Below are 57,671 nucleotides of genomic sequence, written 5' to 3' on the forward strand. Positions count from 1 at the left end.
TGTCATGCCTTGGACGCTAAACATTGACGTAACGGCAAGGTCAACCCTGTAGGTTGATCAACGTGTCCGGTCAGTGCACCTAGGGCAGGACAACTGCACCGGCCCCTCCCGCAAGCGCAGCCGCAAGGTGATGCAGCGCCGAGTGGTCTTCTGACTGGTCTTGTTCGGCGAAGAGTGCGGGCGTGAGCTGCAGTCTTGCATCGGCTCGCCGGCTAGGTAGCGGTCTATCCACCGCTTCACAGTCGGTCAGGACACCTGGAATCGGGCAGCGACCTCACTAATCTGCCAGCCCTGGTCAACGACCAGACGGGCGTCGATGAGCCGGTGGCGGGGCGTGAGAGCTGCGTTGGCATGGGGCACTGGTTCTCCTCATGGGGGCGGGCGGCCTCCTCGAGGAAGCCGCCCGCCGGGGGTTGGTCACTGGTCTGGTCGGTCAGAGCGCAGGGAGGAGCTCGTCGTGGATCCAGCTGGTCAGGGTTGTGGGTGTCGTCGTGGTGAGGTTTCGCGGCTGCTCGAGGTGGAAGTCGTCGCGTAGTCCGGTGCTCATGCCGAGGACGGCGTCGGCCATCATGGGCGGCATCCCGGCGGCGAGGTAGTTCTGGCGCATTGCGGTATCGCTGATCTGCTCCACGTGCACGGTGTGGCCGACCTGCTCTGTGAGGGTCTGGGCCACCTGTCGCCAGGACAGGTCTTGTGGTCCGTGGACGGCTTGCACTCGGTGGCCGTGCCACTGGGTGTTGAGCAGGGTGAGGCTGGCGACCTCGGCGATGTCGCGCGGGGCCGCCCAGGCCATGGGCTTGTCCGGCGGCAGGACTGTCGTCAGGCGCCCCTGCCGGACGGCGTTGACGTCGAGGAGCAGGTTGGTGAAGAAGTAGCCGCAGCGCAGGTGGGTGACATCCCCGTCGAGTGCATCCAGTGCGACCTCGGTGCCCGCGAGACCGTCGATCTCGCCGGCGCCGTGACGCTTCTCGGCGCCGACGCTGCTTTGGAATACGACGCGGCCGATTGCGTTGGCAGTGGCCGCCTCCACCAGTGCCTGTGTGGCCAGGGCATAGTTCGCGAGGGGGTCGGGTGACATCACGCTGGGATCCACCCAATAGATCGCGTCCACGCCCCGCGTCGCCGCCCTGACCTGATCGGGGTCGGTGGAGTCGGCTTCGACGACATCGGCGTGGTCCCGTACCGCCCGGGGACGTTCTTGGGGCTCCGGGCCAAGAGCAGCGGGCGCACTCCGACTCGGATCAGCATGGTGGTGACGTGGCGCCCGACGTGGCCCGTCGGGGTCGTGACCGCGATTCGCACGTGAGTCTCCTTTCAAAGGGTCTCGTTCAGCGACGCTAGCCACAGATCCGGCCTGTTCTTGTCCTCGTTTCGGGCGACAATGGCCGCATGGAGACCCCTTCATCGCGCGCTGCTCCTGCTGTCCCTCTTGCAGACCGGGCGTGACTGGACCGCATCGGAGCTCGCGCAGCACCTCGACATCGCTGACCGGACCGTCCGCCGTGACATCGCCCGGTTGCGCTCCCTTGGGTACGACATCCGCTCCGCGCCCCGGGCCCGGTGGCACCTATCGGCTCGTGACGGGCGTCAAGATCCCGCCGCTCCTGCTGGACGCCGACGAGGTCTGTACCCTCGCCACGGGCCTACTCGTCCTGGAAGCGGGTGGAGCAGACGCGTCAGCGGCGGTCGTGCGCGAGGGAATCTGGTACCTCATTGCCTACGACACTCAGCGGGCAGACTGGCGGCTGTTCCGCCTCGACCGCGTCCAGGATGCCGCTTCTCAGGCCGCGCCTCTCGATGCCACCATGCCCGACTTTCCCGCCGCCTCCATTCAGGAGTGGCTTACCACTGACTTCAGACGATCGCGGACTCACGACAACTAACGTGTCCGGTCAATACACCTTGGAGACTTGGAACCGGGCGGCGACCTTGCTGATTGGCCACCCGTCCTCGACGACGAGCTGGGCGACTTTGAGACGATGGCGTGGAGTCAACGCAGCGTTGGCGTGTGACACAGACCCCTCTACTGGAAGTGGGAGCAGGCGATGGAAGACGTTCTCGGGGGCGTGGGACGACGCCTGCGCAGTGTCCGGACCGCTCGCCGCATGACTCTGGATGACCTGTCACGAATGACGGGAATCTCCGTCTCGACCCTCTCGCGACTGGAATCTGGCGGTCGCAAACCACCCCTGGAACTGCTGCTGCCGCTGGCTCAGACTTTCGGGCTGCCGCTCGATGACCTTGTCGGAGCGCCCCCGATAGGAGACCCGCGGGTCCACCCCCGGCCAGTCCGCCGCAACGGGATGACGGTTATCCCGTTGTCACACATCCCGGGCCCCCAACAGGCACTCAAAATGGTCATCCCCGCCACGAAGGACGCTCCAAGGCTGACGCGGCACGAGGGGCACGAATGGATGTACATCTTGTCTGGCGAGCTGCGGCTGATCGTGGGTGACCACGACTCGGTCCTGCTGCCCGGCCAGGCGGCAGAGTTCGACACGCGCACCGCTCACTGGTTTGGCAGCACCGGGCGTGGACCAGTCGAGATCCTCAGCTTGCTGGGCCTTCAGGGGCAGCGCGTCCACGTCGCTGACCCCGCATCTGGCAATGTCACGCCGTCATGCGCTGCCGGATCTGCTTGAGTGCCACGCCGGAGAGCCACAGGCCGATCCCGTAGGCGCTGTGAGCCCGCAGACTGCCGAGCCGCGCCTGCGACGGGCTGGGAGTCTTCGATGCCGCCACGCCGAAACCGAACGCCGGCTGTATCACGAACCATGGGGCGCCCACTGTTGCCAGTCCCATCGAGACAGCCGGCACGAACCGCGGATCATCCAGCCATTTTGAGTCGGCAAACGCCAAGGCCACCGCGAAGCCAGAACCAATCGTGTAGTGAGCACCCCAACCCAAGGCCCTCTCACTTGGAACAGGTTCGGCCGTCATGATCGACTCATGTCGAAATCGGCCAGCGGGCATGTGCCCGAGCCAGCGCCCGACCAAGGCGTAATCCAGCGAGCCAGTACCACGAGTACGCCGCAACACCTCCGCCGTCAGGTCCATCACTGCCGTCGCGCCGACCCCCACGACAACGCCCTGAACGACCCGACTCGCTGAAAGTCTCATGTTGCACCTCTCCCGACCGACGATGAGCTTCTATGAGACCAGTACGCGTGTCGACCCAGCAAGAGAATTTGCCACATCAGCAAATCAATCAACTTCTCCGGTCAGTACAGGTAGGTCGCCACGTGGGACTGGCCATCTCGCCCCAACCGTCGCCATCAGCTTCGCCAGCGACTTCGAGGCCGTGACGACCACCCCCACGATCCACCTCGTCACCTCCTTGGAGGCTGAGTTAGACGCCGTTATCGCCTGGACGAACGCGCTGGCTCCGCTGCGCGCCAAGGGCTGGTCGTCGCCAGGGGGTTTCCGGAGCAGCGTCCGATGGTCGTGGGCCCCGGCCCCTCACACGTCGGCCGGTGCCGCCCCGTCGGCGTCCGCCGCGTTGAACTGCGACTGGTAGAGGTCGTGGTAGTGGCTGCGCCGCTCGAGGAGCTCGGCGTGCGACCCCTGCTCGACGATGTCGCCGTGTTCCATGACGAGGATGAGATCCGCGTCACGGATGGTCGAGAGCCGGTGGGCGATGACGAAGCTGGTACGTCCCTTGCGCAGGTTGGCCATGGCTTCCTGGACGAGCATCTCGGTTCGAGTGTCCACCGAGCTGGTGGCCTCGTCGAGGATGAGCAGGTCCGGGGCGGATAGGAAAGCCCGAGCGATGGTGATGAGCTGCTTCTGACCGACGGAGACGTTGGATCCGTCCTCGTCGATGACGGTCTGGTAACCGTCAGGCAGGGTGTTGACGAAGTGGTCGACGTGAGCGGCCCGGGCAGCGTCGAGGATCTCCTCCTCGGACGCCTCCGGGCGGCCGTAAGCAATGTTGTCGTGGATCGTCCCGCTGAACAGCCAGGTGTCCTGCAACACCATTCCCAGTCGAGAGCGCAGTTCGGTGCGGGGGACCGTGGAGATGTCGAAGCCGTCGAGGGTGATGGCCCCGCCGTCGACCTCGTAGAACCGCATGAGCAGGTTGACCAGCGTCGTCTTGCCAGCACCGGTGGGTCCGACTATCGCCACCGTCTGGCCCGGCTCGGCGACCAACGAGAGGTCGGCGATGAGAGGTTTGTCGGGGCTGTAGGAGAAGCTCACGTGGTCGAAGACGACACGTCCCTTGGTGGCAGGGAGACTGCTGTCGGCGTCTGTGGACATTTCGTCGGCATCGAGGACCTGGAAGACGCGCTCTGCCGAGGCCACTCCTGACTGCAACAGATTCGCCATGGAGGCGATCTGGGTGATCGGCTGGGTGAACATTCGGGAGTACTGAATGAAGGCCTGGACATTGCCCAGAGGAATCTGGCCCTTGGCCACCCGCAGACAGCCGATGAGCACGATGACGGCGTAGTTGGCGTTGCCGAGCAGGAACATCACCGGCTGGATGAGTCCGGAGATGAATTGGGCCTTGGCGGTGGCTCGACGAAGCTCCTCGTTGCGTTCGTGGAATTCCTGGGCAACGGCCTGGGTGCGGCCTAAGGTCTTGACCAGAGCGTGGCCCGAATACGCCTCTTCCACGTGGGAGTTGAGTTCTCCGGTGGCCTTCCACATCTGGGCGAACTGCCCCTGCGCCTTCTTGCCGATGGCTCCCGCGATGACTCCGGCAACCGGGATGATGACCAGGGAGATCACCGCCAGCAACGGGGAGATCCAGAACATCATGATCAACACGCCGATGACGGTCAGCAAGGCGTTGAGGAGCTGTTGGAGGGTCTGCAGCAAGGTCTGCGAGACGTTGTCGATGTCGTTGGTCATCCGGCTCATGAGCTCGCCGTGGGGCTGACCGTCGAAGTAGGACAGCGGCAGTCTCTCCAGCTTGGCACCGACCTGACGACGCAGGTCGTACATGGATCGTTGGATCGCGGTGTTGAGCAGGAATCCCTGCAGGAACATCAGCAGGGCGGCGCAGGCATACAGGCCCAGGGCCCAGGCCATGATGACGCCGAGTCGGTGGAAATCGATGCCGGAACCGATGATGACATCGGGGTACTGCTGCAGCAGGGTGATGATCTTCCCGCGATCGCCACTCTGACCGGCCTGGCCGAGCTTGTCGATGAATTCGCCGGCTGTCATGCCACGCGCTTGCGGGACGTGTCTGCCCAGCTGTTTTCCGACAATGCCGCCGAAGATGACGTCGGTGGCCCGGCCCAGGATCTTGGGGCCAATGACATTGAAGCTCACCGAGATCACAGCCATGATGACGACAATGGTCAGGACGAGGCGATGAGGCTTGAGCTGGCCGAGCAGCCGCCTGAGGGACGGGCCGAAGGAGATGGGCTTCTCAGCGACCCGGCCGCCGCCTCGCCGCGACGAGGCTCGGGCGAGCTCGGCATGCTCGTTGCGGGCGGGAGCTTTCTCGACCTTGCCTCTCATGCCGCCTCCTCGGTGGAGAGCTGGGAGTCGACGATCTCGATGTATGTCGGGCAGGACTCGATGAGCTCGTCATGGGTTCCCTTGCCGACGATGCGTCCGGCATCCAGGACGAGGATCTGGTCGGCATTGCGGATCGTCGAAACTCGCTGGGCGATGATGAGCATCGCGGCACTGCCTTGGTGGGCCTCCAGCGCGGCCCGGAGCCGGGCATCAGTGGCGACGTCGAGGGCGCTGAAGGAATCGTCGAAGACGTAGATTTCGGGGGCCTTGACCAAGGCTCGAGCGATGGACAGTCGCTGTCGCTGGCCGCCGGAGACATTGGTGCCGCCCTGGGAGATGGTGGCGTCCAACTCCCCGTCCATTCGGGAGACGAAGTCGTCGGACTGAGCGATGCGCAAGGCGTCCCAGAGCTCATCGTCGGTGGCGTCGGAGCGGCCGTCGCGCAGGTTGGAGGCCACCGTGCCGCCGAAGAGGTAGGGCCGCTGAGGCACCAGACCGATGCAGCTCCACAGGACCTCGGAGCCGTAACGGCGGACGTCGACACCCTTGACGAGGACCTGCCCGTCGGTGACGTCGACGAGGCGCGGGATGAGGTTGACCAAGGTTGATTTGCCCGAGCCCGTCGAGCCGATGATGGCCGTCGTCGTTCCGCGCTCCAGCTCGAAGGAGATCTTGTGGAGCACCGGTGCGGAGGCTCCGGGGTAGCTGAAGGTGACGTCGCGGAACTCCAGCAGGGTGGGGTTGTCGGGCAAGGTCGTCACCGGTTCGGGGTCAATGTGGAGGGACGACGAGGTCTGCAGCACTTCTGCGATGCGGTTGGCGCAGACCGAGGCTCGCGGCCACATGACGACGAGGAGTACGGCCATCATGACGCTGATGAGGATCTGCATGAGGTAGGTGGTGAAGGAGGCGAGGACGCCGACCTCGGTCTTGCCGCTGTCGATCTGGTGGGCCGCGAACCAGAACACTGCGACCTGGGACAGGTTCATGATGAGCATGACGAGCGGGAACATCGCGGCCATGGTTCGTCCGACACTGACCTGGATGTCGCGCAGGGAGGAGTTGGTGGCGTCGAAGCGGGCCGCCTCATGGCGTTCCCGGGCGAAGGCTCGCACTACGCGGATGCCGGTGATCTGCTCGCGAACGACGCGGTTGAGGTCGTCGATACGTTTCTGCTGGCGTTTGAACAGCGGACCCATCCGGGAGACGATGAGCCCCGCTCCAATGCCCAGCAGCACGACGGCGACGGCGATGATCCACGACAGGGAGACCTCGGCTCGGATCGCCATGACGACGCCGACGACCATCATGATCGGTGCTCCGATGAGGACGGCCAAGGTCATGAAGACCAGCATTTGCACCTGCTGGACGTCGTTCGTGGTGCGGGTGATGAGGGACGGAGCTCCGAACTGGTTGACCTCACGGGCCGAGAAGTCGAGGGTGCGGGTGAAGACGGCGTCGCGGATGTCGCGTCCCATTCCCATGGCGACCTGGGCGGCCAGGAACACTGCGATGACCTGGCAGATCGTCTGTCCCAGGGCGACGGCCAGCATGAGGAGGGAGTGTGAGGTGACGTAGCCGGTGTCGACGCGGACGACTCCCTGGTTGATGATGTCAGCGTTGATCGTCGGGAGGGTCAGCGCGGCGATCTGGGCGCAAATCTGCGCGACGACGATGACGATCACCTGCAGGCGATAGGGCCGAAGGTGTCGGGCCACGAGTTGTGTCAGCACGAGTGCTCCTCGGACAGGGACATGTGCAACCGGCGTCAGAGGATCTGCCGGGCGGCCGCGAGCGGCACGATCGACACCCTAGAGGAAATGAGCAGTGTTGTCCGCATGTCGTCAGACGGGTCGGCCTTGTCAGTAGGCTGTGAGACACTGAATCCGCTGTGTCGTGAGAGGTGACGATGAGACGCAAGCTGGCCCTTGTGGTGGCGGGGGTGCTTCTCGTCGGCACAGCTGCGTGTTCACAGACGTCGACACCACTTGCCAAGCCTAGTCGTGACGATTCGGTCGAGGTCTGGCATCGGATGTCCATGGCATCTGACCTGCCGAGCTTGGAGAGCGCCGGTGACGGGTACCAGCGTCGTAACCCTGGTGTGACACTCAATTTGCACGCGATCTCCTCGACGACCGACACGTACCTCAACACCTTGGAGACGTCGGTTGAGGAGGGCAAGGCTCCCTGCATGGCTCAGGTGCCGAGCACGTCGGTGGCGAAATTGGCCCATCACGGGGTGCTGGAGGATGTCACCCAGTACGCCGAGCAGTACCGCGACAAGTACGACCGCGGCCCGATGTCGCGGGTTGCGTACCAGGGGCGGACATACGGACTTCCGATGGACACCTCCCCGATGGTCCTCTTCTACGATTCCGACGCCTGGTCCGAGGCCCATGTGTCAGCTCCCAAGAACTGGGAGGAGTTCCGTGCCGCGGCCACGATTCTGGCGTCTACGGGCAAGGCGGTGTCAGATATGCCGGTTGAGAAAACCGGGTGGCTGGCAGCGATGTCCGACACCACAGGATCGCCATGGTTCGTCCCGCTGAATGACACGACCTGGCGGGTTGGGATCGATTCTGACGGGGTGCGCAAGCTCACCGACGAGTTGCAGCGGATGGTCGAGGCCAAGCAACTCGTCGTATCTCATGGATGGGAGTCGGTGCAGACCGATTTCTCCTCCGGGAAGATTGTCGGACACATTGGCGCTCCCGCTGATCTTCCGGATCTCACGACTGTCGTCGGGGCTGGGCGGCACCATTGGAAGGTCACCACCATTCCTCCGCTCGAGGGCAGTGATTCACGGGTGGCGTCGTATCAGGGCTCGTCGTGGGTGGTCCTCAAGGGATGCAAGACGCCAAGTGAGGCATTGGACTTTGCTGACGCCCTCGACGACCAGCCCGAATTGCTGACGGGGCGTGGTCTCATCCCAGCTGGTAAGGCCGAGAGAATGACGACGCCGGCGTCCTTCAAGACGTTGGTCGGCAACGAGGACGTCGTCGGGGACCTGGCTGATCTGGGTCGCAAGATTGACGACGACTCCTCGATCTCGCCGGTGTGGGACGAGGTCGCGGCGGCCTGGCGCCCCAGTGCGAAGCTCTGGGCGACGAAGACGAAAGTGTCTGGGACGTTGCCTGCGTTGGCATCGAGGGCCAGAGGTGCCTTGGTCGCTGGTGGGTTGAAGGTGGCTGAGGGGTAGTTTGATCCATCATCATTGTGTCCCGAGGGGATGCACGAAAAACATGGCTTGGCCAAATCGTTCCCTCCCCTCCTCTTCGATAGGATTTCCCGGTGAGTTCTGACACCGTTTCCAGCCAGTCCCCTGAGGTCTCCGAGCAGATGCAGGTTCGTCTCGACAAGCGGGCCCGGATCATTGCCGACGGAGGCCAGGCCTACCCGGTTGACCTGCTGCGCGACCACACCCTGGCCCAGATCCGTCAGAAGTACACCGACGACCTCGGCGAGTTGACCCTGGCCCCCGGCGAGGAGACCACCGACGAGGTCGCCATCGGCGGGCGTGTCGTCTTCGTCCGCAATACCGGCAAACTCTGCTTCGCCAGCCTCCAGGATGGGTTCACCGAGACTTCCAATGGCGAACGTCTGCAGGTCATGCTCTCCAAGGCCGAGGTCGGCGACGAGGCCCTGGCGGCATGGAAGTCCGACGTCGACCTCGGAGACCACGTGTGGGTGCGTGGCCGTGTCGTCGTGTCCCGCCGTGGCGAACTGTCCATCATGGCCTCGGAGTGGCGGATGGCATCGAAGGCTCTGCGTCCCCTGCCGACCCTCCACAAGGAGCTTTCGGAGGAGTCCCGGGTGCGTCGTCGCTACGCCGACCTGGTCGTCCGCGACGAGTCCCGTCAGATGGTGCGCACCCGCGCCATCATCACCCGCGCAGTGCGTCACGCCCTCGATGAGCGTGGCTTCCTGGAGATCGAGACCCCGATCCTGCAGCTGGTCCACGGTGGTGCCGCGGCTCGTCCGTTCAACACCCACCTCAATGCCTTCGACATCGACATGAGCCTGCGCATCGCCCTTGAGCTCTACCTCAAGCGCGCGATGGTGGGCGGCACCGACCGTGTCTACGAGATGGGCCGTGTCTTCCGCAACGAGGGCATCGACTCCAGCCACTCGGCCGAGTTCTCCATGCTCGAGGCCTACATGAGCTGGGGTAACCAGTTCACCATCGCCGAGGTCATCAAGGACATCATCATGGAGGTGGCCGACGCCCTTGGCATCCACCAGATCGAGACGCCCAAGGGCACCATCGACCTTGATGGGGAGTGGCGCTGGGTCAGCGTCTACCCGGGCCTGTCGGAGAAGTTGGGACGCGAGGTCACCCTCGACACTCCGCTGGAGGAATTGCAGGCCATTGCTGCCGAACACGAGATCGAACTCGATCCGTCCTGGGAGGCCGGCAAGGTCGTCATGGAGCTCTTCGGCGAGCTCGTCGAGCCTGAACTCATCAACCCCACTTTTGTGTGCGACTACCCGGCCATCGCCCAGCCCCTGGCCCGCCCGCACCGCGACGACCCGCGCATGGTCGAGGCCTGGGACCTCATCATCGGCGGTATGGAGCGCGGCACCGGGTTCTCGGAGCTGGTCGACCCCGTCATCCAGCGCGAGGTTCTCACCAAGCAGTCCCTGGCCGCTGCGGCCGGTGACCCGGAAGCCATGCAGCTCGACGAGGACTTCCTCGAAGCCCTCGAGTTCGGCTGCCCGCCCATGGGCGGTCTGGGACTCGGCGTCGACCGTCTGGTGATGCTGTTCACCGACGCCGGTATCCGTGAGACGATCCTCTTCCCGCTGCTCAAGCCCGAGCACTGACGATGTGAGGCCTGCCGGGAATGTCCCGGCAGGCCTTTCTGTTCTGTTTCAGGATTGGGCGAGCCCCAGCCTCCAGTTCTGCCTGCGCCAGTTCACTTCCACAAGGTGGCGACGCCGAAACCGGCGGCCATGAGGCACATGCCGATGAGGACGTTCCAGTCGCCGAGATCCTTCATGCCGGGGATCTGGTTGCCTGCGATGTAGTAGACGATCAGCCACAGCACACCGAGTAGGAAGAGGGGGACGAACACCTTCGGCACCCAGGAACGATCAACCGGCGCAGCCTTCTTCTCGGCCCGGCGCTCCTCGACCTTGGCCCGGTTCTTGGCCTGGGCCTTCTTCTTGGCTTCCGGTCTGACCTTGGATTCGGGCACGGTGACTACTCCTGGGGTTTCGAGGACACGCCCACCGAGCGTGATTGGGACAAGTGTTACTTGGCTAGCCTAGAGGACGATCGCCAATTCCGGCGACACGGGTCGGGCTGCGAGGAGGGGACGATGAGCGACGACGACGCCGAGGACGTCCGTCGTGATGACTCCACCCCTGAGCATTCCGATCCTTCTCCCGCCACTGACCCTGCGCCTGACGGGGCTGACACGCCCGAAGAGGTAGATGAGGACGTCGTCGGTGACCCCCTCATCCAGGACATCCGCTCAGACTCCCGTCATCCACGGCTGGCCAGATTCGCCACGGTGCTCGTCATGGTGACGGCCGGATTCATGATGACGACGGCCGCGGTCAATTCGCGTGGTCATGACCTTCGTCCCGAACGCGACACTGACATGGCCACCCTCGTCCGTAATCAGGCCAGTCACAATGCCGCCCTGCAGAAAGAGGCAGCCAGCCTGCGAGCCCAGGTTGACGAGCTCTCCAAGGCCGATCAGACCCCGGGCGTCACCTCCTCGACCGTCCCCTCGGCGTCAGCCTTGGCGCCCTCGGTGGGTCTGGGAGCTGTCAGCGGCAAGGCACTGCGGGTCACCCTCGATGACGCTCCCCTCAGTGAGAATCCCGACGGGGTCGACGCCAACATGCTCGTCGTCCACCAGCAGGACATCCAGATGGTCGTCAACACCCTCTGGGCTGGGGGAGCGGAAGCCATGACCATCCAGGGACAACGAGTGACCTCCACCACAGCCGTGAAATGTGTCGGCAACACCGTCGTCCTGCACGGAGTCGCCTACGCCCCGCCCTACGTCATCGAGGCGATTGGGGACCGCTCCGCCATGGAGCAAGCTCTCGACACCTCCGAGGCGGTGCGCATCTACAAGGGGTACGTGAGTGCCTACCAGCTCGGATGGTCGGTGGAGCGGGTCGGTACGGTCACGATGCCGGCCTACACCGGCACCGTCGCCATGGGCCACGCCACTCCCCGCTGAGTCGGTGCGCCTGACACAACCTGAGCATGATGGCGTCTCGACGCCGGCCTGCGACACAATGACCCCATGACAGCCAGGATCCTCGTCGTCGACAACTATGACTCCTTCGTGTGGAATCTCGTGTCCTACTTGGGACAGATCGGGGCAGACACCACGGTGGTTCGCAACGATGATCCTCTTTTCGAGGATCCGCAGTGGTGGGTTCCTTTCGACGGCATCCTGCTGTCGCCTGGCCCCGGACACCCCGAAGACGCCGGAGTGTGCGTGGACATCCTGCGTGGTGCCCCCCGACCGATTTTTGGCGTGTGTCTGGGAATGCAGGCCATGGCTGTCGCGTGGGGAGGCCATGTCGGACGTGCAGAGGAGCAGTTGCACGGCAAGACCTCGCCGATTCACCACGAAGGGGCGGGAGTTTTCGCTGGTCTTCCTGACCCGCTCGTCGTCACCCGCTACCACTCCCTGGCCGTCGATGAAGTCCCGACCGAGTTGGAGGTGACAGCACGCACGGACACCGGTGTCGTCATGGGCCTGCGTCACCGCAGTCTGCCGGTCGAGGGGGTGCAGTTCCACCCCGAGTCAGTACTCTCCCAGCACGGTCATCAGATGCTCGCCACCTGGCTGGCCGAATGCGGGGACCCGGAAGCCCCCTTCCGCGCCAGCCAGATGAGCCCGCTGATGAGCGCGGCGGACTGCTGATTCAGCCGTGAGATGACGACGGGCTGGCCGTCGACGTCGGGACCGGTGCGATCGACGTCGAGGGGTCGTCCTCGCTCGGAGTAGGGCTCGTCGGGGCCTCGTGGGTCGGTTCCGGTGGTGCCACGGCGACGAGCACCCTGATGGCAGTTGACCGCTTGGCAGTGGCGCCGTAATCCGGGTCCTGGCCGAACACCGTCCCCGGAGCGGCCGAGGACGTCGTCTGACGCTCCACGGAGATGGAGAATCCGTTCGAGCTGGCAGCGGCGTTGGCCTCTTCGACGCTCATGCCCTTGAGATTGGGAACGATCGACTTACCGGTCGCGATCGTCAGGGTCACCTGCTGTTCGGGGGTCAGCGACGTCCCCGCAGCCGGGCTGACGGAGTCAACCGTGCCCGCCTTGGCGGTATTCGGCTCGGTCTTCGGATCGTCGTCGGTGACCTTGATCTGGGTGTCCGAGAATCCGACGTCCTTGAGGGCCTTGACGGCATCCGACCTGGACATCCCGACGGTGTTCTGGGGGATCGTCAGCTTCTTCGGCCCGTCATTGACGGTGATCGTCACCTTGCTGCCCTCAGGAACCTTCTGATTGGCAGCAGGATCCTGGGAGACGACCTGGTTGGCAGTGGACTCATCCTTCTGGACGTGCTCGACCTTCACCTTGAGGCCGGCGTTCTCGAGGGTCGAGGTAGCTCCCTGCTGACTCAGACCAGTAACCGCCGGGACATCCACCATCTTCACGGTGCTCGACGGCGTCGTCGGAGACGGCGAGGGGTTCGAGGAGGGGTCATCAAACATCTTGTACAGGCCGAATCCGAGCAGGGCGACCAACGCGACGACCAGGATCGTCACGAGGGCGATCGGCCAACGCTTGCGCCGGGGTTCTTCAGGCTCCTCGGGGCTTTCGGTCCGAGCCGGAGTGACACCATCTCGCTGAGCAGCGGCAGCTGGAGCGGGACGAGTCGCGGTGGCAGTCGCCGCAGCAGCCGGGACGAGGTGGGTCTGCTCCTCCGTGTCAGCCTCGGGATCGGCGTGAGTCCGTATTGCCAGTGGCTCGCGTCCAGACAACAGGCGATCAATGTCGTCACGCATCTGCTTGGCGGTCTGGTAGCGATCGGTCGGGTCCTTCGCCAGGGCCTTGAGGGTGATGGCGTCCATCTGTTGAGTGATCTCGGAATCCAGCGAGGACGGCGGGGCCGGGATCTCCCGGACGTGCTGGTAGGCCACTGAGACGGGGGAGTCGCCGATGAACGGCGGGCGTCCGACCAACAGCTCGTACAGCAGACAGCCGGTGGCATAGATGTCGGCTCGGTTGTCGACTGTCTCGCCGCGAGCCTGCTCCGGGGAGAGGTACTGGGCGGTGCCGATGACGGCTGCCGTCTGGGTCATGGTGGCAGAGGTGTCGGCAACCGCGCGGGCGATGCCGAAGTCCATCACCTTGACGTACCCCTCACGGGTGAGCATGACGTTGGCCGGCTTGATGTCACGGTGGACGATGCCGGCGGCGTGGGAGTAGCTCAGCGCCTCGAGCACACCCTGGGTGAACTCGAGGGCGCGGCGGGGAAGGATCTTGCGGCCGTCGCGCAGCACGTCGCGCAGGGTATGACCGTCAATGAGCTCCATGACGATGTAGGGCACCTGCAGGCCGGTTGTCGGATCCTGCGTCTCACCAGTGTCATACACGGCGACGATGTTCGGATGGTTGAGGCGTGCAGCAGACTGCGCCTCACGCTGGAACCTGGCCTGGAAGGTGTCGTCGCTGGCGAGGTCGGCGCGCAGCCTCTTGACCGCGACGTCGCGGCCGAGACGGTGGTCGCGGGCCTTCCAGACATCGGCCATGCCGCCACGACCGATGAGGTTCTGCAGTTCGTAACGCCCGGAGAGCCAACTCTCAGTGCTCATTGAGGGATCTCCTTTGTGGTGAGACGTGGTGGAATGTGCTGGTTGTCTGTCTAACTGTCATCTCATCGCCTCGATGACATCTTTGGCGATGGGAGCCCCGAGTCGGCCTCCGGAGACCTCGTCGATGGCGGTGTCTGAGGATTGGACGAAGACCGCCACTGCGACGTGTGGCTTGTCCGACCACCCAACGAACCACGCGTAGGGAGCCTTGCCCTTCATCGTCTGCGCAGTACCGGTCTTTCCGCCAACGGTGACCCCGTCGATGCGTGCCCTCTTACCAGTGCCGTTGTTGACCACCGAGACCATCATCGACTTCAGCTGCTCGGCCGAGTCCTTCGTCATCGGCTGCGACATCTGCTTGGGATGATGCTCGGAAACCACCTGAAGATTCGATGCCCGAACCTGCGTGGTGAGATAGGGGGTCATGAGCTTGCCACCGTTGGCGATTCCGGCGGTCACCATCGCCATTTGGAGCGGGGAGGTCGCGACGTCGAACTGGCCGATGGAGCTCTGCGCCAGCTGAGCGTCGGTGAGGTCTTCGGGGAACCTCGAGGCGACCGACGAAATGTCGGAGTCGACAACCTTGCCAAACCCGAATTGCTTGGCCTGATCACGGATCTTGTCCTGGCCTAGGCCCACCCCGAGCTTGCCGAAGGCGGTGTTGCATGAGATGTCGAGGGCATGGGTCAGAGTGATCTGCTTGCCCCCGCAGTTGGTTTCGTTCGTCAACGGAGTGCGGGTGCCGGGCAGGATCCAGTTCTCCGGCGCATCCACTGTGGAATTCGGGGTGTAGCCGTTCTGCAGAGCTGCAGCGGCCGTCACCAGCTTGAAGGTTGAACCGGGTGCGTAGATCTCTCGGGCGGCGCGGTTGGACAGCGGAGACGACTTGTCCGCAACGAGTTCCTTCCATGCCTGGCTGGTGTGGTCGAGGCGATGGGAGGCCAGATCGTTGGGGTCGTAGGAGGGGGAGGATGCCATGGCAAGTACCGCGCCGGTGGTGTAGTCGAGCGCTACGACGGCGCCCTTCTTGCCCTTGAGACCTTCCCATGCGGCGTCCTGGGCCTTGGCGTTGATCGTCGTGGTGATCGAGCCGCCCTCAGGCTTGTGACCGGACAACGTCCCCGTGATTCGGGAAAGCCACTGGGTGTCGGAGGTACCCGTCAGCTGGGCATTCTGGGTCTGCTCGAGCATGGAACGCCCGTAGTAGTAGGAGTAGTACCCGGTGATGGGAGCGTACTCCGGCCCGGAGGGGTAGACGCGCTGGTAGGCGAATTTGCCGTCGCTTGACTTGGTGGTCGCGATGGGCATCGAACCGACGAGGATGTCACCACGGTTCTGGGAGAACTCGGCGTCGCGCACTCGAACGTTGCGAGGATCGTTGTTGAGGCTGGCCTGCCGGAAGATGGCTGATCCGGTGAGATTGGCCATGAGGGCCAGGAACATCAGCCCAGCGAGCAGGGAGACTCCGCGAATCTGCTTGTTCATCGCGTGCCTCCATTCGGGATGACGGCGGTGGCGTTCTGGGCCTGGGGGTCGGCGGGAACAGTGGCGACGAAGTCGTCGTCAGGTTTTCGGTTTCGGTGCGACACGATCATGATGATCGCGACGATGATCCAGTTGGCCACCAGGGACGACCCGCCTTGGCTCATGAATGGCGTCGTCAGACCGGTAAGGGGCAGTAGCCGGGTGACGCCACCGATGATGGCGAAGACCTGGAGAGCAAGGGTGAAGGACAGTCCAGCGACCATGAGCTTGCCGAACTCGTCGCGACAGCCGAGGGCCGTGCGCATGCCGCGAGCAGTGAGGATGAAGAACATCACGATGACGGCCATGAGGCCGGTGATGCCGAGCTCCTCGCCGATCGAGGTGGCGATGAAGTCGCTCCATGCCAGTGGCACCATGCCAGGGCGGCCGAGCCCCCAGCCGCGACCGGCGAGACCACCCCACGCCAATCCGAACTGGGCCTGGATGATCTGATAATTCTGGCTGTAGTCAGTGAAGGGGTGCAGCCAGGAGTCGAAGCGGATGCGGACGTGGCCGAAGAAGGCGTAAGCCAGCGCAGCACCGCCGACGAGGCTGGCCGCTCCCAAAATCGCCCATCCGACACGCTCGGTCGTCATGTACAGCATCACGACGAACATGCCGTAGAAGAGCATTCCGGTGCCTAGGTCGTTCTGGTAGACGATGACGAGCATCGTCGCAACCCACATCACCGCGATCGGGCCGAGGTCACGGGCGCGCGGCAGGGTGATGCCAAGGAATTTGTGGCCGGCACGGGAAAGTACATCGCGGTTGTCGACGAGGTAGGCCGCGAAGGCGATGGCCAGCAGCACCTTGGACACCTCGGCGGGCTGGAAGCTGTAGGAACCGACGTGGATCCACACTCGCGATCCCAGCACCGACATTCCCAGGCCGGGGACCAGCGGCAGCATGAGGAATCCCAGTCCGACGATGAACAGCACGTAGGGGTACTTCTGCAGCTTGCGGTGATCCCGCAGCATGAGCAGGGTCGCCACGAACAAGATGATGCCCAGGGCCGTCCACATGGCCTGGGTGTCCATCCGGTTCTTGTTCGGGTCGGGGACAAGGTCGATGCGGTGGATCATCGCGAGCCCGAGCCCATTGAGGGTGAAGACGATGGGAAGAATCACGGGGTCGGCGTAAGGAATGACGATCCTCACGAAGATGTGCGCGATGACAGCCATCCCCAGCCACACACCGCCGACCGTCATCCAGGTCTCGGGCAACTCATGGTTGATGTTGAGCTCGGTGAGTACCCAGCCGCCGAAGCCAATGGCCCAGGCGATGAGAAGCATGAAGAGTTCCGTCCAGCGTCTCTTGGACTGGACGACGACGGTGCCGTCATCGAATTCCGGTACGACACTCATCAGCAATCACCCGAACTGACGGCGGGGAGGTTCACCTCATGCCCCGAGGCGCTCGGTGAGGGCATCGCGGGGGTCGGTACTGCGGACGGGTGAGGAATACCGGAACTGCTGGCGGACGATTGAGGTGATGCCGACGGGGTCGTCGAGGGTCTGGTCGGGGCAGCAGGCGGGGTCGTCGCCATTTCGCGCACGGCCTTGCAATGCTCGGCTCCGGTACGCAGCTCAGCAACCGTGGAGTGGGCGGACTCCATCGAGGAGACGCGGATGTTCTCCGAGACTCGATTTCGGTAGTAGCGCGGAAGATCAGTGGTCTTGACGTCCGTCGTCTCAGCGACGTGGGAGAGCTGGATCCACGCCAGGCTGTCCGGTGATCCCTGATAAATCGCCACCGCGTTGCCGTCGGTACCCACGTAGTACTGGGTGTTGAGGTAGGCGCGAGTGCCGAAGATGCCGCCGACGACGACAGCGGCGACGGCGAGGACGACCACGGGCCACAGCCAGTGGCGACGACGGCGGGTCCGGGAATCCACGGGCGCATAGCGCATCGACTCCTCCGCCTCGGAGTCGAAGAGCACGGTCGACGTGCCGGCGTCCTTCGTCGCGGAGGACGGTTGCTCGACGGAGAGCGGAGCGGTGACCTCGTGCTCGGGAACCTTGCGGGTCGTCGCTGCCCCGATGATGTGGGGCTCGGAGGCGTCCAGGACGGGATCAGCCCCGACGACCTCGGCGACGACGATGGTGATGTTGTCGGTGCCGCCACCGGCATGGGCGTCCGTCGCCAGCAGATCGACGACGTCGTCCAGATTGGTGGTGCTGAGGTGCTCGGCGATCGTCTCGTCGTCGACGAGACCGCACAGTCCGTCAGAGCAGAAGAGAATGCGGTCTCCCAACCGAAGATCCACGATCTGGGTGTCCGGGACGTGCTGGGGCTGGCCATTGAGCACCTTGAGAAGGAGAGACCGATGCGGATGAACGGCGGCCTCCTCGGGGGTGATCCGACCATCATCGATGAGGGACTGCACCCACGAGTGGTCGTGGGTCATCCGCTTCATGCGGCCCTGACGCAGCAGGTAGCCGCGGGAGTCACCGATGTGGACCACGCCGAGCTGGGTGCCTGAGAACATCGCTCCGCAGAAGGTCGTCCCCATGCCCTCCAGGGAGGAGTCCCACGCCACGAGGTCGGCCAGTTCGTCATTGGCGTCAGCCACCGCACCAGCCAGAACGGTGAGCATCTCCTCTCCCTGCGGGCGGCACGGGGAGTCCTCCCCGGAGAACCTCTCGTCAGCTCGGGTGACGTGACGCACGGCGACGGTGGAGGCGAGGTCACCTGCGGCGGCACCGCCCATGCCGTCGGCGACGACGAGCATCCTCGGGGAGACGTACCCCGAGTCCTGGTTGTTGCGTCGCACCAGGCCAATTTCGGAGTGGCATCGAACGTCGAGGGAGAAGGCCATCGCTCACCGCCCGCCGGTGACGGTCATGACGGTCCTGCCAATTCGCACCTCGTCCCCCACCGACAGGCGCGTCGGGTTCTCGATGCGCTCACCGTTGACATGGGTGCCATTCGTCGAGGCCAGATCCTCGACGAACCACGCGCCGTCGATGCCGGGGCTGAACTCGGCATGGCGGGTGGAGGCGTAGTCGTCGTCAATGGGAAGGGTGCAGTCGTTGCCGCGCCCCACGGTGACGCCGTTGGCCAGCGGGACATATGTGCCGGCCCCACTGCCGGAGATGACCTGCAGACCAGTCGGTACCGGGGCGACCTCACGACGACGAGCCTTGCGGCCCTTACCACCTCGCCCAGGACCCACGGCAGCGGCTTCAGCATTGTGAGGTACCCGGTGACCGTAGATGTCGGTACGAATGACGTTCGTGACGAGCAGGATGAAGATCCACAACACCGCCAAGTAGGCAATGCGTAACAGCGTGACGAGGAATTCGCTCACGATCACATCCCCGTCGGAGAATGGACCAGCATCCGTGTGGAGCCGATCTCGATGCGTGACCCGTCGCTGATCTCAGCGCTGGAGACCTTGACTCCGTTGACCGACACCCCATTGGTGGAGTTGAGATCCTCGATGGACAGGCCGATTCCGTCGCCCTGGGGCCAGACGTTGACACGAGCATGGAGACGAGAAATGCCCGGATCGTTGATGCGAATGTCAGCATCGGAACCTCGGCCGATCGTCAGGCCCGGGGGAGTGAGGGGATGACGCACCCCGTTGACCTCCAGTACCAGCGGCGCACGACGGCCAGCGGTGGCCTTGGCGTGGTTCTCGCCCGTCAGAACGGTGAATTTGCCGACCGGCAGGGAGCCGTCCAGGTCGTAACGGATGTGGATGGGTCCGTTGAACACGTAGTGACGCTCGCTGGCGTGATCACGCAGAGTCGGGATGATCTCGGCATTGAGGGTCTTGGTGTAGGGGACGAGACGCTCGTAATCATGGCTGGACAGCCGGACCACGAAATCATTGGGAACCAGTGACTTGTCGCGGGACAGGATCTGCGCCTCGGAGTCGAGCTCGCGCTGCAGCCGACCGGCGATCTCCACCGGCTCAACCTCACCACGGAAGGCGCGCGCGAAGACGCCACTGACGGCGCCTTCGATCGACTTCTCGACCTTATCCAGGAAACCCACCCGGCTCCTCCTTCCGGCTGACATGTCAGGCTGGTCGTCCGTTTCACACGGGCTACCACCATGCGAGTGTACCCAGAAGGTCTGACGATACCCTGTGACGGCCGTGTTCCGCGTGGCGGACGTTGCACTCGAAAGCGGCTTCGGAAGCGCCACCGGGGCCGGTGGGAAGGTCAGCGGCGGCTGCGCCCCACGGTGAACATGAGGTCGAGCCATGCGTCGCCGATCTTCGAGCTGCCATGGCCGGAGACGACCTCGGCCGCAGACTCGCGCTGGATACGACGCAGCGGGGCATCAGCCATGCCCTGGGAGAGAGCGCTGGCCAGTTCCTCCATGTTCGTGGCCGGATATCCGCTGCGAGAGAGGATGTCAGCTGCCGCAGGGGTGTCGGCGTAGGCGATGGCGGGCAGTCCGGCACCAGCGGCGTCGAGGATCCGGGAGGCTAGGTCCTCCTCGCGGGTCAGGACCAGGGCCAACTCACTCTGGTTCATGATGGTGTTCTCAGATCCGGCCGGGTGGATTCCGACGTCACGGCGGGCTGCCACTGCGGAGTGGATGCGGGTCTCGTCGTCGAGGCATACCTCCAGGGACCAGCCGGGGACGACCTGGCAGGCTCGGTCGAAGGTGGCGAGGGCTTCCGAGAGCTCCTCATCGGTGCATGGGCCGAGCAGGGCGACTCGCTTCGGACGGTCACCAGGGGTCGGGCTGGCACCTGCGGCCGGCACACCGATGGAGTGCACCGGAACACCGAGGTGCTTCCAGGGATTGGTGTCGGGGTTCGGGGTGACGACGAGGTCGACGAGCTGGGGGAGCTCATCAGGAGCCTTGTCGGGGTCGGTGACGAGCAGGACGACGACCGGACGGTCGGCCTGACCAGCGACCGGGAGATCAGCGATCTCGTCGAGACGGCTGGGATCGGTCACGATGATCGCGGACTGGTGGTCGAGGCTCTCGCCGAGGTCCTGGCGAGCCTTCTCCTGACGGTGGAGTGACCACTTTTTCAGGACCTTGCGGGCCGGGGCTGGCACCGACGAGGGGGCCGTGGTGTCCTTGGATTCTTCGATCGGAAGCTGTGACACCTCGATTCCACGGCGGGAGAACTCGTCGGTGAGATCGGCGACGAGGCGATTGGGACGGTTGTCCCCGGTGGCGGTCACCATGACGATGCGGCGGAATCCGCGGGTGACGTGGGTTGCGCGGTTGATGGTCTGGGCGAGGCCGAGATCGAGGTGCATGGTGCTCATTCTGCCGCGCGACGGGGCCTCACGGGGGTCAGCATGTGTTCTAGATCCTCGAGAAGTCCGTCCAATTCGTCGGCGCAGGCCCGTACGATCTCGCTGCTGCGACGGTAGGGGTCCTCGATGTCGTCCGTCGAGCCAGCCGCGAAACGGTTCTGAAATGCCTTGCCAATGACCTGTCGAGGGTCCATAGTGGGGTCGTCCCAGGTGAGCTCACTGGCGATTGCGACGAATTGCGGCAGGGTGAAGGTCCGTTTCATCACTTGCGGCCACCATTCGACGATGGCGTCCCGTTGTCCGGCCGTCATCGTCAATATGAGGTCGGCTTCCACCGCGTCGTCGATCTCGATCTGGTGGGAGGAGGTCGCGGCCGCCTCGGCTTGATGGCGTTCTAGCTCGCGGCGCATCTGCTCCCACATCGGCAGGCCTTCCTCGGCCTGGATGCCTGAGCTGGAGACCTCGAAGCGCGAGGGATTGAACAGGTGAGCTGCCCGGGCATGGCAATACGCCGAGCGGCAGATATTGGCCGTGCAGACGAAATGGATTCGCAGCGGGGCCGTCGACTGTGCGTGTTCGGTCATGATCGTCAACCTCTCGCGATCACGATACCGAGTGATTCCAGGTGGTGGAGGTAGCTGATGACGTCCTCACAGATATGGTCGGCAGGCACGTGAATCAGGGCGGCAACGTCCGCGACGATCTCGTCGGTCGTCGCTCCCGGGCGCTCGGCGACGGCGTCCCAGATGATTCCGCCGCTGCTGTCGAGGCGATACACCTGGGTATCCGGGACGGTAGCCACAGCCACGCCATCCTCGTCGTACGTCCAGGCCACGTTGGGGCTGATCCGCCACGTCATCGGTGTCCCCTCCGGTGTCGGGGGTCCAGCTGCTTCCTGAGCTGTTTCCGGGCCACCTGGAGGACCTCCTGGGAGGCCCTGACGGTGCGGTCCCAGTAGCCGCGAACGATGTCGGCGCGGGTGAGGTCATGGCCGAGGTCCATGCGGAGGTGCGGTCGATTGAGAGCGAGGGAATTCAGAACTACCTTGACGGCTTCCTTGCGGGTGGGAGCGGCGCGGACTCGAGCGCGCCACTCGTGCAGACGACTGGGGTCGCCGGTCGAGAACTGTCGCCACAGGTCATAGGTGCGGTGTTCGCGGTACTGCTCCAGTTCGCCGATGGCGGCGGCCAGGGCGACCTGGGCGTCGAGATCGCGGGCCAGGCTGCGCACCGTCTGGCGCTCCTGATCGCTGGCGTCGTCCCAGCACCGCACCTTGTCGGGATGGTTCGGGTTGCCACTGCGGGCGGCATGCAGCAGGAGGATGAGACGCTGGTCGGTGACGCTGGGAGTGTGGATGGGGGTGTGGGCGATGTCGATTCCTTGACGACGGGTCCACAGGGCTTGGAATGCCGGTGAGGGCGCGATGTTGATGCCAGGGAATTGACGGTGGATGTCGGCGTAGCCAAGGAGTTCGTGCCAATAATTGGCCGCATGACCGAAGGCCGAGCCGTCATGGAAGTCAACCACTTTGTGCCAGCCGTGATGTGCGAGTGTGGTCTCGAACTGGGCGAGGTGCTCAGGACGCACGAGGACGTCTGCGTCCGTGGAGCCGCGTGGGATGACGGTGTCCTCGTCATTGACGATGCAGTGCTCCAGAAGTTCTGGGGAGACAGTGGGGCCTTTGATGTGTAGCACGTCGGCGCCGCATCGGTCGGCCAGCCGTTGTAGGACGCCGTGGGTTAACTCGATACGGCTCGCAGTGCCGATCGGTGTCCCCTCGATCATGTCATTCATCGGCTTGGATGCTATCAATTCGGGCCGTCATGACACCGTCAGGACGTGGTGACGGGACAAGTCCTCGATGGAGGTGGTGAGGATCTCGATCATGTTGCCCTGAGGAGGAGGGCCGATGAGGGCCTCGAGTTCGGAGCCCAGCTCCTCGAGTTCCGAGGGAGTTTCGAGAACGCCCCAGATGGCCACGGCCAGAGGGCTCAGACGGATGACGGAATCCTCGACGATGACGAGGGCCTCGCCCTCCTCGAACCAGATGTCGGTGACGTCGGCGCGAGAGATCAACATGGTGCCCCCAGCGCATCCTTGATGAAGGGCTCGAGAGTCTCGCACTCGGCATACTGGGCCCGCCACACCTGGCCGGTGTGGTCGATGAGATCGGCCAGCAGGTGCAGTGGCTTGGGGAGTTTGTGGATGGACGAGGACTGTTCGGCCATCGTCACCATGGCATCAAGACGCCGCTCGGGGGTGATGAGGGTGTCGTGGGAGTCGTCTCGTGCCAGCAATACGAGGTGGCTGACATGCGGATGCGGGTGGCAGGGCTGCAACCCCAGGTCGTCGGGGCTGAGTTCGGACTTCTCCCCCAAGAGGTCGGGACGACGGGTAGACAGCGGTTTGGGGTAAGGGAGGATCCGCCAGGTGTCGGGCTCGATGGCAACCGTTTCGTCGCTGATGTATCCATATCGTCGCCCCAGGTACGTGGCAAGGGTGGTTTTCCCGGTGCCGCCAGGGGCGATGAAGACAACTGAGTCCCCAGTGGCTGGGTGACACACCGCGCCGGCGTGAAACATGAGGAGGTGGCCGATCTGACGGGAGATGAGTTTTCGGGTGATCTCCTGCGTCAGGGAGGATGCCGTCATCGGACCGGGGGTGAGGGAGAGCGCATCAGGATCCGGGTCGGCGAGGCAGCGAGCCCACGCATGGCGCAGCTCCTCCTCGTCCAGCCCGGTCCCGGAGACGTCGACCTGCACCGTGGTGCCGAGGGCGGCAAGGTCCATCACTTGGCCACGCCCAGGTGTTCGCGCAGTCGATCGGCGGCCGTGGCCGGGGTAAACCCGGTGGCCTCGATACGCGACAGGTCGAGGGTGGAATGGGTCGGTCGGGGGGCCAGGTTCTTGTCCTTGCCCCACTCCGCAGCGGTCGTCGGGGTGACGGTTCCCTCGGCTCCAAGCAGGGTGAAGATCTCGCTGGCGATGTCGAACCAGGTCTGCGTCGGTCCCTCGTTGGAGACGTTGTAGGTGCCGAACGCAGCGCCGGTCGTCAGCAGGTGGACGATGGCGGCGGCGAGGTCACGGGTGAAGGTCAGTCGGCCGTGCTGGTCGGAGACGACCTGGGGGCTGATACCGCGACGGGCCAGGTTCGCCATGGTGTCGACGAAGTTGCCACCCTCGCCGACGACCCAGCTGGTGCGTATCAGGTAGTAGCGCGGGTAGGCGGTTACGCTCTCGTCGCCGGCGGCCTTGGTGATGCCGTAGATGCCCAGCGGGCTGAAGGTCTCGTCCTCGGTGTGGACCTCGGCAGTGCCGTCGAAGACGTAGTCGCTGGAGACGTGGACCAGGGTGGCTCGACGGGATGCTGCGATCCGGGCGAGATGGGCGACACCGGAGACGTTGGCGGCCCAGGCCGTGGCCCGGTTGGCAGGGTCCTCGGCTGCGTCGACGGCAGTGTAGGCGGCGGCATTGATGATGGTGCCGACCCCACTCCAGTCGAAGGCGTCCAGACTGTCCGGGTTGGACAGGTCGAGGGTGTCACGGGTGGTGAACTCGGCGTCTGGCAGCAGCGGCCGCAGTGCCTTGCCGAGCTGGCCGTTGGCGCCCAGCACGACGGTACGGGGCTTGCGGAAGGGGGTGACCTCGCTCAGCGGTGGGTGATGGCGGTCGGCCTCGGACAGTTCGGCGTTCTCCAAGGAGATGGGCCATTCGATGCCCAGGGCCGGGTCGGCGAGGTTGACGAAGGTGTACGACTTCTTGGCCTCGGCCGACCAGTGGTCGTTGACGAGGTAGGTGTACGTCGTGCCGTCCTCAAGGGCCTGGTAGCCGTTGGCCACACCCTGGGGGACGAAGACGGCCGTCTCGGGACCCATCTCGACGGTGACGACGTTGCCGAAGGAGTCGCCGTCGCGCAGGTCGACCCAGGCGCCCAGGATGCGTCCGTTGGCGACCGAGACGAGCTTGTCCCAGGGCTCGGCGTGCATGCCGCGGGTGACCCCGGCCTGGGAGTTGTGGGACATGTTGTTCTGGACCGGACCGAAGTCGGGCATGCCGAGGGCGGTCATCTTCTCGCGCTGCCAGTTCTCCTTGAACCAGCCGCGGTTGTCACCGTGCAGGGGCAGGTGAAGGACGAGGAGGCCAGGGATGTCGGTGGTGTCGATGCTGAGGTCGCTCATCACTGTCCCTTCGCTGCGTAGGCGGCCTCGGTGGCTTCCTTCTGGGGGCGCCACCAGGACTCGTTGTTACGGTACCAGTCGATGGTGTTGGCCAGGCCGTCACGGAAGTTGGTGTACTCGGGCTGCCAGCCGAGCTCCTCGCGGAGCTTGGTGGCGTCGATGGCGTAGCGCAGGTCGTGGCCGGGGCGGTCGTTGACGTGGTCGTAGCCGTCGGTGGGCTGGCCCATGAGCTCGAGGATGAGCTCGATGACGGTCTTGTTGTCGAGCTCGCCGTCAGCGCCGATGAGGTAGGTCTCGCCGATCTGGCCGGATTCCAGGATCGTCCAGACGGCCGAGTTGTGGTCGTCGACGTGGATCCAGTCGCGGACGTTGAGGCCGGCGCCGTAGAGCTTGGGACGGCGTCCCTCCAGGATTTCGGTGATCTGACGGGGGATGAACTTCTCGACGTGCTGGCGTGGGCCATAGTTGTTCGAGCAGTTCGAGATGGTGGCTTGGACTCCGAATGAGCGTACCCAAGCACGTACCAGAAGGTCCGAGGAGGCTTTGGAAGCTGAGTAGGGCGACGACGGGTTGTACCGGGTCTGCGGGGTGAACTTCGTCGGGTCGTCGAGTTCCAGGTCGCCGTAGACCTCGTCGGTGGAGATGTGGTGTAGCCGCGTTTCGTGTTTGCGGACGGATTGTAGCAGGGTGAAGGTGCCAACAATGTTGGTCTGGATGAACGGGGCCGGACCGTCCAGGGAGTTGTCGTTGTGGGATTCAGCGGCGAAGTGGACGACGGCATCGTGATGGGAGACGAGCTCATCGACGAGGTCAGCATCACACACCGATCCTCGTACCAGCTGGAAGCGGTTACGGGGCAGCCCTGCCAGGGAGGCCTCGTTGGCGGCATAGGTCATGGCATCCAGGACGGTGACGGTGGCGTCGGTGTTGTCGAGGACCCAGTGGGCGAAGTTGCTGCCGATGAAACCGGCTCCGCCGGTGACTAAGAGGGAGGTCATGGTGGTCAGTCTATGGACGAATGGCTGATCTTGCGTATTGCGTGAAGTTCCACCATGACACGGTGCGGCGTGCGTGGATGGGATGTGAGCACCATTACGGATGCCTTCGTTACCATCGTGTGGTGAATCACAGAGCCCCAAGCTCGGATCCAGGAAGAGAAAGTGGACCCCCATGTTTGACTGCTTGGCCCATGAGCGCAGAAAGCCAGTGATTGCGGACAAGGTGGTGATTTCACTTGCGAGTGCCGAACGTCGCAACACGACCGTTCCCAAGTTGGTTGATGCCGGATTTCGAGTTCTCGACGCCATTGACGGTCGTCTGATGTCGAAGGAGGAGATCGCCGAACGATTCGACACCGCGCTGTTCGAGGATACCTTCCTCCATTATCCGAAGCCTGGGGAGATCGGCTGCACGCTGAGTCACCTGATCGCCATTTCCGACTTCGCCGCGGCGGCGGGGGGGTGCCGACGACTGGATCGTCATCACAGAGGATGACGCCGCGCTATCCCCGTGGTGGGGACGTGACCTTCCGCGAGCGTTGGGTGCGGCGCAACGTCTCGGCGTCGATCTGGCGGTACTCGGCATGTACAGCGCACCCATGGACCAGCCGGCGAAGGATTACTGCAGCCGTCACCACCCGCTGGGTATCGGGGCGAGGCCTGTCTCGGTGTTGTCGACGGGGACACCGATGCCCGCCGTCCGCGCGGTGAATGTCATCGTTCCCCAGTTCGAGTTGGGCTCTGTGGGGTACGCGATGACGAGAAGTGCCGCGCGAACGATTGCCGCGTATGAGGGGAAGCCCTGGGGAAGCCCTATTGGGTTGCGGACGATTGGAGGGTGATGCGCCGGATGGGCCTGCGTATCGGGCTTGTGAAGTCAACCCTCGTGGAGCCGTCCAGCGGTGTCGAGAGCACCATTCGGCACGGGGACAACCCCCGGGTCCACGACTACGTCATGTCACCGCGGGAAAGGCTGGCCCTCAAGACCCGTTTGAAGGCTCTGAGAGGGAAGGTCGTCGACTCCTCGCGGAAGAGCCGTGAGATCCTCCACAGGTTGAGGAGCGGACGTCGGAACTGAGTCCGGAAGTCCTCGGCCGTGCCTCCTCGGGGTTGTGGGCATCCCGCACACGGATGCATCAGTATTGATGGGTCGGTGACGATCGTGCGATCAGGATGCACAGATGCGGGATTCACAGGCATCGGGATTGACAGATATCGGGAGTGAAAGGATCGGTGACGCCGTGAGGGATGTTGTACGGGCAGTGCGTACTTTCGCGGAGCGGGCCCGGCACGAGGTCATGTCGAGGGGTTCGCAACTGCTCCCCTCGGATCGAGGGCTCGTGCAACGCGCGACCGGTGACGATCACCCGAGTGCCGCATCCCGGACGGTGGAAGGTGCTTGGAGCACTGACTCTCCCGCGGTGTCGGTCGTCGTCCCGCACTACGGCGAGGTCGAGCCGACGATGTCGGTGGTTCGTGACCTGATGGCCCAGGAGGGTGTCGACTCCTTCGAGATCATTGTCAGTGACGACTGCTCGCCGCAGACCTTCCCTGAGGGGGAGGGCTGGAAGGTTGTCCACGGTGCGGCCAATGGCGGTTACGGTGCTGCCTGCAACCGGGGTGCAGCAGCCGCGAATGGGGAGTACGTGCTGTTCCTTAACAGTGACGTGACGATCGGGTATGACTTCCTACGCCGCTTCCTTGAAGCAGCCAAGCCATGGGGACGCGCCATCACTGCGCCCGCGGTGCGGCAGGGAGATCATGCGGCACCAGTGGCGAGGTTCTGGGGCAAACCCCATCAGTACATCGTCAACTGGGCGACGCCGGGCGCGCGGTTCCATGGTCAGGAGTGGTTTGACCGGCTCCAGGGACAAGACGTCACCTCGATGAACCGCGCGATGGAGAGTGGGTTTGGTGTCGTCGTTGACTGGGTTTCCGGTATCGCGCACATGATGCCCTTGGAGGATTTCCAAGCTGTCGGGGGATTCGACGAGGACTACTTCATGTACTGCGAGGAAATGGATCTTCATCGTCGGCTTCATGGGGAACGAGGTCTCAAGGCGGTTTATCTGCCCCAGGTCGAGATCGGTCATGTCGGAGGTGGGTCCTCATCGGCGGAGAGAGTCCGTTCCTGGAACGTCGACGGTCAGTTCCGCTTCTTCGACAAGTGGGGCGGGGCACGACGTTTCTTGGCTGGGATGGTGGCGACATCTGTCCTCAACACGGGTTGGAATACCTTCAAGAAGGCTCGTGGAGCTGACGTCGCCCCAGCAGGAACGCTTGCTGATGAGTGGTCGACAATCATGCATGGGTGGCGACATCGCAAGGACAGCGGTGCCCAACGTCGACCGGTCCGATCGCTGTCGCGTCCCGAGGACCTCCTGCCAGATTGCCGGTCCCTTCTCATTGTCGAGATGCGCGCTGGTGACGCGAACAGGGATGCCAGCGCCCTTGCTGGCCGGGACGGTGCGCAGGTGTGGACCGTCGGCGTCGGTCCGAACGACCACCGACCTGAGAGCTTGGCGCACGAGGTTTTCACATGGCAGGACGCCCACCCAGATGGTGTCGTCGTCTTGCCAGCAGGGGCCGGAGCCCGTCCCGACAAGGGGAGGGACCTGCGGTGCCCACGTTTCTCAGAGAACTCTCGACTCGTGACGGTCGATCCTGATCATGCGGCAGTCCGTGACGGGGTGCTGACAGTGCTCTCCCATCTCCGGCCGTCGGTGGTCGTCCTCTATGAGGAGACTCCGTTCCGTCAGTCAGGCCACCCGGAGTGGCGGACGATCGTCCACGCGTCGTCATGCGCCGACGACCGCGGGATCGTACGTTGCGCTGTCACCTGTGGAAACTCCGACGAGCTGTACTGGTTGCTGACGTCCACCGATGCGGACGACAGTGGCCACCGTCTATGGTGAACACATGCGCGGAATCATCCTGGCCGGCGGTACTGGGTCCCGGCTGCATCCCATCACGCTGGGGACGAGCAAGCAGCTCGTGCCCGTCTATGACAAGCCGATGATCTACTACCCCCTGACCACCCTCATCTTCGCGGGTATCCGGGACGTCCTGGTCATCACGACACCGCACGAGGCTGAGGCCTTCCACCACCTGCTCGGTGACGGATCGCAGTTCGGCATCGACATCGAGTTCGCGGTGCAGCCCGAGCCAAAGGGCCTGGCCCAGGCCTTCACCATCGGTGCTGATTTCGTTGGGGATGACGCGTCCTGTCTTGTTCTGGGAGACAACATCTTCTCCGGTCCAGGGCTGGGAACTCGGTTGCTGACCAAGGCTCAGTCCGTCGACGGAGCCCTTATCTTCGGCTATCAGGTTGCCGACCCGCGCGCCTACGGCGTCGTCGAGGTGGACGACGACGGTCTTGCGATCTCGATCGAGGAGAAGCCAGAACTTCCCAAGTCGCACTGGGCAGTGCCCGGGCTCTATTTCTACGACAACGACGTCGTCGCGATTGCGCGAGATCTCAAGCCTTCGGCTCGTGGCGAGTTGGAGATCACCGACGTCAACCGCACCTACATGGAGCAGCGCCGACTGCATGTCGAACTGTTGCCGCGCGGTACCGCATGGTTGGACACAGGGACCTTCGACTCCCTCAATGACGCGGGCAATTTCGTGCGCGCGATCCAGGCTCGGCAAGGCCTGCAGGTGGGATGTCCCGAAGAGGCTGCATGGCGACGCGGATTCCTGACTGACGAGGGACTTCTCGAGAGAGCTGAGATGTTCGAGAAGTCGGGGTATGGAACCTATTTGCGTGGTCTCGTGACCCACCCCTGAGGTAGCGGTCTGGTCCGAACTCGCCCAACGGATTTGTGTGCCGTAAGATTACGGTGCCTGTGGGCTGATTTCGGCCTGTCCACATGAGGGCCAGCGAACCACCAGAGGAGTCCATACCCCGTGACAGTTGTCGACGTCGTCCGCATCTTGCGGCGCAACCTTGCTCTGCTCATTGTCTGCACCCTTATGGGAGGACTGCTCGGCGCGGTTTACCAGCTGACGCGTCCGGAGGTGTTCACGGCGAAGGCGACCGGAATGGTCGTCGCTGGCGACTCTGCATCGGTCGGCGGGGCAATGTCCGGCAATACCATTGCCCAGCAGCGAGCGACGACCTACACGGAGCTTGTCGAGACGCGAACCATGGCTCAGAAGACGGCCGAGATCCTCAAGAAACAGGGGATCCCGGAGGCTGCGAATGGGCAGCTGACGGCGTCGGTCCCGGGCGACACAGCCTTCATTGAGATCAAGGCAACGGGTGACACCGCCAAGAACGCCCAGGCTCTTGCCAACGCGGGGTTGGAAGCGCTCATCTCTGAGGCGCTTCGTATGGAGACCTATGGCCAGACTGCAGGGTCAGGCAAGAAGAGCGACGCCCAGTTGGCCAAGATGACCTCGGTGCATGTCCTTGGCTATGAGTCCGCAGGGCTGCCGAGCGGTGACCGAGGGAAATCGCTGGCCCTATACGTCGCTGCCGGTTTGGTGGTCGGTTTCCTCATCGGTGCGGTCATTGCGGTGATCCGCAAACAATTCGACGTCAAGGTTCGGGATCAGGCCACTGTCGAGGAACTCACTGGGTCCGGAATCCTCAGTGTGATTCCGGATGACAAGAAGCTTGCCGAGCAGCGCGAGAAGTCGATCGTGCACATCTCCGGTGTCACGGGTGAGGCTTTCCGTCAGCTTCGCACCAACCTGCGGTTCGCCAACGTCGACAATCCTCCGCGCACTGTCGTGATCACCTCGGCCAACCCGGGTGAAGGAAAGTCGACCGTTTCGACACACCTCGCCGTCGTCATGGCACAGGCCGGCGAGAAGGTCGTCCTCGTTGATGCCGATATGCGCCGTCCGGTGCAGCACAAGGCCTTCGGTGCAGAAGCGAGCGTCGGCCTCTCCCAGGTACTTGCGGGCGATGTGAGTCTGGATGACGCCCTGATGCGAACCGAGACCAAGCGTCTTCAGATGCTGGCTGCTGGGCGTATTCCCCCGAACCCTTCCGAGCTTCTTGGTTCCCAGCGGATGAAGGATCTCCTGGCCGAGTTGCGCAAGCGTGGATATTTCGTCGTCATCGATGCGCCGCCGCTGTTGGCCGTGACGGATGCCGGCTTGCTTGGCGCCATTGCCGACGGAACTATTTACGTGGCCGTCGTCGGCAAGACTCACCGAGATCAGGTGTCCCTGGTCGCAAAACGTCTGGAGCAGGTTGGAGCTTCGCTCCTGGGTTCGGTCCTGACTCGTGTGCCTCGTAAGAAGATGGGTGACGTGCTCTACGGCTACGGAGCATCCACCTATGGATATGGCTCCTCTTACGGCGATTACGGAAAGCACGGCTATTACTCCTCCTATGGCACGGAGGAGCAGGACACTCAGGAGTCGATTGCCGTTGTCAAGGACACGCAGCAGCCGAAGGAGGGGCTGGTCCGGGTCCAGAAGACGGAGCGCGCTGACGCGGATGCAGAAATCACCCCACGTCGGGCGAAATGACTGGAGTTGTGACTGATGGCACGGCCCGACCCGCTGCTGTGGCGGACCGGGATCCCGCTATGAGCACGCGGGTTCGTAGTGCCGCTGCCAGGGTCGGAAGTATTCGGGTACCGGACTTCCTTCTCGGTCTTGCGTTCATCGCCGGTCGCTATGACATTGGTCTTCCGGCTCCCATTGACGTTGGTCTAATTGCGGCGGCGATTCTCGTGGCAGCTTTTGTGCGCCCCACCGTCAATGTTCGCGGGCTCGGGTATTACCTCGTGTTCTGGTTCGGTGCGCTCGCCTGGGTCGTTGGCATATCCGTCCATCAGGGTCAACCGTGGATGCAGCGATCTTTTCGCTGGTTCCTGCTGGTGCTGTTCTCCGTGTGCATCGCTCAAGGCCGACTTCTCTGGAGATCCTTCATCGCCGGGTACGGGTTCGGGTTGATCTTCGTGAACATCCCCGCGAATTTCACGCCGCTGCGTTCCAGCGGATATGAAGGATATTTGGTTGGTTTTCTTGGCGACAAAAATGTTGCGGGCATGGTCTATGCAATCATTGGGATTGTAGTGCTGGGGATTTTGCGCTCCAGCGGATCACGTGCGGTTGCCGCCCTGCTTTTTGGTGCTGCACTCTTCGCCACCGGATCACGGACCTCGATGATGGCGTTCGCAGCTGGCGTTGTCTGGATTGTGATGAGGAATCGTCTTGGCCTCATCTTTCGTCTCTGTGTTGCACTCATTGGGTGGATCGGTATCCGGTACGTCGAGGAGAACTTTGCCGAGGCCGGTGTTTTCGCCACCAGATCCGGTACGGACTGGTTCAGGGACGTTATTGATGTCGCCACGATTGCCAAGGAACAGGCATCTCCGTGGTACGGGAGCGGTTTGGGCACAGCCTGGGTGATGGTCTTGGATGACCGAAGGGTGTTCTTCCATGATTCCTATGCAGCGCTGCGGGTTGAGGGAGGCATCCCTCTTCTTGTCGCTGTCGTCGGGCTTTTCGTCGTCGTGGTGTGGGGAGTTCTTGATCAGCGGATCAAGATCTCTGATGAGCAGCGAGTCGTGGAAGGCGCAGTAATCGCCATTCTCGTGTGTGCTTGGAAGCTGGGAGAGGTTTTCTTTGCCGCTCCAGCCTTCATCGTCATTGGAATAGCCCTGTGCGAGCGGTACGGAGTTCCGTGGCACAAGGAGAAAGACAAAGATGTCACAGGGGTTGATGGTTGGCCAGCTTATTCGTCCACAGTAATTGAAGGTCATGTGAGGAGCCAGAATGCGACCATCGGCAGCCGTCCTTGAGGACATGGCCGGACGACGGCACAGCCGCTGGGACGCCGCTGCGTTGATCAATCGAGGAGGGACGATATGACCAAGCTGCTCGTCGTGACGCCAAGCTTCCACGGTTACGGTCAGGCCATTGGCAGAGCCTTCGAGAAGAGGGGATATGAGGTCGTCGTCCATGAGTACGATGCAGCTCCGCCCATCGAGAAGGCCTGGAACAAGCTTCGGTACGAATTGCCGGCCAAGGTGCGCGGCCGGGCCGGGCACTTGTCGACCCAGATCGTCACCGCCAGGGCCGTCGAGCGCCTGCGCGAGGTCCATGCAGATTTGGTCCTTACCGTTCGCGGTGACGCGCTCGAGGCTGATTACTGGCAGGAACTGAGAGCTACCTCGCGGCATTCGGTCGTGTGGTTCTACGACGAGTTGCGTCGCATGACTCATGACATTGAGCTCGCCGCTGCGGTGTCAACCGTGGCCACCTACAGCCGGGGAGACGTCGCTCAGCTTCGGGAACAGGGGATTGAGGCCCATCATGTCCCGCTGGCCTTTAACTCAGAGACGGGAACCGAGGGCCATTGGCAGAAGGACGTCATCAGCTTCGTCGGGTCGAGTCTGCCCAAGCGCATGGAGATCCTGTCCGCCCTCGTCAACGACGGGGTTCCCGTGATGGCATACGGTAGGGACTGGTCGGACCACCCAGTTGACCGCTTGAGGACGTGGCGGCTGGGGTCATCCGGCATTCCGGCTGGCCGAGATGTCCGTCTTGGTCAGGCATACGCGATCATGCGGGATTCGGCGGCCACCCTCAATATCCACGGTGATCAGGACGGTTTCACGATGCGTACCTTCGAGGCGTGTGGGGTGGGTGCCGTCCAGATCATCGACAGGGATGACGTCAGCCAGTTCTATGAACCCGGTAAAGAAGTCCTGGTGCAACACAGCGCTGAGGAGACGCTTGAGATAGCCCGCATGGTGCTTGCCGACCGCAAGCGCATGGAATCCCTGCGTGAGGCTGCGAGGGCTCGCACGATGGCTGAGCACACCTTGGACCAGCGGGTTGCCGTTCTGGATGGATTGTGGTGATGCACATGGGTTCCACGGGTCTGGTGTTTCCCGAAGACCTCGATGCATGGCGGGAATGGTCGCGCAAACGTAACCGGGTGCGGTTCGGGCTGGCGTCTGCCAGAGCGTTTCTACGTCAGGGACCGCCGGCTCCGAGGCCGATGCTCTACCTGCCGGCCGAGAAACCCTCCGTTCTGGTGGTGCTCGACCAGGTTTCCGCGAGTTGTCGGTTCGCCACCGTTGATCCGCTGTCGCATCTTGACCCGGACCGAACCGCGGTGTTGTCGAGTCATTCGGAGGCTCGCTCTTTTGCTGCAGGTCACGTCCGCGCCATGGAGTGGCATCCCGACGCACCGCTGCCTCCCTCGATTGAGCAGATTCTGACCCTCGGGGCGTTCAACACGCTGGCCGCTGCCGTAAGGCCGTGGGCGCAGAGACATCATGCGCGTTTCTGCGTGATCCAGCATGGTCTCCTGACTCCGTGGGCCCCTCCGCTGAGTCCGGGGGATCACCTCTTCGCGTGGTCCGAGGCCGATGCCGAGTACCAGTGCGCGGGTCGTGCCGACGTAACCAGTGAGGTGGTGGGGTCTCAGATGTTGTGGAAGGCGTCGAGGCTGCCCAAGGCGGAACTCCAGGACGACACCCCGGTGATGCTGGGGCAGTTGCACGGGGCAGAGCTCGGCCGAGCTTCCAAACAACGCATCTACACCGAGTTCTGCAACTCCACGGGTGCCATTTACCGTCCGCATCCCAACGAGGCCGATGCCATTTCGCGCATCCAGCACCGCCTGATGACCCGTAGGGGGGTTGTCATAGAGTCGACCAGGAAGTCCTTGGTTGAGGAGGGACGACCGGTCGTCTCCATCTTCTCGACCGGAACTCTGGAGGCAGCGTGCCGAGGGTTGCCGGCCTGGGTTCACTATCCCGTTCCACCATCATGGATCGAGGATTTCTGGAGCCGGTATGGGCTGTCCCGATGGGGATCGTCTCCGACTCAGCCCTACGAATCTCCCGAGGTGGAACCGGCGCTCGCTGTTGCCAAGGCGCTGTCCTGCTGATCAGTCGTTGTCCGGCGGGGTCATCCGTCCCTCTGAACGGATGACCCCGTGTTTTTCATGATGCGGTGAACTCGCCTTGGGCACACCTGGCCAGGTGGTCAATGCGTTTCTGGAACTCAGCCTCCATTGAGTGTTCCAGCATGAATTTGATGCCGGTTTGGCGCGGTTGCTCGAGCATTTCAGGGTGATCGGCGAGTTGGGCAATCCTTGCGGCCAACGCGGCAATGTCGTTCATGCGTACAGTCCAGCCAAGCCCTTCCTTTGCCAAATCGTCCGAGACGAGGTTCTTGTACGACAGGAACGGGACACCACAGCCTGCAGCTTCCAGATAGGTTCCCGCGGGGTCCGACTGGCGGTGGGGCAGAACAGCGAGGTCGATGTCGCGCTGGAAGAAGGGCATCCACTCCTCGCTGAAATCGACCATGCCGTGGTTGATGATCGAGGGATCGCTATCGTCAACGAGATCGGCGAGAGCGCCACCGCCGAACAGGTGCAACTCGAGCGGGCGCCGAGTGAGTTCGCGAGCGTGGCGGAAGGCCTCCAGCGCGGCGTCAAACCCCTTTGGATACAACCAGCGTCCGGAGAATGCCAGTCGGAAGACATCGGAGTCCGTATGGGCGTCGCCGCGGACGTCATTGCGGCGCACTCGTGTGTCGTAGTACATGACGTAGCTGGGATTGACCCGACCATACGCCTCTGCTGCAGGGCGACCGTTCAGCTGCAGGCCTGCGGCTTTCCTGAGAGTCGAGCGCATATGTGGTTCCTTGCGAATCAGTCCGAAAGCCTGGCGAGCCGCATCGATATGGCTGTGCGCATTCGAGTGGGCCCATTGCAGGCGGGCGCGCAGGGGATTCTCAACGATGATCACGACGGGCATGGCATCGTGGAGGTGGGGGATCTCACGGTTCATGACGGTGAGATCCGTCAGGACGACATCAGGGTTGATGTCCCGCAACGTGGAAATTCGGTCGGGGGTAAGTGTCACATCGAATGGCAGTGATGCCGTGCTGCAAGTCGTCCCAGCCATCCCGGTGTGTTCCGTGCGAGTGGCCACGAGGACCATGTCTCCGTCCCACAGACGCGCATATTCCTCGAGCCCGGAGAGGGTTTTGGGCTCGATTGAGATTGAGTTTTCAGTTGCGTTTACAGGAAACGGCAGGGTGAGCGCAAGTGTTGGCATGATCCCTCTTTCGCGGACGATGCTTCAGAAAGCAGCTTCACGGGCTGGCCGGGTATGATTCGGGAGCCTGCGAGGTGAACGGGCAAGATACTGGGCGGGGCTCACCCCTTTTTTCCTGACAGGTCTCCCAGCGCCACCAGGTGGGCGAACTCCTCGCTCTGGGTCTGGACTTCCTCGAAGGTGCCGCTGGCGTCAATCTTCCCGTGCGAGAAGAAGATGACCTTGTCGACATTGCGGACGGTCGAAAGTCGGTGGGCGACGATGATCATCGTCATCTTTCCGTGCAGTGACTCGATCGTCTGGGTGATCCTGTGCTCGGTCTCGTTGTCGAGGGCGGAGGTTGCCTCGTCCATGATGAGCAATTCAGGTTCGCGGTACAGGGCACGGGCGATACCCACACGCTGCCTCTGCCCACCAGAGAGGCGGGATCCGCGCTCTCCGATCGCGGTGTCGACCCCGTCCGGGAGATCATCGATGAAGTCGTCCAGCTGGGCCTGCTTGATGACTCGGGACAATTTCGCCTCGTCGATCTCGTCGCGGGGCTGGTCGAAGGCGATGTTCTCAGCCAAGCTGGCGTCCAGGAGGAAGACCTCCTGTGGGACGACGGCGATGTTCTTGCGCCAGGACGCCATCGCCGAGGCGATGTCGGTGCCGTCGGAGCGGATGGCGCCGTCTGAGGGAGAGCGCAGTCCGAGGATGAGATCAATGAGAGTCGACTTCCCAGCGCCGGAGCTTCCGGCCAGGGCGACCGATTGGCCGACGGGAATGGTGAGCGAGATGTCGTCCAGGACGAGGGGTCCGTCCTCGTAGTGGAAGGAGAGATGGTCGACCGTGATTTCCTTCTCCAAGGCGAGGGGTGCCTCCGTCGTGGACGAGCGTTCGATGCGCAGGGCCTCGGCCGCACGGAGGTCATGGCTGAGGTCCTCCAGGCCGGGAAGACCCATGCGCATGGTGTTGAGAGCACCCAAGAGGGTCGAGATGCTTGGGAGGATCCGGAAGCTGGCTGCGCCGAGAACAGCGATCGAGGCCATCATGCTCTCGCCACCGGAGACCTGCATCGTCACGATGACCAGGATCGTGATGCCGATGACGAAGAGGACTTCCAGCAGATATCGCGGGAGGCTGCCGTAGAAGTTTCCGTCGCGACTGGCTCGTGCCGCACGGATCTGCGAGTCCTCGTAGTGATGAATGAAGTGGGGCTGGGACCCGCGGATGATGACCTCCCGGATACCGCCCAGCGCGTGCAGGGCGGCTTTGTATCCCGCTCTGGAAGCGGCGAGAGCCTCAGAGCCTGCGCGGATGGACCGCGGCTTGATGATGCGCGAGTAGATCAGGGCGGCTCCACCGATGTAGATGAAGGCGAAGAGAGATGGTAGCGGTGTTGCGATGAGAAGGGCGATGGCCACGAAGAGGATGGTGATTCCTGAGCTGATGGCGGACATCGCACCGCCCAGCAGGTAGGTGTACACCTGACCAACCGATGGGCCGAGAGTGTTCAGGAAGGAGACCGTCCCACGCTGTGCATGCAGTGAGAAGGGTGCGTCCAAGTAGTACTTCATCAGCTTCACGGATGCCTTGGCCTGGGTGGTGGTGATGAAGGTGCTCATCCACCAGCCGAAGAAGATGTTGAAGACGTCCTTGATGATGAAGCCCCCGAAAACCACTGCGCCCACCAATGCGATCGCGTGGCCACGGGACGAGTCTCCTGTAATAGATGCGGTCAGGTTCCCGATGGGTCCGATGGTGTGAAGATTTGCGCCCATGAGGAGCTGGAACAGAGGAGCGACGGCCATGACGGCTGTCATGTCAATGATGGAGGCAATGGATGAGCCAATGATGCCCATGACAGCTTTGCGTCTGGTTGGGTGGTCGTAGGCTAGGCGCAGCTGCTCCTTGCTCGGCATTGATCTCCTAGGTGATGCGTGACCTCGGCGGAGCCACGGTTGGTCTTGTGCGGTGTGTAGGCGCACTACTCTGGTTGGCTGGACATGTGTCCGGCAGACATGAGTTTAGAAGGGAATGTCGCATTGTCGCACATCGTCATGATGGGGGGAGGCCTGCCTCAGGTGGACCCTCCGAGCGCGGGAATGCGCTACTTCCGCGATGTGGCGAGAGTACATCGTCGGTGGGGCCAGGTCGTTGCCGTCGCCCCGTCGGATTCACTCGGCAAGGTTCTCGAGGATGTCCGCGGCGTGGTGCCTCCTCGACGTGAGCACCCTGCCGGTTCCATTCTTGACCGCGCCGAGTTGCCCGGACGGTTCGAGAACGCGATTCGGCGTCTTGATCCGGCCGCGTCCCCGATGCGCTGGCTGCCCTGGTTGCTCGATGGCGAGGGGCGTCGCCTGATCGAACAGGCCGACGTCATCGATCTTGAATGGCTGGAGTTCATACGTCTGGCCCCGATTCTGAAGCGTATGAATCCGCATGCACGTGTTGTGGGGACCTTCCATGACGTCATGAGCCAGCTCTTCTCTCGACGGGCCGACGAGACCTCGACATCTGCCGCACGGCTTCGCTGGAAAGCCATCACGGCATGGACGAGGATGCAGGAACGAGCGGTTCTCCGGCACCTCGATGCAGTGGTCACTCTCAACGAGAAGGATTCTGATCTGTTGCGTGAGCTCGGGGCGGCCGATGTGGAGGTCATCTGTCCTCCTCTAGGCATCAACGAGACTGCCCGTGAACCCGAGGGACACGAGGTGCTGGTCGTTGGCTATTACCGTCGCGACGTCAATGTCGAGGGAGCCCAGTGGTTGGTCGAACAGGTGTGGTCGGCCGTGCGAGCAGCGGTTCCCGATGCCACTCTCACTCTAGCTGGAGGCGACCCCGATGATCGTGTCAGCGCGCTCGCCTCGAGCGAGAACGGCATCAGCGTGACGGGGTGGGTTGACGACCTTGACCCTCTCTATGCCCGGGCTGCGGTGGTGGCGGTTCCACTTCTCATGGGATCAGGCGTCAAGTTCAAGACGATCGAGGCAATGTGTGCAGGGGTGCCAGTGGTCTCCACAACCATCGGCGCGGAAGGCGTCCACCGTTTCCAGGACTTCGGACTTGTCGCCGACGATCCGGATGACTTCGTGAATGCGCTGATCGAGACCCTCACCGATGGCGACCGCAGTGAGAAGAGAGCGGCCGAGGGCCGCGTCATCTCCCTCGACCACTACTCATGGGACTCCTTCGAGTGCAAGGTGGCGTCGGTCTTCCACCCGCAGAGATTCCCGGAGTGATCCAATTCCCGCAGTGATCGCCGCCGGGCAGGAACCGTCCGACCGTCATCCGCGAGGCTTGCGCAGACGGTTGATGATGCGGCTCGGGTGAGGCAGCCCGACACCCATCATCGCCGCGTACAGCGGGGAGGTCCGATAGCCGGTGTGGGGAGCCAGCCGTTTCGCGACGGCTGCCCGGCCCCTCATCGGCATGCCGGCTTTCCAAGACCTCATGAGGAGTTCCCAGAGTCGGGCGCGGATCCTCGCGTCGTGCTCGGGCCGCAGGCCTTCGGCATTGAGCAGCACCCGGGTCAGTGCATCGAGGAATCGAGGATTCTCTGATTCGAATTCTTGGTGCCCCAACGACGACTCCAGTTCACGGAACACGACCAGGGGCTCGTCAATCGACTCGAACTTCCACCGGGCCCCGAGGCGAGCCCACATGTCCAGGTCCTCGAAGAAGATCTGCGGATCGTAACCTCCGATCCGTTTGACGTAGTCGGTGCGAACCATCGCGGAGGGGGCCGGAATCCAGGCCGACTCGAGGACGGTGAGGAAGACGTCCCCAACACGCTCGGCGCGAGGTTTCCACCTGTAGAACTCGCTGAACCGCTCGGGTAGGCGCTCCATGTCTCCGTTTTCCCGCCATGCGTCGGAGTAGACGACGGCGTAGTCGTCCGGGAGAGTCTCGAACAGCTTGAGTTGGCGTTCGAGCCGGGTCGGCATCATGTAGTCGTCGGCAGAGATGTACGCGTAGTACTTCGTGTCGACCATGTCCAAGGCCTCGTTCAGTGTTCGGCACAGGCCGACATTGAAGCGGTGCGGTATGACGGTGGCGTTGAGGTCCGAGGCATCAGCGAAGCGTTCTGCAATCTGGACAGAGGAGTCCGAAGAGCGGTCATCGAGGATGATGACTCGACTAGGGCGCAGGGTCTGCTTCTCGATGGACTCGAGGCACTGGGAGATGTAGCGCTCGTGGTTGTATGACACCACGATGATTGTGACGAGGTCTCCGAGGTGATTGGTCATTTCAACAGCTCCGCGAGTTTGGATGCGGCGGGGGCCAGGGTTTCGTCCCAAGCCGTCGGAATATTGCCCTGCTGGGCGCGGGTCGCCCTCTCAATGTCGGTCATGCGTGCGACCTCGACCATCCGTTCCGCGAGTGCCTCGGGGGTGGGAGCACCCAGGCGAATCAGCCCGGAGTAGTGCTCGAGGTCGGTCTTCGTCTCCCATCTCGTCGTCACCACGGGAACCCCTGCCATCGCGAACTCGAGGGTCGGATAGTTCGGGTGCGGAGCAAGCATGGGGGACAGACACATGTCATAGGTGCCCAGCGAGGCGAAGTAGTCGTGGGCCGCCATCTTGCCGTGGCGGATGAGCTTGGTCCCGTTGCGGAACCTGACCTCGGGAACTTCGGTGCTGCCCGCGCAGTGGACCTCCCAGCCGGTCATCTCGGGTTGGCCCAGGGCGAGGTCAATGGCCGCCAGACCGGTGCGGAACAGGTTTCGTGCCACGCCGGGGCGTGCGTAGAAGAACAGCTTGTGGGGGTCATCAGGGCGTTGGGACCGTGGGATGGCTGGCAACTCCACAGCAGGTTCGAAGAAGCAGGCGTCCGATGCGTTGAAGTAGTCCTTCGTGGCGAAGAACTTCCGCAGCTCGGAGGTGTTGAAGATCGGTACGAACTTCCCGCTCAGGTAGCTGACCTCGGCGGCTACGAAGTCGTCGGAGTTGCTGTAGAAGATGGGTTCATAGTCCTGAATGAGGTAAACGAACTCTCGTTTCCGGTCCATCCTCGAGATGGCGACGGCGTCCCACCAAGCACTGACGACGACGATGTCGTCCTCGTGGAGGGGAAGAACATCGTTTGTCCGGTCGCGGATGTCAACCGAAGTCACCTTCACGGCGTCGGGAGTCAGCCCCAGGGCACGGAAGGTGTCGCACGCATTCGCGTTGGTGGCACCCATCGTCTGCGCGACGACCAGGGGCCTGCCCATTTGCTGTGCCAGTGCGGCCGCGACACGAAAGAGGGTGGCCATGCCACCGAAGATGGCGCTGGTGTCCAGGATGCCGAGAACGACGATCGACGGTTGCCGTGACGTTTCCTCGGTCTTGATCGGTCGTGTGAGACGACTGCAGCCGTCGAGGTATTGCTGCGCGGTGGGGCAGTCCAGCCCCTTCATCGCGAAGTCGATCTTGTGAGAGAGGGAAGCCTGGACCCAAGACATCCGCGATTCCGTGCTGTGGGCCGTAGCTCCAACAATACTGGCCGCCTTCCGCGAGGCGCGGAGCGCGAACTCAGTGAGGGTCGCTCGTGTATCCACTGTTCCTTCCTTCATCCATGGGGGTGAATTCCTCCGGCCACGTCTGCCAGTCCAGGACCGGAACAGCAGTCAGTTCCCCAACGGGCTTGTACCCGAAGTCGAAGTCGACGTCCTGATGGCCGAGGATGCAGTTCCACGTCTCCTCCACGCGGGTGTCGATGGTGTCGGCCATCTGCCACCAGTGGCCGTCGACTTCCTCGCCGAGATTCGCCATCCGAAGCCGCTCGGCACCCTGAAGGACCTTCCGGCGAAGCTGTTCCTTTGACCGCCACGGAAAGTGTGCCATGTAAAGATCCGAGTGGGAGCCGGGGTACCCGGGAAGGGCAACGTGATGGTTTCCTTCCTGCACCTCGATGAGGGGGTGGCTGCGATATGCGACCTTGGCGATCGGGTGGGGTTCGACCTGCATTCGCCACGTGTCGGAATCGTCATCGGTGGGATAGAAATTGTGGAGGGTCGCAGCGACGATGGGGTGGGTGTTTCGTGTGAAGAACTCCCGGAGGGACTCACCCGGTGCGAACCAGCGTTCGTCGGCGTCGAAGGGGATGATCCAGCGAGCCCCCGACAGCCAGGCCACCCGACTGAGCCAGGTCACCTTCGCCCCTTGGTAAAAGGGTTTGGTGGTGTCGCTCAAGACGGTGACCGGTAGGGTGCGGGACAGGTCGCGCAGGAGTTCGAACGTGCCGTCGGTCGACATGTTGTCGGCGATGAGGATGTGGTCGCACCCCTGGTCGAGATGGTGTCTGACGGTCGACTCGATGATGTCGACCTCGTTCAAGACCACCGAGACGGCCCACACCTGATCGCGGCGCCGCGGCCGGACGGGCGGCAACGTGCCCTTCATGCCACGAGCAACGGTCAGATCGCGTTCGCGTCGGTCCTTGTCCCTCCAATGCCCGAACACCCGGCGTGCCAGTTGCGCGTTTTGACGCACTGGTTCAGGTAATTGATTGACCACCGCAGTCCGTGCACCGTGCGGATTCATGGGCGCTCCTTCATGTCCGAAGCTCATTGAGGACTGTTCGTTCGTCGAGCCGAGACAGCATCGTCTGTGCTGCATGGTAGGCGGGAGGGATGACCGGAACACCGGTCACGTGGACGCCTTCATCGCATGTCGCACATCCTTGGAAAAGGTGTCCGGGGAGAACCTTTCGGCATGGTCGAGAACGGCGCGTTTCTCCACAGGGTTCTCGCGGAACGAGCGGACGGCCTGGACGACGGCGTCAGGAGTCGCAGAGTCGAAGAACTGTCCGGAGATGCCGTCGACGACGGTGTCCAGATATCCGCCCGCGTGCAGAGCCAGGCAGGGGGTTCCGAACGCGAAACCCTCGACGGGGGTCAAACCGAAATCCTCCTTGCTCGGCGCAATGACAGCAGCCGCGTGGGCGTAGGCCCACCGCAACTGGGCGTCACTGATGCCCTCGAAGAAGGATACGTTGGCCGGGGCGAGATCGTGCAATTCATCGCGCAATGGCCCTGACCCAATGATGACCAGGTGCTCGTCAGGCATGTCGGCGAAAGCGTGCAGCAGGACGTCGACATTTTTGTAGGGCATCAGCCGACTGACTGTCAGGAAGAACGATGGAAGGTTCTCCGACCCCGGTAGGGGCTCCTGTGGGCCGTCCGGATCCAACGAGTACGGGGGATGGACGACAGTCGCCTCGATGCCGTAGACGTCACGAATGCGGTCGCGAACTACGGTCGAGTTGCACAGGTATTCGTCGGCGGAAGCGGCAGCCTTCTGGTCCCAGCGTCGTAGCGGCGGGGTGAGGGCCTTGAGCACGATCCCCTTCGGGGAGCGCCACCACTGTCCGCCGAGGTAGTCGTCGGCCAGGTAGAGGAAACGGGCGGGGGAGTGGCAGTAGACCACCTTCCGGCAGTTCGGTGGGGTCTTGACCCCGTGCGCGAAACCGGTCGTCGAGACGAGAACGGTGTCCGTCCCCGCCGGCACCTCGGTGTGGTCGAAGGCCCAGTCGTAGAGCGGAAGACCGGCTCGAAAGTGGCGACGGAGCCATCCGATCCTGTTCAGCGGAGAGGTGATGACCTCATGAGTGGAGAACTCAGGGTAGGTGAGGTCCGATTCATACACCGATGTGATGATCGGGGCCTCCGGGAACATTCTGGCGAACTGGGTGACGACACGTTCTGCACCACCTCGTTGCGTGAGGTAGTCGTGGGCGATGGCGACGTGCGGGGCGCCCTGGTCGGGCTCCGGATCGACGTCAGCCAGGATCTCCGCGAGACGGGTGCGTCCGGCCTCGGGGGAGAAGTTCTCCTGCCAGCGGTCGTGAGCTGCGTCCAGGAGACCCTTGTCGTAGCCCTCGGCGGCCCTCTCGATGGCATCGGCCAGGCTGGTGGCGTCGTCCGCTCGCGCCACGAAGGGATGATCGGGGCCGGCGACCTCCTGCAGTGCCCCGGCATCGGTGAGGACGAAGGGGCAGCGCGCCGACATTGCCTCGGAGACGACAAGGCCGAAGGGCTCGGGCCATACAGATGGGAAGACCGAGAGATCGACTGAGGAGAAGAACTCGTCACGGTCCATCCAGCCGCGGTGGTCGACGAGGTCGCCCAGACTCGCGATGCGACGGGCGACGAGTTGGGCGTCGGCCGGGTCGACGAACCGGGATTCCCCGGCCAGCAGTAGCCTGAATCGCCCAGGGTGTCGGCGCTTCAACTCGGCCATCGCCTCGCACAGTCGCGGGACCCCCTTGTCGGATGACAGTCGACCGAGGAATCCGACTGTGACGGTGCCCTCCACCGGGCGAGGAGCACGGTGGCGTGCTGGGGGATTCCAGTTCCACATCACCCGAGCATCGAAGACTGCCTCAGCCATTGACGCCGAGGGAACGACCGTTGCCAGAGCCCCGTGACGGGCCACGACGGCCAGGGCGCGCAGCTTGCCGAGTGGCCGCTGATGCAGGTGGACGACCCGGTCGGGGTGCCCCGAGGTGGCGAAGGCCGGGCGCAGCCCGTTGCACCACAGCAGCCCGGTGCGCTCACGCGCGTCCCAGCGACGCAGATTCTCCAGGTACTTCACGGTGGTGTCGCCGTGGATGGCGATGACCCGGAAACCCCGCTTGCGGGCTTCCGCAACAACGTCGCCGGGAGTCTGGGGTGCAACGATGGTGACGTCGCGTCCCAATTCACGGGCGGCCTCGGCGATGGCCAGCATCATGACCTCCCCGCCGCCCATCGTGCCTTGGTTGGAGGCGATGGTGAAGGTGTTCATCCCGCGACCTTCCGGTAGATCTCGGAGATACGCTCGGCCATTCCTGCCACGGTGGGAATGGCGTCGGTCAGGGTGGGACGGTTGTCTAGATGGAGCCCCTGGCGAATGGCAACCTTCGCGAGTGACTCGGCGTCGTCAGCCTCGGCGATGCACCGGGGTGGAATGATCTCGGGATTGCCCCCGACCGGGCTCGCTGCCACGCCCATTCCGAAGGCGAGGGCGTCGAGCAGGGTGTAGGAGCAGTTGTCCGACTTCGAGGGCTGCACGATGACGTCATGGCTGGCCATCGCCTCGTCCGGGTCGGCGAAGCCGGGGAAACTCACCTTGTCGTCGAGACCCAGACGGTGGGCCAGAGTCTTGAGGGAAGTGTCCTCCTCCCCAGTGCCGGCAACCGTCAGGGTCGCCTCCGGATGCTCACGGGTGATGTGCTCGAAGGCGCGAATCGTCGCGGAGATGTTCTTCTCCTTCGACAGCCGCGCCAGGGACAGCAGCCTCAGACCGGGCTCGCGGGGCGGCAGGGTGGCGGGACGGTCGACACCGTTGAGCACGACTGTGATCGGTACCTTGGTGTGCCACTGGTGACGCATTTCCCGTTCTGTCGCCTGAGACACGGCGACGACATGGGCGAATCGGTGCAGCCGGACACGGTGGGCTGTCTCCATGAAGACTGCCGAAGCCCGGTTCGAGTGGTACATGAACCGGTCCGTCGGGATGGTGTGCTCGGTCGAGACCAGCTTCACCCCGGTGCCCACCGAGGCCATCGTTGCCAGAAAATCGGCCTCGGCCAGGTGGGAGTGGACGATGTCAGGCCCGAGTTGCTGAATCGTCGCGCGCAAGGATCGGACCGCGGTCCCGGTCTCGACGGGAAGGTCGACGACCTCGACGTCCATCTCCCGGAGCCTGTCGGCGAGAGGGCCGGAGGGGCATGAGACGACCATCCGCCAGCCGGGAATCCCGACCTGAGCGACGTCGAGGACATGTCGGGCCACCCCGGCGAGGCTGCTCACCGGGGACACCCACAGGGCGGTCGGTCGGTTCATCAAAACCACTGCTCCAGGCGCTCGAGGGCCGTCCAGAATCCCTCACCGTTGTTGACGTGGCCCTGCCAGATCTCCGGGATGAAGGTGACCTCGGGGGCCAGCTCGTCGAGCTGTTTGGCGGTCATCGGCCAGTCGATCTCGCCCTCACCGATCTGCGGGCCCTCGCCGTCGACACCTTCGGCGTCGACGATGTGCAGGTGGTCGCTGAGCGGCGCCAGCTTGGCCACGTACTCGCTGAACGGGATCTTGTTGAAATTGGCCGCCAGCTTGGAGTGGGACAGGTCGAAGGTGAGACGACGCCCGTACTGCTGGCAGAACTCGACGGTGTCGTCGAGACCCATGAAGAGGTTGTGGTGCTGCTGACCGCCCATGAGCCACGGGTAGGGCGGCAGGGTCTGCGAGGTCAGACGGACACCGTCCTCGTCGATCCGCTCGAGGGCCTGGGCGATCCGGGCGTACATGGCCGGGCGTTCTTCAGGGGCCACGAAGGCGTCCTTGGTGAACCCACCCATGGTGCAGATGACGACCGGGGGCTCATCGGCGTCGAACCACGTGTCGAGGTCACGGGCGATCTGGATGACCTTCTGCACCTCGACGATCGAGCGCTCCCAGATGTCCTCGTCGGGGGAGGCCAGGTTGATGATGAAATCGCCGGCGTAGAGGTCCGGGCAGTGGACGGTGTAGGTCATGCCGTCGAACTTGCGGTGCTCGAAGGCCTCGGCGATCTGCTCGGCCGTCATCTCCACGTCCTTGTAGGACAGGTGGAACTCTAGGAAATTTGGGTTGGTCTCGGAGTGGGACAGCAGCTTGCGGGCGTCGTGGTAGCGCACCGGCAGGCCCCACGGGCGACGGAAGGTGTAGTTGCGACCCTGGGCGACGGCGTCGGTCAGGTCGGTGTCATAGAAGAAGTCACCGGCGTCGATGTCGCGACGCATGGTGCGACCGACCAGCTCGTCGAGGTGGTTGGGCTGCAGCCCGCGGCCTGGGGACTTGACGGCCACGGCGTCCCGGGTGATGACCTCGCCGTTGTGCAGGGCTCGGGTGGACACCAAGGACTTGGCGAGGTTGGCGCGGTTCATCATCTCGCCGGTCGACACCGCGCGGGCCTTGTCCGTGCCCAGGGCCAGCTCGACCTCACGGATGCGGACGACCATCTCGGCGAACTCCTCGGGAAGCAGGGAGACCTGATGGTCGTTGCCCTCGAGGGTCTTGTCGATGGTGAAGTGCTTCTCGATGATGTGGGCGCCACGGGCCACCGCGGCGATCGGCACGTGGTAGCCACGCTCATGGCCGGAGTAACCGACTGGGCAGTTGCCCAGGACGGCCAGACGATCCATGTAACGCAGGTTGACGTCCTTGAAGGGGGCCGGGTAGGTCGACTGGCACTGCAGCAGGGCGAACTGGGCACCGGCACGACGCAGTACGTCGACCGACCCGAGGATCTCGTCCTCGGTCGACATACCGGTGGAGACCAGCATCGGCAGGTGCTCGGCGGCGCAGGCGCGCAGCAGGGAGTGGTTGGTCATGTCGGCGCTGGCGATCTTGAGAGCCGGGACGCCGTAGTCGGCCAGCACCTTGAGGCTGGGTAGGTCCCACGGGGTGCAGAAAGCGTCGATGTCGACGGCCTTGCAGTGATCGAAGACGTCGATCATCTGCTCGGGGCTCAGCGAGAACTTGGCCAGCAGGTTGAGGGTGTACTGGGCGCCAAGGTCCTCACCGGCTGTGGCGCCACCGGCCTGACGGTAGAGGGCATCCATGTCACGCAGCTGGAACTTGACGGCATCGGCACCAGCCTCCCTGGCCAGATCGACCAGATGCTTGGCCAGCTTGACGTCACCCTGGTGGTTGTTGCCGATCTCGGCGATGAGCAGGGAGGGATGACCCTCACCGATGGTGTGGCGACCAATGGTCATCTCGGCGGCACCCTCGGTGGCGACGGCGGCCAAGTGGCCACGCTCGTCGACCAGCGGGATGACCTCAACACCCGGGCGGAACAGCCCGGAGATGGCCGCGACATCAGCGCCGAGGTTGGCACGTATGCAGTCCTTGTTGGCAGCAGCCTGCACCGGGGTCGTCATGTCGCCGGCGCCCTCGGAGGTGATCCAGCGACGGAAGTCACCGTCGGAGAAGGACCCGGTGAGCATGCCGTGCTCGTCGACGCAGAAGACGATGCCCGACTTGTTGTCGGTGATCTTCGTCAGCGCGGCGAGGACGGTGTCCTCGCCGAAGACGGTGAAGGGGGTGGTCTGGCGGTTGATGATCATGGGATGAGGTGGCCTCTTCCTGGGATGCGGATCGTGGGGGTCAGTGGGCGAGCCGGGAGAGCTCAGCGGCTGCAATGCCGAAGTCGTGCGGGGAGTCGATGTCGATTCCCTCGATGGGATCCATCACGAACAACTCGATCTGGCCGCCGAGACGATTGTGATCACGCTGGTAGATCTCGGTCCTGGTCAGGTACAGCGACCCGGTCTCCCGGTAACGCAGTTGCTCAGGGGTCATGTCCTGGCGTCGGGGGCGGTTCTCGTACGGGTAGTGTGCGACGACCCCCGGCTCCTTCTGCCAGATGAAGATCGGTTCGGGGACCACACCGACCATGGAGTCGGCGCCAGAGGCCGCGAACTCCTCCAGGGCGCGTCCCATGGTGGTGGGCAGGCGCAGCGGGGAGGTCGCTTGCAGCAGCATCACCTGGTCAGGGCGTCGTCCCTGCTCGATGAGGACGTCGATGGCGTGCTCGACGACGGGTTCAGTGGCTGTGGTGTCCTGGGCCAGTGCATCAGGACGCTCGATCACTCCAGCACCCGCCTTGCGGGAGACCGCTGCGATCTCGGCATCCTCGGTGGACACGTAGACGTCCAGGCCAGGTGTGGCCAGGGCCTGTTCGATGGTCCACACCAGCAGGGGCTTGCCGGCAAGATCCTTGAGATTCTTGCGCGGAATCCCCTTCGACCCGCCCCGGGCCGGGATGATGGCAAGGGTGCTCGGGCTCATCGGTCCTCCTGAGAGTTGCTCGTCATGCCGTGCTGGCTCAGTTCGTCGAGGGCATCGTCCCAGGCTGAGGCCTTCGCCCCGGGCTTGTCCCAGCCGGAGACGATGAAATCCTTGACGGCGTCGGGGGTCGACCAGGTCGGCTGGGGGACGCCCAGACCTTTGGAAAGCGACATGTCGGCGCAAGCATGATCAATGTCCCCGGCGCGCACGACGTCGACGTGGGTGATGCCGGCCTCGCGATGAACAGGGGCGCCGTCGATGCAGTACTGGGCCAGCTCGGTGAGAGTGGTGCGCACACCGGAACCGGCGTTGAGGATCTGGGGAGACCCCAGTTCCGGCAGGTTCTTGACGGACCACACGATCATCCGGGCAAGGTCGTCGACGTGAATGAAGTCACGGGTCTGGGTGCCGTCTCCGTAGACCGTGATCGGACGGTCCTCCTTGAGCATCGCCAGCCATGCCGCCAACACCCCGGTGTATGGGTTGTGGAGCGCCTGGCCGGGGCCGATGACGTTCTGCGGACGGTAAATCGTCACCGGAACCCGGTCGGCGATCTCAGCCAGGATGTGCTCCCCCTCAGACTTCGTCTCGCCGTAGACGCTCACCGGGCAGTGGTCATCGGATTCGCGGGAGTCCTCGGGAACGGCGTCGGGGCTTGACGGGGTGCCGTACGCGATGGTCCCGTCGGGCAGGCGCCAGCGACCGCAACCATAGACGGCGCGTGAACTCGTCATGATGACCGGGCAGCCCCACGTCAGCGCCGACTCGGCAGCCAGACGGGTGCCGTTTACATTGACCCGGCGGTAACGCTCCGTCTGGTACATCGACTGGGCGGTGCCGGTCTCGGCCGCCAGGTGGATGATGAGGTCCGGTCGGTCCAGGCTGGCCCAGGTCTCGGGCTCGCAGACGTCCTTCTCGATGACCTGGCCGGGGAAACGCCCCCGGTCGGCGTCGATGTCGGTGTGAGTCTGCGGTTCGAGGATGTCGACGGCGACGAGTTCGTCATCAGGTAGACGACGAGCAACGCGCTGGCCGATGAAGCCGGCCCCTCCGGTAATGACGATCTTCACTGGTGTGTGCACCTCTCGGATGGTTCGCGGTGGGAACGGTTGGACGATGTGGGAGACCCCTGCCTGAGGTGATGGAAGCACGCCGCGATTCCAGCTCCCGCCCAGCCGCCAACAGCATTCTCGACGGCGTTGGAGATGAGAGGGCGACGGCCCAACTGAGGCAGGACGTATTGGGCCGATTCGGAACAGATACCAATGATCGTGGCGGCAATGCCCCACATCCACCAGCGCATTTTCGGCCAGCCGAGGCTGGCCAACAGCGTCAGAGGAAAGAGCATGAACACGTTGAGGGCGTGATCACCGACCATGGCGACCTGGTCGCCATTCAGGGGGTGTGCTCCGATGGGCGTGACTCCACCAGTGAGGCGGTAGCCGATCCGCCATTTCAGGGTTCCGATTCGGGCTCCCATCGGTGCTATGACCCCGACTGCGGCGACGAGAAGGTAGAGCCACGTCAGGGCTCGTGCCACATGCTGAGTTCGGGTGACCATCAGTACGCTCCCGAGGAGGTGAGCACCGCGCGGAAGGTCTTCACGAGGATGCTGGCGTCCTGCAGGATCGACCAGTTGTCCACGTAGTAGAGGTCGAGACGGACGGTGTCCTCCCAGGACAGGTCGGAGCGTCCGGACACCTGCCACAGGCCGGTCACGCCGGGGCGCACGTCGAGACGACGACGCACGTGAGACTCGTAGGCGGCCACTTCATTCTCCAATGCTGGACGAGGGCCGACGAGGGACATGTCTCCACGCAGCACGTTGTAGAACTGCGGGATCTCGTCGATGGAGTAGCGACGGTGGAATTTGCCGCACTTGGTGATGCGCGGATCGTCCTTCATCTTGAACAGGACGCCGTCCGACTCGTTCTTGTCGGCCAGCATCTTGGCCTTGACCTCGTCGGCATTGACGACCATCGAGCGCAGCTTGTAGCACTCGAAGATCTCACCCTTGCGCCCAACTCGACGCTGCTTGTAGAAGACGGGACCACCATCTTCGCACTTGATGGCAATGCCGGCTATGAGGAGGATCGGTGAGGTGACGATGAGGAGGAGCAAGGAGCCGATGATGTCGAAGAATCTCTTGAGCCATCCCCCAGCACGCTCGGCCTGCGGCTTCTCGATGTGAACCAGCGGCATGCCGGCGACCGGGCGGATCGTCATGCGCTGCGAGGAGATGTCCGTCAGCGCCGGGACGATGATGAGCTCGGTCTCCTGGCCCTCCAGAGCACGCGCCAACTGGTTGAACTGGTAAGCCCGGGAGAAGGATCCCTCGGCGAAGATGACGGCGGACGCCTTGGTGTGTTGGGCGACGGCGACGACATCCCTTGGTTCACCCAGCACCGGGACACTCATGACCTGACAGCTTTCCTGGCCACGCGTCAGGACGCCAATGACGTCATACCCGAGCCACCGCTCACGTTGTAGGACCTTGGTCAGGTCATCGATGTGGGCACAGTCTCCCGCGATGACGACGCTGCGGCGGAACCGCCCGCGGCGCCTCTCGTGGTGCAACCAGCGCCTCATGAAGAATCGTTCCAGTAACAGCGCCGGAATCCCGAAGAGGAACAGCAGGAAGTAGAAACCGCGGGAGAGCGGGTACATGAAGAGGTATGCCGAGACGCCGAGCAAAGCTGCGGTGACGGTGGACCCGGCCAGGACAGCGCGGTACTGGGCCATACCGGCATCGAGATACTTGGTGCGGTAAGCGCCGATGGCTCCCATGATCGTCAGCCAGGCCGCTGCGATGACTCCAGCGAGGGGAATGACATTGTTGTCGACGTCGGTGGCTGTCGGGAACACCGTCATTGATGTTCGTGCTCGTACCGCGACGACGAGGACCACGCCGATGACGATGATGTCAGCCACGATGGTACGCGCGCGATATTGGCGAAGATGGTCCCAAAGGTGGCGTCGTTGGGGGGTTTGTCGGGGTTTCACGGATGTCACGGAGGAGGTTGGCTCGCTCATGACGTCGATCACGGACAGTCCATTCCTCTCGTTCGGGGGCCGTGAAAGGACGGATTGACCGCAAAGTGAATCGCTGATGGGTGTGTGACGGCGGCACACGATTCCATCGCATCCTCGCGGCAAATCCTATCACGTTTCGCGATGGCCCGCCCCCGGAATCACACGACGATGACGACGCAGCCGGGGCAGGTTAGGGTGATCGAAGTCTCGGTGACCTTTTGGTGACCCATCACCAATGTGGACGAGGGATTCTCGGGGAGGTCTGAAACGGTCACCGGAACTTCGCTCCGACTTGCGATGACGGTCACTCCAGGGCGTCTCATGACGACGGCGTCGGGGGACGGGGTCTCCGTCGACGTGGAGCTCAGGTCATGGGAGCTCCGCTGGTGAAGTGACGAGCGAATGTCCAACAACGTCTGGTACCACGCAAGCATGTGTGCATGGTCAGGCTCACGTCGCTCGGCCCAGTTGAGTTGCGCAGATTTGAAGGTCGTGACCGATTGAGGGTCGGGAATCACTCCTTGCCAGCCCATCTTCTCGAATTCTCGACGCCGTCCGGTGGTCACCATCGGGCCGAGGTCAGGGCCGAGGTCGCTGAAGAAGGGGAACGGGGTGGACGCGGCCCACTCCTCGCCCATGAAGATCATCGGGGTGAACGGCCCGAGCAGGTACAGCGCAGCAGCTGCCGCCTGGATATTCGGGTCGGCCCCGTTGTGGCCCGGACGGTCCCCGGCAGCGCGGTTACCCACCTGGTCGTGGTCCTCGAAGAAACTCACGAAAGATGCCGCGTCGTAGTGGGTGCTGTTGGGATCAACGGGAGCTCCCCAGTTATCCTCTCGGAAGGACGACCATCCACCGTCGTGGACGAATACCTTGGTGAAGGCCTTGGCGAGGGTTTCGGCGGTCCCGAAATCGGAGTAGTAGCCGTCGGTCTCGCCGGTGAAGAACGCGTGCAGGGAGTGGTGGATGTCGTCGTCCCACTGCATCGTCATGCCGCGCGACCCCTCCGTGACGCCGACCGGTGTGACCATGTCGGGCTGGTTGAGGTCAGACTCGGCAATGAGAGTCAGCGGACGGCCGATCTGCGTGGACCATTCGGCGACCTTCGTGGACAGCTCGGCGAGGATGTGGGTCTCGGATCCGTCGACGAGGGCATGGACGGCATCCAGACGAAGCCCGTCGACCCCGTACTCCACCAGCCACTGGTGGGCATTGTCGATGACGAACTGACGGACGGGCTCGTTGCCGTCCCCGTCGAAATTCACCGCGTCGCCCCACGGGGTCGGGTGATGGTGATTGAAGTAGGGGCCGAACTCGGCCAGGTAGTTCCCCTCCGGTCCGAGGTGGTTGTAGACGACGTCGAGGATGACCCCGAGTCCCTTGGCATGGGCAGCGTCGATGAACTGCTGGAAGCTGGCCGGGCCGCCGTAGGTGTTCTGGGTGGCGTACAGATCCACCCCGTCGTATCCCCAGCCGCGAGTGCCGGGAATCTGGGCGACCGGCATGACCTCGACGGCCTCCACCCCGAGTTCGACGAGGTCGTCGAGGCGATCGATGGCGGCGGTGAAGGTGCCCTGCTCGGTGAAGGTGCCGATGTGCATCTCGTAGAGCACTCGTCCCTTGAGGTCTAAGCCGTCCCAGGGGGCTGGTTCGCGCGGGACGTACACCTGCGATGGCCCATGGACGCCTTCGGGTTGGTATCGACTGCGTGGATCCGGCAGGGGGTTGCCCCCGTCCAGGACGAACTGATAGCGCTGGCCGTCCTCAACGGGTTGGGGGAGGGCCCACCACTCGCCGTCTCGGGTCATGTCGAGGAGATGTCCGTCGAGAAGGGTCTGGACCGTGGTTCGGTTGGGGGCCCAGACCGTCAACTGGCTGGTCATCACTTCTCCTTCCCGGTCAGCAATGCAACCGGTGCCTCGTCCAGTAGGTCAGCGAGTTTTACCATGCCGCCTTCAACCGCCTTTCCGGTGATGACATCGGTGAACGTGCCCTCGGGCAGCACGATCTGGTGGTCGGCCCAGCCGCCACGCCCCTCCAGAGCTCCAGCCAGGCGCGTGGCGACGGTGATGATCGTCGGGGGCTCATCGTCAATTCCGCGGGCGAAAGCGACCGCGTGGCCGGTGGTCGTCGCGACCGGGCGGTAGCTCGCATGCTCACCACGGAAGGCGTCGGCGTGGCGCCGGCGAACGTCCAGGGCCCGGTGGACCACCAGCAGCTTTTCGGCATCCAGACGATCCTCGTCAGCCACAGCGTCAAGGCCATTGGAAGTCACAGCCCTCAGCAGCCGAGCTGATCGGTGATGATCGACCGGGCGACGGTTATCCGGGTCCACCAAGGACAGATCGACGACCTCACAGCCCTGGTAGGTGTCGGGCACCCCAGGCATCATCAACTGCACCAGAACGCGTCCAAGGATCGCCGCACGGACCGCCGTCTGAGTCGTCTCGGTGAATTCGTCGAGGGCCTCTGCCACTGACTCGTCACTCAGACAGAACTTAGCCAGATCCGTCAGCGCCGACTCGTAGTCCTCGTCAGGATCGGTCCATGTGGTGTGGGACTTGGCCTCGCGTACCGCCTTCGTCAGGTAGGAGACCAGCCTGTCCGCGCTGATCGGCTCGGAGCCAGCGGCGGTCCCGGGAAGCCGCCACGTCCCCGCCAGGGTCTGCCACAGCAAGTTGATCGTCGCCCCGTCGAGCAACTCCGAACGCTGGTCAGCGGTGACGCTCTCCAGGGCCGCAACCGTCTGCTCCCACTCGCGCGGGAACTCTGTCAGGCTGGCCAGGCGGGCGCGGACGTCGGTCGACCGCTTGGTGTCGTGGGTTGACAGGGTTGTCATCGTCGTCGGGAATTTCTCGCCCAGATTGGTCGCGAAGTCGTGGAAGTTATCGACCGAGATCCCGGCCAGTTCTGGGTCACAGCCCACCTCGTTGACCGCGGTGAAGCGGGTGTAGCGGTAGAAGGCGGTGTCCTCCTTGGCCTTGGCCATCACTGGCCCGCAGGTCTGGGCGAAACGGACCATGAACTCATCCCGGCTGGCTTGTGCCACCGGGTCACTCGAGGGCCCAAGGCGTCCGCACACCATGTCGACGATCAGTTCGAGGGTGTCGTGTTCCTCTTCCGGTAGCTCGATACGGGCCAGCTCGGCAGCCGTTTCGACGACCTTCACCTGGCCAGGTCCGGGTGCCCGGCCAGGCTCCAGGTAGGCGCGGTAACGGTCCATGGCCACCAACAGTTCGGTGATGGCCCTTGTCAGCTGACGACGGGTGTGGTCACGCAGCATGATGTCGGAGGCGCAAATGTCCATGGCAACATTGGCCAGCCGGTTGAGTTCGGTGACGAGCATGTCGTCAAGGATTTCCCGTTTGGCCGTGTTCAGCTCGGCGGGGAAGGATGCCCTCGAATCGTCGTCAGCGCAGATACGCTCGTAGAGCGTGCTCAGGGGTACCAGCCCGGCTGGGTCGATGAACAGCCCGTCAACGCGCAGCAAGGAGTCATAACCCGTTGTTCCTGCGCACGGAAGTTCGGCGGAGAGGGTCTCGGAGGGTTCCAGGATTTTCTCGACGACAACCCATGCGCCATCGGTGGCTCGTTGCAGATCCGCCAGGTATTTGCGTGGGTTGGCCAGACCGTCCGGGTGATCGATGCGGAACCCGTCGATGAGCCCGTCACGGTAGAGCTGCAGCAGTTTGGCATGGGAGGTGGCAAAAACGTCGTCATCCTCGACGCGGATAGCTGCCAGAGTGTCGACATTGAAGAAGCGGCGGTAGTTGAGCTCCTCGGTGGCGACCTTCCAGCTCGCCAGCCGGTACCACTGCTGGTCGAGCAGTTCGGCCAGCGGCATGGACTCGGTGCCGGGACGTACTGGGAAGACGTGGTCGTGATAGACGACGACGTCCTCGGGGTGGGTGGTGCCGTCCTGGTCCGGGATGTCCCGGGTCTCGACGTGGATGGTGCCGGCTGTCAGTTCCGTGCCGATGCGATCACCGAGGATGGCCATGAGGATCGACAGGGACTTCGAGACGTCGACGTCGAACCAGGTTGCGTACGGGGAGGAAGGGCCGTCGCGCAGCACACTCCACAGCGCCGAGTTGTGCCACAGCGGGGTCGGTACCGCCATGTGGTTCGGGACGACGTCGACGACGATGCCCAGTTCAGCCTGATGGGCCGTCTCGCAGAGTCGACGGAAGTCGTCCTCGCCACCGCATTCATGGGAGATGCGGGTGTGGTCCACGACGTCGTAGCCATGGGTGGAACCAGGTGCGGCCTGCAAAATGGGGGAGCAGAACAGATGGCTGACGCCCAGGGCGGCCAGGTGGTCGATCTGGCCGAGGGCGTCAGCGAAGGTGAAGTCCTCGTTGAACTGCAGACGGTACGTGGAGGCGGGTGCGGCGGACGGGGGCGTGGAAGTCGTCACATTCCCACCTTAAAACGGCTATCCGACAGGTCGGCGCCTTTCCGTGTTCTGAACTGCGGGGTTGTTCGCCGATCACGCGAGATGTTCGGAGGCCCACAGCCAGGCGCGCAACCTACTCGCTCGCTCGCGCTGGAACTCGCGAAGTTGCGGCATTCCAGCGGGGTCCGGCTTGCGGCATTCTCGTTCCGAAAGTCCCAGGACAGCGACGAGGAGGTCGACGATGGGTTCGGTGGCAGGTTCGCCATGGGTGGACGGGGCGAACTCGGCTGCGACGCGCTTCACGAGGTCGTCGGCTCGATCCCACCGCGGGGCGTCGAGGGGATCGGTGTGAATGATGTCGATGATGAGGCTGGCGGCATCGACCCATGCCGGTCCGACGACGGCGTGGGACCAGTCGACGAGGACGGCCCCATCGCTGCGCAGCAGGACATTGTCGGAACGGACGGCGCCATGGATGATCGTGTCGCCGGACGCGTGATGGGCCAGCCTCTCGACACGTCCCGCAAGGTCGGGCATCCGCTCTGCCAGCCACGGATCAAGGTCAGCCGGAGGGTTGTCCATGAAGGTGTCCCACACCGACCGATAGTTCTGCAGTCGTGCGGAGAACGGTTCCCACTGCTCGTGGAAACCGGCCGTCGACTCGGCCAGACGGGACAGTGCGGCCAAGGTGGGGGTGATGTCCTCGTCGGACCAGGGCAGTGCGGGATGGGGTCCCTCGATGTCGGAGGTCACCATGCCGACCCACCCGTCCACGTCGATCTGACCCAACAACCGCGGCGCAGGGGCGGCATCGGGAAGGAAGGACAGCACAGTGGCTTCGCGACGGTTGAGGCCGGGAATGTCCGCATTGATGTCGGAATGGCTGGTCTTGACGAAGGCGTGAATGCCATTGGCGGTGACGACTCGGGAGGCAAGCCCCGGAGTGGTGCCATGGGTTTGGACGGTGTCGATGGAGACAGGGGAGCCCAAGATCTCGGCAACGCGATCGTGGACCGACTTGGGTAGTTCATCCCAGCGAACTCGTGAAGGTTTCATGGACGCCTCCTCGTGGCCTTGTTCGCAACCTTAGATCACCGCAGCATCATGCAGCATCATGACGTAGCGGTGACCACGGCGGGGAATGAGGCTCGTGTCACGTGAGGTGGCAGCATCCCTGATCAGAAACCGAAACACCATAGTGTGGGCAG

At 63.6% G+C, this 57,671-nt stretch carries 50 protein-coding genes and 3 pseudogenes (1 of these 53 only partly in view); 16 read left to right on the top strand and 37 right to left on the bottom strand.

The window, feature by feature from the left end; genetic code table 11:
* From AC6I1W_RS03590 to AC6I1W_RS03600, 3 genes and pseudogenes are all read right to left on the bottom strand, one after another.
* Positions 1-6 carry the 5' end (the start) of a DUF2268 domain-containing putative Zn-dependent protease gene (locus AC6I1W_RS03590; RefSeq protein ID WP_036975676.1) on the bottom strand. 900 nt of this gene lie to the left of the window's left edge, so the window shows 6 of its 906 coding nt (coding positions 1-6); it begins with the start codon at positions 4-6; the stop codon falls past the left edge of the window.
* Between the two features lie 81 nt (positions 7-87).
* A pseudogene (locus AC6I1W_RS03595) lies at positions 88-360 on the bottom strand (helix-turn-helix domain-containing protein); the annotation flags it as partial.
* A gap of 73 nt (positions 361-433) precedes the next feature.
* Positions 434-1,405 (bottom strand): NAD(P)H-binding protein, encoded by a 972-nt coding sequence (locus tag AC6I1W_RS03600; RefSeq protein WP_252906052.1) that lies wholly within the window; start codon positions 1,403-1,405, stop codon positions 434-436.
* Here AC6I1W_RS03600 and AC6I1W_RS03605 point away from each other — a divergent pair.
* Positions 1,382-1,495: pseudogene (locus AC6I1W_RS03605) on the top strand (transcriptional regulator); the annotation flags it as partial. The gene AC6I1W_RS03600 and the pseudogene AC6I1W_RS03605 overlap by 24 nt on opposite strands.
* A 31-nt stretch (positions 1,496-1,526) precedes the next feature.
* Positions 1,527-1,883, top strand: coding sequence for a WYL domain-containing protein (locus AC6I1W_RS03610; RefSeq protein WP_212750673.1), 357 nt, complete (start codon positions 1,527-1,529; stop codon positions 1,881-1,883).
* A 21-nt stretch (positions 1,884-1,904) separates the two neighbouring features.
* Here the strand turns inward: AC6I1W_RS03610 and AC6I1W_RS03615 are convergent.
* Positions 1,905-2,015: pseudogene (locus AC6I1W_RS03615) on the bottom strand (IS481 family transposase); the annotation flags it as partial.
* A gap of 30 nt (positions 2,016-2,045) precedes the next feature.
* Between AC6I1W_RS03615 and AC6I1W_RS03620 the strand changes: the two are divergent.
* Entirely contained in the window at positions 2,046-2,642 is a 597-nt protein-coding gene (locus tag AC6I1W_RS03620) for a helix-turn-helix domain-containing protein (protein WP_117188175.1), read from the top strand.
* Here AC6I1W_RS03620 and AC6I1W_RS03625 read toward each other — a convergent pair.
* From AC6I1W_RS03625 to AC6I1W_RS03635, 3 genes are all read right to left on the bottom strand, one after another.
* Complete coding sequence (locus tag AC6I1W_RS03625; RefSeq protein WP_486702984.1) at positions 2,611-3,120, bottom strand: DUF2938 domain-containing protein; 510 nt, start codon at positions 3,118-3,120, stop codon at positions 2,611-2,613. The two genes, AC6I1W_RS03620 and AC6I1W_RS03625, sit on opposite strands and share 32 nt — an antisense overlap.
* 339 nt (positions 3,121-3,459) lie before the next feature.
* The gene (locus AC6I1W_RS03630; protein ID WP_117188171.1) at positions 3,460-5,472 is read right to left on the bottom strand and encodes an ABC transporter ATP-binding protein; all 2,013 of its coding nucleotides are present in this window, start codon (positions 5,470-5,472) and stop codon (positions 3,460-3,462) included.
* A complete protein-coding gene (locus tag AC6I1W_RS03635; RefSeq protein ID WP_065673019.1) occupies positions 5,469-7,205 on the bottom strand; it encodes an ABC transporter ATP-binding protein in 1,737 nt (578 codons plus the stop codon). Before AC6I1W_RS03635 ends, AC6I1W_RS03630 begins: the two co-directional genes overlap by 4 nt.
* Positions 7,206-7,381: 176 nt before the next feature.
* Between AC6I1W_RS03635 and AC6I1W_RS03640 the strand changes: the two genes are divergently transcribed.
* Positions 7,382-8,671: an ABC transporter substrate-binding protein gene (locus tag AC6I1W_RS03640; protein ID WP_462553101.1), complete on the top strand. Its 1,290-nt coding sequence runs from the start codon at positions 7,382-7,384 to the stop codon at positions 8,669-8,671.
* Between the two features lie 92 nt (positions 8,672-8,763).
* On the top strand, positions 8,764-10,296 hold the full coding sequence (lysS, locus tag AC6I1W_RS03645; RefSeq protein ID WP_462553103.1) for a lysine--tRNA ligase: 1,533 nt from the start codon (positions 8,764-8,766) through the stop codon (positions 10,294-10,296).
* 92 nt (positions 10,297-10,388) lie between these two features.
* On the opposite strand, the gene AC6I1W_RS03650 is transcribed toward lysS, so the two are convergent.
* Complete coding sequence (locus tag AC6I1W_RS03650) at positions 10,389-10,670, bottom strand: cell division protein CrgA (protein ID WP_016666773.1); 282 nt, start codon at positions 10,668-10,670, stop codon at positions 10,389-10,391.
* A gap of 123 nt (positions 10,671-10,793) precedes the next feature.
* Between AC6I1W_RS03650 and AC6I1W_RS03655 the strand changes: the two genes are divergently transcribed.
* Both AC6I1W_RS03655 and AC6I1W_RS03660 read left to right on the top strand, forming a co-directional pair.
* Entirely contained in the window at positions 10,794-11,672 is an 879-nt protein-coding gene (locus AC6I1W_RS03655) for a DUF881 domain-containing protein (RefSeq protein ID WP_065673021.1), read from the top strand.
* Positions 11,673-11,738: 66 nt separating this feature from the next.
* Positions 11,739-12,368: an anthranilate synthase component II gene (locus AC6I1W_RS03660; RefSeq protein ID WP_065673022.1), complete on the top strand. Its 630-nt coding sequence runs from the start codon at positions 11,739-11,741 to the stop codon at positions 12,366-12,368.
* 1 nt (position 12,369) lies between these two features.
* Here the strand turns inward: AC6I1W_RS03660 and pknB are convergent, their stop codons facing one another.
* The 14 genes from pknB to rfbB form a co-directional block, all read right to left on the bottom strand.
* Positions 12,370-14,268 (bottom strand): Stk1 family PASTA domain-containing Ser/Thr kinase, encoded by a 1,899-nt coding sequence (gene pknB, locus AC6I1W_RS03665; RefSeq protein ID WP_117188163.1) that lies wholly within the window; start codon positions 14,266-14,268, stop codon positions 12,370-12,372.
* A 57-nt stretch (positions 14,269-14,325) separates the two neighbouring features.
* Positions 14,326-15,753: a peptidoglycan D,D-transpeptidase FtsI family protein gene (locus AC6I1W_RS03670; protein ID WP_117188161.1), complete on the bottom strand. Its 1,428-nt coding sequence runs from the start codon at positions 15,751-15,753 to the stop codon at positions 14,326-14,328.
* The gene (locus AC6I1W_RS03675; RefSeq protein WP_497743519.1) at positions 15,750-17,156 is read right to left on the bottom strand and encodes an FtsW/RodA/SpoVE family cell cycle protein; all 1,407 of its coding nucleotides are present in this window, start codon (positions 17,154-17,156) and stop codon (positions 15,750-15,752) included. The genes AC6I1W_RS03670 and AC6I1W_RS03675 overlap by 4 nt, the downstream gene beginning before the upstream one ends.
* Positions 17,156-18,610, bottom strand: coding sequence for a PP2C family protein-serine/threonine phosphatase (locus tag AC6I1W_RS03680; RefSeq protein WP_004810311.1), 1,455 nt, complete (start codon positions 18,608-18,610; stop codon positions 17,156-17,158). Before AC6I1W_RS03680 ends, AC6I1W_RS03675 begins: the two co-directional genes overlap by 1 nt.
* Before the next feature lie 3 nt (positions 18,611-18,613).
* Positions 18,614-19,102 carry an FHA domain-containing protein FhaB/FipA gene (locus tag AC6I1W_RS03685; protein WP_036980066.1) on the bottom strand — a complete coding sequence of 163 codons (489 nt, stop codon included), beginning with the start codon at positions 19,100-19,102 and terminating at the stop codon, positions 18,614-18,616.
* Positions 19,103-19,104: 2 nt separating this feature from the next.
* Positions 19,105-19,794 (bottom strand): FHA domain-containing protein, encoded by a 690-nt coding sequence (locus AC6I1W_RS03690; protein ID WP_015583404.1) that lies wholly within the window; start codon positions 19,792-19,794, stop codon positions 19,105-19,107.
* Between the two features lie 170 nt (positions 19,795-19,964).
* The gene (locus tag AC6I1W_RS03695; RefSeq protein ID WP_015583403.1) at positions 19,965-21,026 is read right to left on the bottom strand and encodes a glycosyltransferase; all 1,062 of its coding nucleotides are present in this window, start codon (positions 21,024-21,026) and stop codon (positions 19,965-19,967) included.
* 5 nt (positions 21,027-21,031) lie between these two features.
* Complete coding sequence (locus tag AC6I1W_RS03700; RefSeq protein WP_015583402.1) at positions 21,032-21,610, bottom strand: arsenate reductase/protein-tyrosine-phosphatase family protein; 579 nt, start codon at positions 21,608-21,610, stop codon at positions 21,032-21,034.
* 5 nt (positions 21,611-21,615) lie between these two features.
* Positions 21,616-21,885, bottom strand: a complete 270-nt coding sequence (locus tag AC6I1W_RS03705; RefSeq protein ID WP_004810316.1) for a PqqD family protein — start codon at positions 21,883-21,885, stop codon at positions 21,616-21,618.
* Positions 21,882-22,820 carry a nucleotidyltransferase family protein gene (locus AC6I1W_RS03710; protein WP_497743520.1) on the bottom strand — a complete coding sequence of 313 codons (939 nt, stop codon included), beginning with the start codon at positions 22,818-22,820 and terminating at the stop codon, positions 21,882-21,884. Before AC6I1W_RS03710 ends, AC6I1W_RS03705 begins: the two co-directional genes overlap by 4 nt.
* Positions 22,821-22,847: 27 nt before the next feature.
* Positions 22,848-23,105, bottom strand: a complete 258-nt coding sequence (locus AC6I1W_RS03715) for a nitrate ABC transporter (protein ID WP_065673029.1) — start codon at positions 23,103-23,105, stop codon at positions 22,848-22,850.
* Positions 23,099-23,815 carry a hypothetical protein gene (locus tag AC6I1W_RS03720; RefSeq protein ID WP_065673030.1) on the bottom strand — a complete coding sequence of 239 codons (717 nt, stop codon included), beginning with the start codon at positions 23,813-23,815 and terminating at the stop codon, positions 23,099-23,101. Before AC6I1W_RS03720 ends, AC6I1W_RS03715 begins: the two co-directional genes overlap by 7 nt.
* Positions 23,815-25,203 (bottom strand): sugar nucleotide-binding protein, encoded by a 1,389-nt coding sequence (locus AC6I1W_RS03725; RefSeq protein WP_270237481.1) that lies wholly within the window; start codon positions 25,201-25,203, stop codon positions 23,815-23,817. The genes AC6I1W_RS03720 and AC6I1W_RS03725 overlap by 1 nt, the downstream gene beginning before the upstream one ends.
* Complete coding sequence (gene rfbB / locus AC6I1W_RS03730) at positions 25,203-26,201, bottom strand: dTDP-glucose 4,6-dehydratase (protein WP_270237483.1); 999 nt, start codon at positions 26,199-26,201, stop codon at positions 25,203-25,205. The genes AC6I1W_RS03725 and rfbB overlap by 1 nt, the downstream gene beginning before the upstream one ends.
* A gap of 208 nt (positions 26,202-26,409) precedes the next feature.
* Here rfbB and AC6I1W_RS03735 point away from each other — a divergent pair, with 208 nt between their 5' ends.
* The 8 genes from AC6I1W_RS03735 (at position 26,410) to AC6I1W_RS03770 (ending at position 35,070) form a co-directional block, all read left to right on the top strand.
* Positions 26,410-26,697 (top strand): glycosyltransferase family 25 protein, encoded by a 288-nt coding sequence (locus tag AC6I1W_RS03735; RefSeq protein ID WP_270237485.1) that lies wholly within the window; start codon positions 26,410-26,412, stop codon positions 26,695-26,697.
* Positions 26,698-27,051: 354 nt separating this feature from the next.
* Entirely contained in the window at positions 27,052-27,279 is a 228-nt protein-coding gene (locus AC6I1W_RS03740; protein ID WP_284950338.1) for a hypothetical protein, read from the top strand.
* A gap of 262 nt (positions 27,280-27,541) precedes the next feature.
* Positions 27,542-29,116, top strand: coding sequence for a glycosyltransferase family 2 protein (locus tag AC6I1W_RS03745; protein WP_270237488.1), 1,575 nt, complete (start codon positions 27,542-27,544; stop codon positions 29,114-29,116).
* 4 nt (positions 29,117-29,120) lie between these two features.
* Positions 29,121-29,990: a glucose-1-phosphate thymidylyltransferase RfbA gene (gene rfbA, locus AC6I1W_RS03750; protein WP_270237490.1), complete on the top strand. Its 870-nt coding sequence runs from the start codon at positions 29,121-29,123 to the stop codon at positions 29,988-29,990.
* Between the two features lie 120 nt (positions 29,991-30,110).
* Positions 30,111-31,688, top strand: a complete 1,578-nt coding sequence (locus tag AC6I1W_RS03755; protein WP_270237492.1) for a tyrosine-protein kinase domain-containing protein — start codon at positions 30,111-30,113, stop codon at positions 31,686-31,688.
* A gap of 59 nt (positions 31,689-31,747) precedes the next feature.
* Complete coding sequence (locus AC6I1W_RS03760) at positions 31,748-32,968, top strand: O-antigen ligase family protein (protein WP_270237493.1); 1,221 nt, start codon at positions 31,748-31,750, stop codon at positions 32,966-32,968.
* Between the two features lie 66 nt (positions 32,969-33,034).
* On the top strand, positions 33,035-34,033 hold the full coding sequence (locus tag AC6I1W_RS03765; RefSeq protein WP_270237495.1) for a CgeB family protein: 999 nt from the start codon (positions 33,035-33,037) through the stop codon (positions 34,031-34,033).
* A 5-nt stretch (positions 34,034-34,038) separates the two neighbouring features.
* Positions 34,039-35,070: a hypothetical protein gene (locus tag AC6I1W_RS03770; RefSeq protein WP_036976409.1), complete on the top strand. Its 1,032-nt coding sequence runs from the start codon at positions 34,039-34,041 to the stop codon at positions 35,068-35,070.
* Positions 35,071-35,125: 55 nt separating this feature from the next.
* Here AC6I1W_RS03770 and AC6I1W_RS03775 read toward each other — a convergent pair whose 3' ends face one another.
* Together AC6I1W_RS03775 and AC6I1W_RS03780 are read right to left on the bottom strand one after the other, a co-directional pair.
* The gene (locus AC6I1W_RS03775) at positions 35,126-36,055 is read right to left on the bottom strand and encodes a glycosyltransferase (RefSeq protein ID WP_497743521.1); all 930 of its coding nucleotides are present in this window, start codon (positions 36,053-36,055) and stop codon (positions 35,126-35,128) included.
* Between the two features lie 296 nt (positions 36,056-36,351).
* Entirely contained in the window at positions 36,352-38,154 is a 1,803-nt protein-coding gene (locus AC6I1W_RS03780; RefSeq protein WP_270237497.1) for an ABC transporter ATP-binding protein, read from the bottom strand.
* A gap of 99 nt (positions 38,155-38,253) precedes the next feature.
* Here AC6I1W_RS03780 and AC6I1W_RS03785 point away from each other — a divergent pair, with 99 nt between their 5' ends.
* Positions 38,254-39,477 carry a glycosyltransferase family 4 protein gene (locus tag AC6I1W_RS03785; protein ID WP_270237498.1) on the top strand — a complete coding sequence of 408 codons (1,224 nt, stop codon included), beginning with the start codon at positions 38,254-38,256 and terminating at the stop codon, positions 39,475-39,477.
* Positions 39,478-39,522: 45 nt separating this feature from the next.
* Here the strand turns inward: AC6I1W_RS03785 and AC6I1W_RS03790 are convergent, their stop codons facing one another.
* The 13 genes from AC6I1W_RS03790 to AC6I1W_RS03850 form a co-directional block, all read right to left on the bottom strand.
* Complete coding sequence (locus AC6I1W_RS03790; protein ID WP_221268673.1) at positions 39,523-40,485, bottom strand: glycosyltransferase family 2 protein; 963 nt, start codon at positions 40,483-40,485, stop codon at positions 39,523-39,525.
* Positions 40,482-41,681, bottom strand: a complete 1,200-nt coding sequence (locus AC6I1W_RS03795) for a rhamnosyltransferase WsaF family glycosyltransferase (protein WP_493536901.1) — start codon at positions 41,679-41,681, stop codon at positions 40,482-40,484. The genes AC6I1W_RS03790 and AC6I1W_RS03795 overlap by 4 nt, the downstream gene beginning before the upstream one ends.
* A gap of 70 nt (positions 41,682-41,751) precedes the next feature.
* Positions 41,752-42,762, bottom strand: coding sequence for a glycosyltransferase family 2 protein (locus AC6I1W_RS03800; protein WP_284950339.1), 1,011 nt, complete (start codon positions 42,760-42,762; stop codon positions 41,752-41,754).
* Positions 42,763-42,867: 105 nt separating this feature from the next.
* Positions 42,868-45,006, bottom strand: a complete 2,139-nt coding sequence (locus AC6I1W_RS03805) for a glycosyltransferase family 4 protein (protein ID WP_270236876.1) — start codon at positions 45,004-45,006, stop codon at positions 42,868-42,870.
* A complete protein-coding gene (locus AC6I1W_RS03810; RefSeq protein ID WP_270236874.1) occupies positions 45,003-46,046 on the bottom strand; it encodes a glycosyltransferase family 4 protein in 1,044 nt (347 codons plus the stop codon). Before AC6I1W_RS03810 ends, AC6I1W_RS03805 begins: the two co-directional genes overlap by 4 nt.
* The gene (locus AC6I1W_RS03815; protein ID WP_270236872.1) at positions 46,046-48,310 is read right to left on the bottom strand and encodes an N-acetylneuraminate synthase family protein; all 2,265 of its coding nucleotides are present in this window, start codon (positions 48,308-48,310) and stop codon (positions 46,046-46,048) included. The genes AC6I1W_RS03810 and AC6I1W_RS03815 overlap by 1 nt, the downstream gene beginning before the upstream one ends.
* A 40-nt stretch (positions 48,311-48,350) precedes the next feature.
* On the bottom strand, positions 48,351-49,034 hold the full coding sequence (locus AC6I1W_RS03820; RefSeq protein ID WP_270236871.1) for an acylneuraminate cytidylyltransferase family protein: 684 nt from the start codon (positions 49,032-49,034) through the stop codon (positions 48,351-48,353).
* Positions 49,031-50,116: an NAD-dependent epimerase/dehydratase family protein gene (locus AC6I1W_RS03825; protein WP_270236869.1), complete on the bottom strand. Its 1,086-nt coding sequence runs from the start codon at positions 50,114-50,116 to the stop codon at positions 49,031-49,033. The genes AC6I1W_RS03820 and AC6I1W_RS03825 overlap by 4 nt, the downstream gene beginning before the upstream one ends.
* A complete protein-coding gene (locus tag AC6I1W_RS03830) occupies positions 50,101-50,595 on the bottom strand; it encodes a VanZ family protein (protein ID WP_270236867.1) in 495 nt (164 codons plus the stop codon). The genes AC6I1W_RS03825 and AC6I1W_RS03830 overlap by 16 nt, the downstream gene beginning before the upstream one ends.
* On the bottom strand, positions 50,595-51,965 hold the full coding sequence (locus AC6I1W_RS03835; RefSeq protein ID WP_270236865.1) for a sugar transferase: 1,371 nt from the start codon (positions 51,963-51,965) through the stop codon (positions 50,595-50,597). The genes AC6I1W_RS03830 and AC6I1W_RS03835 overlap by 1 nt, the downstream gene beginning before the upstream one ends.
* A gap of 260 nt (positions 51,966-52,225) precedes the next feature.
* Positions 52,226-53,950 carry a malto-oligosyltrehalose trehalohydrolase gene (gene treZ / locus AC6I1W_RS03840; protein ID WP_284950340.1) on the bottom strand — a complete coding sequence of 575 codons (1,725 nt, stop codon included), beginning with the start codon at positions 53,948-53,950 and terminating at the stop codon, positions 52,226-52,228.
* Positions 53,950-56,484, bottom strand: coding sequence for a malto-oligosyltrehalose synthase (treY, locus tag AC6I1W_RS03845; protein ID WP_493536902.1), 2,535 nt, complete (start codon positions 56,482-56,484; stop codon positions 53,950-53,952). The genes treZ and treY overlap by 1 nt, the downstream gene beginning before the upstream one ends.
* A 72-nt stretch (positions 56,485-56,556) precedes the next feature.
* Entirely contained in the window at positions 56,557-57,519 is a 963-nt protein-coding gene (locus AC6I1W_RS03850; protein WP_462553152.1) for a phosphotransferase family protein, read from the bottom strand.
* Positions 57,520-57,671 lie beyond the last annotated feature (152 nt).

It is taken from the genome of Cutibacterium sp. KB22876, from assembly GCF_059728865.1.

Coding starts and splice junctions, on each gene's coding strand:
- AC6I1W_RS03800 (WP_284950339.1), bottom strand. CDS start 42,762: ATGAATCCGCACGGTGCACGGACTGCGGTGGTCAATCAATTACCTGAA.
- AC6I1W_RS03625 (WP_486702984.1), bottom strand. CDS start 3,120: ATGAGACTTTCAGCGAGTCGGGTCGTTCAGGGCGTTGTCGTGGGGGTC.
- rfbA (WP_270237490.1), top strand. CDS start 29,121: ATGCGCGGAATCATCCTGGCCGGCGGTACTGGGTCCCGGCTGCATCCC.
- AC6I1W_RS03655 (WP_065673021.1), top strand. CDS start 10,794: ATGAGCGACGACGACGCCGAGGACGTCCGTCGTGATGACTCCACCCCT.
- AC6I1W_RS03820 (WP_270236871.1), bottom strand. CDS start 49,034: ATGAGCCCGAGCACCCTTGCCATCATCCCGGCCCGGGGCGGGTCGAAG.
- rfbB (WP_270237483.1), bottom strand. CDS start 26,201: ATGACCTCCCTCTTAGTCACCGGCGGAGCCGGTTTCATCGGCAGCAAC.
- AC6I1W_RS03695 (WP_015583403.1), bottom strand. CDS start 21,026: ATGCACCTCGATCTCGGCCTCGCCCAGACCATCAACCGCGCAACCCAC.
- AC6I1W_RS03770 (WP_036976409.1), top strand. CDS start 34,039: ATGGGTTCCACGGGTCTGGTGTTTCCCGAAGACCTCGATGCATGGCGG.
- AC6I1W_RS03790 (WP_221268673.1), bottom strand. CDS start 40,485: ATGACCAATCACCTCGGAGACCTCGTCACAATCATCGTGGTGTCATAC.
- AC6I1W_RS03850 (WP_462553152.1), bottom strand. CDS start 57,519: ATGAAACCTTCACGAGTTCGCTGGGATGAACTACCCAAGTCGGTCCAC.
- AC6I1W_RS03720 (WP_065673030.1), bottom strand. CDS start 23,815: ATGGACCTTGCCGCCCTCGGCACCACGGTGCAGGTCGACGTCTCCGGG.
- AC6I1W_RS03620 (WP_117188175.1), top strand. CDS start 2,046: ATGGAAGACGTTCTCGGGGGCGTGGGACGACGCCTGCGCAGTGTCCGG.
- AC6I1W_RS03765 (WP_270237495.1), top strand. CDS start 33,035: ATGACCAAGCTGCTCGTCGTGACGCCAAGCTTCCACGGTTACGGTCAG.
- AC6I1W_RS03700 (WP_015583402.1), bottom strand. CDS start 21,610: ATGACCGAACACGCACAGTCGACGGCCCCGCTGCGAATCCATTTCGTC.
- AC6I1W_RS03810 (WP_270236874.1), bottom strand. CDS start 46,046: ATGAACCGACCGACCGCCCTGTGGGTGTCCCCGGTGAGCAGCCTCGCC.
- pknB (WP_117188163.1), bottom strand. CDS start 14,268: ATGAGCACTGAGAGTTGGCTCTCCGGGCGTTACGAACTGCAGAACCTC.
- AC6I1W_RS03600 (WP_252906052.1), bottom strand. CDS start 1,405: ATGAAGGGGTCTCCATGCGGCCATTGTCGCCCGAAACGAGGACAAGAA.
- AC6I1W_RS03815 (WP_270236872.1), bottom strand. CDS start 48,310: ATGATCATCAACCGCCAGACCACCCCCTTCACCGTCTTCGGCGAGGAC.
- AC6I1W_RS03795 (WP_493536901.1), bottom strand. CDS start 41,681: ATGTCTTGGGTCCAGGCTTCCCTCTCTCACAAGATCGACTTCGCGATG.
- AC6I1W_RS03740 (WP_284950338.1), top strand. CDS start 27,052: ATGGGCCTGCGTATCGGGCTTGTGAAGTCAACCCTCGTGGAGCCGTCC.
- AC6I1W_RS03715 (WP_065673029.1), bottom strand. CDS start 23,105: ATGTTGATCTCTCGCGCCGACGTCACCGACATCTGGTTCGAGGAGGGC.
- AC6I1W_RS03830 (WP_270236867.1), bottom strand. CDS start 50,595: ATGGTCACCCGAACTCAGCATGTGGCACGAGCCCTGACGTGGCTCTAC.
- AC6I1W_RS03710 (WP_497743520.1), bottom strand. CDS start 22,820: ATGAATGACATGATCGAGGGGACACCGATCGGCACTGCGAGCCGTATC.
- AC6I1W_RS03785 (WP_270237498.1), top strand. CDS start 38,254: ATGAGTTTAGAAGGGAATGTCGCATTGTCGCACATCGTCATGATGGGG.
- AC6I1W_RS03680 (WP_004810311.1), bottom strand. CDS start 18,610: ATGGCCTTCTCCCTCGACGTTCGATGCCACTCCGAAATTGGCCTGGTG.
- AC6I1W_RS03760 (WP_270237493.1), top strand. CDS start 31,748: ATGAGCACGCGGGTTCGTAGTGCCGCTGCCAGGGTCGGAAGTATTCGG.
- AC6I1W_RS03805 (WP_270236876.1), bottom strand. CDS start 45,006: ATGAACACCTTCACCATCGCCTCCAACCAAGGCACGATGGGCGGCGGG.
- AC6I1W_RS03705 (WP_004810316.1), bottom strand. CDS start 21,885: ATGACGTGGCGGATCAGCCCCAACGTGGCCTGGACGTACGACGAGGAT.
- AC6I1W_RS03640 (WP_462553101.1), top strand. CDS start 7,382: ATGAGACGCAAGCTGGCCCTTGTGGTGGCGGGGGTGCTTCTCGTCGGC.
- treZ (WP_284950340.1), bottom strand. CDS start 53,950: ATGACCAGCCAGTTGACGGTCTGGGCCCCCAACCGAACCACGGTCCAG.
- AC6I1W_RS03670 (WP_117188161.1), bottom strand. CDS start 15,753: ATGAACAAGCAGATTCGCGGAGTCTCCCTGCTCGCTGGGCTGATGTTC.
- AC6I1W_RS03630 (WP_117188171.1), bottom strand. CDS start 5,472: ATGAGAGGCAAGGTCGAGAAAGCTCCCGCCCGCAACGAGCATGCCGAG.
- AC6I1W_RS03725 (WP_270237481.1), bottom strand. CDS start 25,203: ATGAGCGACCTCAGCATCGACACCACCGACATCCCTGGCCTCCTCGTC.
- AC6I1W_RS03660 (WP_065673022.1), top strand. CDS start 11,739: ATGACAGCCAGGATCCTCGTCGTCGACAACTATGACTCCTTCGTGTGG.
- AC6I1W_RS03780 (WP_270237497.1), bottom strand. CDS start 38,154: ATGCCGAGCAAGGAGCAGCTGCGCCTAGCCTACGACCACCCAACCAGA.
- AC6I1W_RS03675 (WP_497743519.1), bottom strand. CDS start 17,156: ATGAGTGTCGTACCGGAATTCGATGACGGCACCGTCGTCGTCCAGTCC.